General features: G+C 42.5%; 59 protein-coding genes, 2 other RNA genes and 1 pseudogene (2 of these 62 running past the window's edge). 49 read left to right on the top strand and 13 right to left on the bottom strand.

The features are described 5' to 3' along the window. The 7 genes from rraA to priA form a co-directional block, all read right to left on the bottom strand. Positions 1–119, bottom strand: partial view of a ribonuclease E activity regulator RraA gene (rraA, locus tag ACN0T8_RS09550; RefSeq protein ID WP_417880387.1) — the start only. It extends 412 nt beyond the left edge of the window; only the first 119 of its 531 coding nucleotides appear in the window; the start codon lies at positions 117–119; its stop codon lies off the left edge, out of view. A gap of 140 nt (positions 120–259) precedes the next feature. Next, a complete protein-coding gene (locus ACN0T8_RS09545; RefSeq protein WP_417880386.1) occupies positions 260–1168 on the bottom strand; it encodes a 1,4-dihydroxy-2-naphthoate polyprenyltransferase in 909 nt (302 codons plus the stop codon). Positions 1169–1269: 101 nt separating this feature from the next. After that, complete coding sequence (hslU, locus tag ACN0T8_RS09540; protein WP_417880385.1) at positions 1270–2607, bottom strand: HslU--HslV peptidase ATPase subunit; 1338 nt, start codon at positions 2605–2607, stop codon at positions 1270–1272. 104 nt (positions 2608–2711) lie between these two features. Next, entirely contained in the window at positions 2712–3230 is a 519-nt protein-coding gene (gene hslV / locus ACN0T8_RS09535) for an ATP-dependent protease subunit HslV (RefSeq protein ID WP_417880384.1), read from the bottom strand. Positions 3231–3872: 642 nt separating this feature from the next. Beyond that, on the bottom strand, positions 3873–4451 hold the full coding sequence (locus ACN0T8_RS09530) for an SPOR domain-containing protein (protein ID WP_417880383.1): 579 nt from the start codon (positions 4449–4451) through the stop codon (positions 3873–3875). A 151-nt stretch (positions 4452–4602) separates the two neighbouring features. Next, positions 4603–5607: a DNA-binding transcriptional regulator CytR gene (gene cytR / locus ACN0T8_RS09525; RefSeq protein ID WP_417880382.1), complete on the bottom strand. Its 1005-nt coding sequence runs from the start codon at positions 5605–5607 to the stop codon at positions 4603–4605. Positions 5608–5882: 275 nt separating this feature from the next. Next, positions 5883–8084, bottom strand: a complete 2202-nt coding sequence (priA, locus tag ACN0T8_RS09520; protein ID WP_417880381.1) for a primosomal protein N' — start codon at positions 8082–8084, stop codon at positions 5883–5885. Positions 8085–8358: 274 nt separating this feature from the next. Between priA and rpmE the strand changes: the two genes are divergently transcribed. Both rpmE and ACN0T8_RS09510 read left to right on the top strand, forming a co-directional pair. After that, on the top strand, positions 8359–8577 hold the full coding sequence (gene rpmE, locus ACN0T8_RS09515) for a 50S ribosomal protein L31 (RefSeq protein ID WP_237294440.1): 219 nt from the start codon (positions 8359–8361) through the stop codon (positions 8575–8577). Between the two features lie 178 nt (positions 8578–8755). After that, positions 8756–10012, top strand: a complete 1257-nt coding sequence (locus ACN0T8_RS09510; RefSeq protein WP_417880380.1) for a malic enzyme-like NAD(P)-binding protein — start codon at positions 8756–8758, stop codon at positions 10010–10012. A gap of 128 nt (positions 10013–10140) precedes the next feature. Here the strand turns inward: ACN0T8_RS09510 and metJ are convergent, their stop codons facing one another. Then, positions 10141–10458: a met regulon transcriptional regulator MetJ gene (gene metJ / locus ACN0T8_RS09505; protein ID WP_089139961.1), complete on the bottom strand. Its 318-nt coding sequence runs from the start codon at positions 10456–10458 to the stop codon at positions 10141–10143. A gap of 337 nt (positions 10459–10795) precedes the next feature. On the opposite strand from metJ, the gene ACN0T8_RS09500 reads away from it, so the two are divergent. The 3 genes from ACN0T8_RS09500 (at position 10796) to metF (ending at position 15594) form a co-directional block, all read left to right on the top strand. Further along, positions 10796–11962, top strand: a complete 1167-nt coding sequence (locus ACN0T8_RS09500) for an O-succinylhomoserine (thiol)-lyase (protein ID WP_417880379.1) — start codon at positions 10796–10798, stop codon at positions 11960–11962. After that, entirely contained in the window at positions 11963–14374 is a 2412-nt protein-coding gene (locus ACN0T8_RS09495) for a bifunctional aspartate kinase/homoserine dehydrogenase II (protein WP_417880378.1), read from the top strand. It begins immediately after the preceding gene. A 332-nt stretch (positions 14375–14706) separates the two neighbouring features. After that, positions 14707–15594 carry a methylenetetrahydrofolate reductase gene (metF, locus tag ACN0T8_RS09490; RefSeq protein WP_237294445.1) on the top strand — a complete coding sequence of 296 codons (888 nt, stop codon included), beginning with the start codon at positions 14707–14709 and terminating at the stop codon, positions 15592–15594. Between the two features lie 65 nt (positions 15595–15659). On the opposite strand, the gene ACN0T8_RS09485 is transcribed toward metF, so the two are convergent. From ACN0T8_RS09485 to argE, 3 genes are all read right to left on the bottom strand, one after another. Continuing rightward, positions 15660–16241 (bottom strand): PadR family transcriptional regulator, encoded by a 582-nt coding sequence (locus ACN0T8_RS09485; protein ID WP_417880376.1) that lies wholly within the window; start codon positions 16239–16241, stop codon positions 15660–15662. A 174-nt stretch (positions 16242–16415) separates the two neighbouring features. Next, on the bottom strand, positions 16416–19046 hold the full coding sequence (gene ppc, locus ACN0T8_RS09480) for a phosphoenolpyruvate carboxylase (protein WP_417880375.1): 2631 nt from the start codon (positions 19044–19046) through the stop codon (positions 16416–16418). A 507-nt stretch (positions 19047–19553) separates the two neighbouring features. After that, positions 19554–20708 carry an acetylornithine deacetylase gene (argE, locus tag ACN0T8_RS09475; RefSeq protein ID WP_417880374.1) on the bottom strand — a complete coding sequence of 385 codons (1155 nt, stop codon included), beginning with the start codon at positions 20706–20708 and terminating at the stop codon, positions 19554–19556. A 290-nt stretch (positions 20709–20998) separates the two neighbouring features. Here argE and argC point away from each other — a divergent pair, with 290 nt between their 5' ends. The 6 genes from argC (at position 20999) to oxyR (ending at position 27840) form a co-directional block, all read left to right on the top strand. Then, entirely contained in the window at positions 20999–22003 is a 1005-nt protein-coding gene (gene argC / locus ACN0T8_RS09470) for an N-acetyl-gamma-glutamyl-phosphate reductase (RefSeq protein WP_417880373.1), read from the top strand. Positions 22004–22008: 5 nt separating this feature from the next. After that, the gene (gene argB / locus ACN0T8_RS09465) at positions 22009–22791 is read left to right on the top strand and encodes an acetylglutamate kinase (RefSeq protein WP_417880372.1); all 783 of its coding nucleotides are present in this window, start codon (positions 22009–22011) and stop codon (positions 22789–22791) included. Positions 22792–22878: 87 nt separating this feature from the next. Next, complete coding sequence (locus tag ACN0T8_RS09460) at positions 22879–24111, top strand: argininosuccinate synthase (protein ID WP_417880371.1); 1233 nt, start codon at positions 22879–22881, stop codon at positions 24109–24111. A 186-nt stretch (positions 24112–24297) separates the two neighbouring features. Then, on the top strand, positions 24298–26172 hold the full coding sequence (argH, locus tag ACN0T8_RS09455; protein ID WP_417880369.1) for an argininosuccinate lyase: 1875 nt from the start codon (positions 24298–24300) through the stop codon (positions 26170–26172). A 212-nt stretch (positions 26173–26384) separates the two neighbouring features. After that, positions 26385–26534, top strand: coding sequence for a hypothetical protein (locus ACN0T8_RS09450; protein WP_417880368.1), 150 nt, complete (start codon positions 26385–26387; stop codon positions 26532–26534). Positions 26535–26952: 418 nt separating this feature from the next. Further along, the gene (oxyR, locus tag ACN0T8_RS09445; RefSeq protein ID WP_417880367.1) at positions 26953–27840 is read left to right on the top strand and encodes a DNA-binding transcriptional regulator OxyR; all 888 of its coding nucleotides are present in this window, start codon (positions 26953–26955) and stop codon (positions 27838–27840) included. Between the two features lie 182 nt (positions 27841–28022). Here the strand turns inward: oxyR and ACN0T8_RS09440 are convergent, their stop codons facing one another. Further along, complete coding sequence (locus tag ACN0T8_RS09440; RefSeq protein WP_417880366.1) at positions 28023–30590, bottom strand: penicillin-binding protein 1A; 2568 nt, start codon at positions 30588–30590, stop codon at positions 28023–28025. A 237-nt stretch (positions 30591–30827) separates the two neighbouring features. Here ACN0T8_RS09440 and pilM point away from each other — a divergent pair, with 237 nt between their 5' ends. From pilM to ACN0T8_RS09360, 16 genes and pseudogenes are all read left to right on the top strand, one after another. Then, positions 30828–31844, top strand: a complete 1017-nt coding sequence (gene pilM / locus ACN0T8_RS09435) for a type IV pilus assembly protein PilM (RefSeq protein WP_417880365.1) — start codon at positions 30828–30830, stop codon at positions 31842–31844. Then, positions 31834–32433: a PilN domain-containing protein gene (locus ACN0T8_RS09430; protein ID WP_417880364.1), complete on the top strand. Its 600-nt coding sequence runs from the start codon at positions 31834–31836 to the stop codon at positions 32431–32433. Before pilM ends, ACN0T8_RS09430 begins: the two co-directional genes overlap by 11 nt. Continuing rightward, complete coding sequence (locus tag ACN0T8_RS09425) at positions 32433–33017, top strand: type 4a pilus biogenesis protein PilO (protein WP_417880363.1); 585 nt, start codon at positions 32433–32435, stop codon at positions 33015–33017. Before ACN0T8_RS09430 ends, ACN0T8_RS09425 begins: the two co-directional genes overlap by 1 nt. Next, complete coding sequence (locus tag ACN0T8_RS09420; protein ID WP_417880362.1) at positions 33014–33523, top strand: pilus assembly protein PilP; 510 nt, start codon at positions 33014–33016, stop codon at positions 33521–33523. Before ACN0T8_RS09425 ends, ACN0T8_RS09420 begins: the two co-directional genes overlap by 4 nt. 85 nt (positions 33524–33608) lie before the next feature. After that, positions 33609–35363 (top strand): type IV pilus secretin PilQ, encoded by a 1755-nt coding sequence (locus ACN0T8_RS09415; RefSeq protein ID WP_417880445.1) that lies wholly within the window; start codon positions 33609–33611, stop codon positions 35361–35363. A 241-nt stretch (positions 35364–35604) separates the two neighbouring features. Next, positions 35605–36123 carry a shikimate kinase AroK gene (gene aroK, locus ACN0T8_RS09410; RefSeq protein WP_417880361.1) on the top strand — a complete coding sequence of 173 codons (519 nt, stop codon included), beginning with the start codon at positions 35605–35607 and terminating at the stop codon, positions 36121–36123. Positions 36124–36147: 24 nt separating this feature from the next. After that, a complete protein-coding gene (gene aroB / locus ACN0T8_RS09405; RefSeq protein WP_417880360.1) occupies positions 36148–37230 on the top strand; it encodes a 3-dehydroquinate synthase in 1083 nt (360 codons plus the stop codon). A 135-nt stretch (positions 37231–37365) separates the two neighbouring features. After that, on the top strand, positions 37366–38790 hold the full coding sequence (locus tag ACN0T8_RS09400) for an AAA family ATPase (RefSeq protein WP_417880359.1): 1425 nt from the start codon (positions 37366–37368) through the stop codon (positions 38788–38790). A gap of 96 nt (positions 38791–38886) precedes the next feature. Beyond that, a complete protein-coding gene (locus ACN0T8_RS09395; protein WP_417880358.1) occupies positions 38887–39708 on the top strand; it encodes a Dam family site-specific DNA-(adenine-N6)-methyltransferase in 822 nt (273 codons plus the stop codon). A 390-nt stretch (positions 39709–40098) separates the two neighbouring features. Beyond that, on the top strand, positions 40099–40770 hold the full coding sequence (rpe, locus tag ACN0T8_RS09390) for a ribulose-phosphate 3-epimerase (protein ID WP_417880357.1): 672 nt from the start codon (positions 40099–40101) through the stop codon (positions 40768–40770). Positions 40771–40869: 99 nt separating this feature from the next. After that, a complete protein-coding gene (locus tag ACN0T8_RS09385; RefSeq protein WP_417880444.1) occupies positions 40870–41550 on the top strand; it encodes a phosphoglycolate phosphatase in 681 nt (226 codons plus the stop codon). A gap of 169 nt (positions 41551–41719) precedes the next feature. Next, entirely contained in the window at positions 41720–42736 is a 1017-nt protein-coding gene (gene trpS / locus ACN0T8_RS09380) for a tryptophan--tRNA ligase (protein WP_417880356.1), read from the top strand. Between the two features lie 293 nt (positions 42737–43029). Next, positions 43030–43608: an aminodeoxychorismate/anthranilate synthase component II gene (locus tag ACN0T8_RS09375; protein WP_417880355.1), complete on the top strand. Its 579-nt coding sequence runs from the start codon at positions 43030–43032 to the stop codon at positions 43606–43608. A gap of 222 nt (positions 43609–43830) precedes the next feature. Next, on the top strand, positions 43831–45042 hold the full coding sequence (locus tag ACN0T8_RS09370; RefSeq protein ID WP_417880354.1) for an aspartate aminotransferase family protein: 1212 nt from the start codon (positions 43831–43833) through the stop codon (positions 45040–45042). Between the two features lie 125 nt (positions 45043–45167). After that, positions 45168–46196, top strand: a complete 1029-nt coding sequence (gene astA, locus ACN0T8_RS09365) for an arginine N-succinyltransferase (RefSeq protein WP_417880353.1) — start codon at positions 45168–45170, stop codon at positions 46194–46196. Between the two features lie 105 nt (positions 46197–46301). After that, positions 46302–46577 (top strand): annotated as a pseudogene (locus ACN0T8_RS09360) (2-oxoadipate dioxygenase/decarboxylase family protein); the annotation flags it as partial. Positions 46578–46833: 256 nt separating this feature from the next. Here the strand turns inward: ACN0T8_RS09360 and ACN0T8_RS09355 are convergent. Further along, positions 46834–47616 carry a LexA family transcriptional regulator gene (locus tag ACN0T8_RS09355; RefSeq protein WP_417880352.1) on the bottom strand — a complete coding sequence of 261 codons (783 nt, stop codon included), beginning with the start codon at positions 47614–47616 and terminating at the stop codon, positions 46834–46836. Positions 47617–47788: 172 nt separating this feature from the next. On the opposite strand from ACN0T8_RS09355, the gene ACN0T8_RS09350 reads away from it, so the two are divergent. From ACN0T8_RS09350 to ACN0T8_RS09245, 22 genes are all read left to right on the top strand, one after another. Then, positions 47789–48022: a helix-turn-helix domain-containing protein gene (locus ACN0T8_RS09350; RefSeq protein ID WP_417880351.1), complete on the top strand. Its 234-nt coding sequence runs from the start codon at positions 47789–47791 to the stop codon at positions 48020–48022. Next, positions 48022–50022 (top strand): transposase domain-containing protein, encoded by a 2001-nt coding sequence (locus tag ACN0T8_RS09345; RefSeq protein ID WP_417880350.1) that lies wholly within the window; start codon positions 48022–48024, stop codon positions 50020–50022. The genes ACN0T8_RS09350 and ACN0T8_RS09345 overlap by 1 nt, the downstream gene beginning before the upstream one ends. A gap of 46 nt (positions 50023–50068) precedes the next feature. Next, positions 50069–51013, top strand: coding sequence for an AAA family ATPase (locus ACN0T8_RS09340; RefSeq protein WP_417880443.1), 945 nt, complete (start codon positions 50069–50071; stop codon positions 51011–51013). Between the two features lie 10 nt (positions 51014–51023). Further along, on the top strand, positions 51024–51242 hold the full coding sequence (locus ACN0T8_RS09335; protein ID WP_417880349.1) for a hypothetical protein: 219 nt from the start codon (positions 51024–51026) through the stop codon (positions 51240–51242). 11 nt (positions 51243–51253) lie between these two features. Continuing rightward, entirely contained in the window at positions 51254–51448 is a 195-nt protein-coding gene (locus ACN0T8_RS09330; protein ID WP_417880348.1) for a hypothetical protein, read from the top strand. Positions 51449–51450: 2 nt separating this feature from the next. Next, positions 51451–51771, top strand: coding sequence for a hypothetical protein (locus ACN0T8_RS09325; RefSeq protein ID WP_417880347.1), 321 nt, complete (start codon positions 51451–51453; stop codon positions 51769–51771). An 11-nt stretch (positions 51772–51782) separates the two neighbouring features. Further along, complete coding sequence (locus ACN0T8_RS09320; RefSeq protein ID WP_417880346.1) at positions 51783–52406, top strand: DUF3164 family protein; 624 nt, start codon at positions 51783–51785, stop codon at positions 52404–52406. Positions 52407–52413: 7 nt separating this feature from the next. Beyond that, positions 52414–52632 carry a hypothetical protein gene (locus tag ACN0T8_RS09315; RefSeq protein ID WP_153448450.1) on the top strand — a complete coding sequence of 73 codons (219 nt, stop codon included), beginning with the start codon at positions 52414–52416 and terminating at the stop codon, positions 52630–52632. Continuing rightward, positions 52619–52789 carry a hypothetical protein gene (locus ACN0T8_RS09310; protein WP_178306495.1) on the top strand — a complete coding sequence of 57 codons (171 nt, stop codon included), beginning with the start codon at positions 52619–52621 and terminating at the stop codon, positions 52787–52789. Before ACN0T8_RS09315 ends, ACN0T8_RS09310 begins: the two co-directional genes overlap by 14 nt. Further along, entirely contained in the window at positions 52786–52941 is a 156-nt protein-coding gene (locus ACN0T8_RS09305) for a hypothetical protein (RefSeq protein ID WP_417880345.1), read from the top strand. Before ACN0T8_RS09310 ends, ACN0T8_RS09305 begins: the two co-directional genes overlap by 4 nt. After that, an RNA gene (locus tag ACN0T8_RS09300) (hammerhead ribozyme type II) lies at positions 52941–53018 on the top strand. Before ACN0T8_RS09305 ends, ACN0T8_RS09300 begins: the two co-directional genes overlap by 1 nt. Positions 53019–53031: 13 nt before the next feature. Next, positions 53032–53712 carry a DUF2786 domain-containing protein gene (locus tag ACN0T8_RS09295; protein ID WP_417880344.1) on the top strand — a complete coding sequence of 227 codons (681 nt, stop codon included), beginning with the start codon at positions 53032–53034 and terminating at the stop codon, positions 53710–53712. After that, positions 53709–54257 carry a hypothetical protein gene (locus tag ACN0T8_RS09290; protein WP_417880343.1) on the top strand — a complete coding sequence of 183 codons (549 nt, stop codon included), beginning with the start codon at positions 53709–53711 and terminating at the stop codon, positions 54255–54257. Before ACN0T8_RS09295 ends, ACN0T8_RS09290 begins: the two co-directional genes overlap by 4 nt. A 220-nt stretch (positions 54258–54477) precedes the next feature. Next, positions 54478–54550: hammerhead ribozyme type II (locus tag ACN0T8_RS09285), an RNA gene on the top strand. 9 nt (positions 54551–54559) lie between these two features. Then, a complete protein-coding gene (locus ACN0T8_RS09280; RefSeq protein WP_417880342.1) occupies positions 54560–55075 on the top strand; it encodes a gp16 family protein in 516 nt (171 codons plus the stop codon). 2 nt (positions 55076–55077) lie between these two features. Next, positions 55078–55368, top strand: coding sequence for a hypothetical protein (locus ACN0T8_RS09275; protein WP_417880341.1), 291 nt, complete (start codon positions 55078–55080; stop codon positions 55366–55368). Positions 55369–55520: 152 nt separating this feature from the next. Next, positions 55521–55913 (top strand): Mor transcription activator family protein, encoded by a 393-nt coding sequence (locus ACN0T8_RS09270; RefSeq protein ID WP_153448457.1) that lies wholly within the window; start codon positions 55521–55523, stop codon positions 55911–55913. A 10-nt stretch (positions 55914–55923) separates the two neighbouring features. Beyond that, a complete protein-coding gene (locus ACN0T8_RS09265) occupies positions 55924–56397 on the top strand; it encodes a hypothetical protein (RefSeq protein ID WP_417880340.1) in 474 nt (157 codons plus the stop codon). A gap of 80 nt (positions 56398–56477) precedes the next feature. Further along, positions 56478–57026 carry a glycoside hydrolase family 108 protein gene (locus tag ACN0T8_RS09260; protein WP_417880339.1) on the top strand — a complete coding sequence of 183 codons (549 nt, stop codon included), beginning with the start codon at positions 56478–56480 and terminating at the stop codon, positions 57024–57026. Then, a complete protein-coding gene (locus tag ACN0T8_RS09255; protein WP_417880338.1) occupies positions 57026–57385 on the top strand; it encodes a hypothetical protein in 360 nt (119 codons plus the stop codon). The genes ACN0T8_RS09260 and ACN0T8_RS09255 overlap by 1 nt, the downstream gene beginning before the upstream one ends. After that, on the top strand, positions 57372–57620 hold the full coding sequence (locus ACN0T8_RS09250; RefSeq protein ID WP_417880337.1) for a DUF2644 domain-containing protein: 249 nt from the start codon (positions 57372–57374) through the stop codon (positions 57618–57620). Before ACN0T8_RS09255 ends, ACN0T8_RS09250 begins: the two co-directional genes overlap by 14 nt. Beyond that, on the top strand, positions 57617–57671 hold the start of the coding sequence (locus ACN0T8_RS09245; protein ID WP_417880336.1) for a DUF2681 domain-containing protein. It continues 206 nt past the right edge of the window; only the first 55 of its 261 coding nucleotides appear in the window; it begins with the start codon at positions 57617–57619; its stop codon lies off the right edge, out of view. Before ACN0T8_RS09250 ends, ACN0T8_RS09245 begins: the two co-directional genes overlap by 4 nt.

The following is a 57671-nucleotide window of genomic DNA, read 5'->3' as shown; positions in this document are numbered from 1 at the left end:
TTCACTGTGGTCAATTGGCCTGCGAATGAGGTTAAGCCACCAAAATTACTGAACATAGGTTCAACAACATCAACTTGGTCTTGGTAAATGTCACACAGTGCAGAGGTATTATATTCCATAGTGGTTTCTCTTTGCTTGCGGAGGATGGTTAAGAGTTCATGATTAACGAGTATATAGGCTCATTATTGCTTTGCAATGACAAAGAACAATTTCCTGAAAAGACTTTGATTTTATCAGGATAATCGTATAAATGATGTCATCATTGTCCTACAACCATAACGATTGAAAATACGATATTGGTGATAAAAGCGCATTTCACCATATCCGGTAGCATAGGCACAAATTGCTTAGCTTGTTGGATATTCCAGATGGTTTTCCCATGTTTGACTATTAGCAATAGTGGTAACAGCATAAAAACATTGAGCCAGATCGGTTGAGTGTGCATGACGAGGTAAATCGCCATGGTTAGCCAACCGAAAGCTAATAAGCCTAGATGATAACACTTGGCTTTTTCAGTGCCGATACGAACCACTAGAGTGCGTTTGTTGCTTATCGTGTCATTTTCCACATCACGCATATTGTTGATATTCAATACGCCCATCGAAAACAAACCTGAGCCAATCGCAGGCAATAGCAAGGCAGGTTTAACCGTACCAGTATGCAAGAAGTAGGTACCTAAAATGGCTAATAAACCAAAGAAGATAAATACCGAAATATCACCAAGACCGATGTAGCCATAAGGCTTGCTGCCCATGGTGTAGGCGATGGAGCTAATAATCGACAGTAAGCCTAAAAAGATGAAAGCCATAATACTGGTTGGACTTTGTAGGGCATAAAACACCAAGGCCAAGCCGCTAACAATAATAAAAACAATATTAAGCGCGATGGCTTTTTTCATTCCTGCTTGGGTGATCATTCCTTGTTGCATACCGCGAATTGGACCAATACGGTTTTCATTATCAGTGCCTTGGGCGGTATCACCGTAGTCATTAGCAAGGTTAGATAAAATTTGCAGTAGGGTTGCCGTGAGTAATGCTAAAAGAGAAATCGCAAGAGAAAAATGGTGGTCAGCATAAGCAAGGCTACTTCCTGTTGCAATCGCAGCGATAGCAAGCAGTAAAGTTTTGGGTCTAGCGGCATCAAGCCAAATAGCAAAGGATGATTTCATAGTCTTTTACAGTTAAGGTGAGTGATAAGTATCAAGTGTTCGCTAAGAAATAACAAAAGCCCGCAATGGTGCGAGCTTTTGGGTATACTTTTAAGACTAGTTTACAGGATAAAGCGACTTAAATCTTCATCTGCAACAAATTCACCTAGGCGTTGCTTAACGTAATCACCATCAATCGAGATCTTTATGCCTGGATTGTCGGTAGCATCAAATGAAATATCATCCATTAAACGCTCCATCACTGTATGCAAACGACGGGCACCAATGTTTTCAGTCGTTTCGTTGACTTGCCATGCTGCTTCAGCAATTTGAGTAATGCCGTCTTCGGTAAATTCAATTTCAACATTTTCTGTTGCCATTAATGCGCAGTATTGCTCAGTTAATGATGCGTTCGGTTCGGTCAAAATACGTTTAAAGTCGTGGCTGCTTAGTGCTTCTAACTCAACGCGAATTGGTAGGCGACCTTGTAATTCAGGGATTAAATCTGAAGGGCGAGCCACTTGGAAAGCACCTGATGCTACAAACAAAATATGATCAGTACGAACCATACCGTGTTTAGTTGAAACCGTGCTGCCTTCGACTAATGGTAGTAGGTCACGCTGTACCCCTTCACGAGATACATCACCACCGCCACTTTGATCGGCGCGTTTACAAATCTTATCGATCTCATCAATGAATACGATACCGTTGTTTTCAACGTTGAAAATCGCTTGTTCTTTGAGATCTTCTTGATTGACGAGTTTAGCCGCTTCTTCTTCCGTTAATGCTTTGAAGGCATCTTTAATCTTCATTTTGCGGCTTTTCTTGGTATCGCCGGCAAGATTTTGAAACATGCCTTGAAGTTGATTGGTCATCTCTTCCATGCCAGGAGGCGCCATGATTTCTACACCCATTTGAGGTGCCGCCACATCCACATCAATTTCTTTATCGTCTAACTTGCCTTCACGGAGTTTTTTACGGAATACTTGTCGAGTATTAGAGGTGCTTTCTTGTGACTTCTCATCTTGTCCCCAACCTTCTCGAGGTGGTGGTAGTAAAGCATCAAGAATGCGTTCTTCCGCTTGTTCTTCAGCGCGGAATTGTACTTTTTCCATTTCACGTTGGTGAGTTAATTTGATCGATACATCCGTGAGATCGCGAATGATGGATTCTACTTCTTTACCGACATAGCCCACTTCGGTAAATTTGGTTGCTTCTACTTTAATGAATGGCGCATGAGCTAATTTTGCTAAGCGGCGAGCAATTTCTGTTTTACCGACACCGGTAGGGCCGATCATTAAAATGTTTTTTGGTGTCACTTCAGCGCGTAGGTTTTCATCCAGTTGCATACGACGCCAGCGGTTACGTAGTGCAATCGCTACCGCACGCTTCGCTTTATCTTGACCAATAATGTGTTGATTGAGTTCATGAACAATTTCACGAGGTGTCATCTCAGACATAACGTTATCCTTTTACCCTATAAATGAGCCATGAGTGTCAGTCATGGGTGGTAAATCTTTTATGGCCTTGAGCTCGAGCGCGAAATACAAAGGCCAGGTGAGATTTATAATTCTTCGATGGTGTGGTGATGGTTGGTAAACACACAAATATCGCCAGCAATGGTTAATGCTTTTTCAGCGATGTCACGTGCTTCAAGGTCGGTATTTTCAAGTAGAGCAGTTGCCGCTGCTTGAGCAAAATTACCGCCAGAACCAATCGCGATTAAATCATTTTCAGGCTGAACGACATCGCCATTACCAGTGATGATCAGAGATGCCGTTTCATCAGCAACCGCCAATAATGCTTCTAGCTTACGTAGCGCACGATCACTACGCCAATCTTTAGCAAGCTCTACTGCCGCTTTGGTTAGGTGACCTTGGTGCATTTCTAGCTTACGTTCAAAACGTTCAAAAAGCGTGAATGCGTCAGCGGTACCGCCAGCAAATCCTGCTAACACTTTATTATTGTATAAACGGCGAACTTTTTTAGCGTTGCCTTTCATGACAGTGTTGCCTAATGAAACTTGGCCATCACCAGCGATGACGACTTTATTGTTGCGGCGTACAGATACAATAGTAGTCACGAGAAACCTCTTAGTTATTCTGCGGATTTATACCCAAGTAACTTCAAGATGCGAGTTTCAGCAAGAATAAAACAAGCTTTAGGCAAAACAAATTGAATATGATCATAGTTGACCCTATCTCTATTCAATTTAACGCAGCATAAAGCTTGTTTTAACTTGCCCTTCGGGAGCTTCATCCAAACCTTTATACCGCGTCAGATTGGTTTGAAAGGTACTTACATTCCTTCGCCAATCTTCCTTGCCTAAAGATTTGGATGATAGCTCTGAATTCTGCATCTTGAAGTCACTTGGGTATAACAGATATGAGGTTAGGACAAAAAGAATTCAAGAGAAAGGGGAATAAAATGTCGAGGAGAGGGGGCTAGAAAAATTGTCATCTCGGAAACGAGGGACGAGTTATCCGGGATCTATCTATAGCGCGCTTTAAGTCGATCCCTGATGTCGCCTTGCGGCTCCTCAGGGATGACGGTTTATATAAAATCTAGATTGATGTTGCTGGTTATTTCTTTTGTCGAGATACGAGCAGCGTAGCGATCGACCTACGAGACTCGATTTTGCTTTTTCTAGCAACTAGGAACTCAAAACTAGGGACTGTCTTTCCAAGAAACGATAAGCGAAGCGCCCGAGTGACGAGATACGTTTTTACTGCAACGTATCCTTCATGATAATACAAGGCTCAATTTTAGCGCGTTGCAGTACGTGCTGCTCTTTTACTGCATCACGTTTAAAGGTATATGGGCCAAGAATAATGCGGTACCAACTACTGCCTTTTAGTTTTACTACTTTACTGCTTAAACCTTGGAACGCGATATTGGCTTTGCGTTGCTCAGCCTGAGATGACGTTTTGTAAGCACCACATTGCATGATGTATGGAATCTTAGGTACTTCCACTTCCTTAGCTTGAACTTCAATTTCACGCTTAGGTAATGTTTCCATGTATTCCCATTTTTCTTGTGGTGGCGGTGGGAGCACTTCGGTATTTTTCGGCTTGGACGAAACATTGACAGGTACGTTATTGGTTGCCGGAGCGGCTGGCTCTGGATCATTGCTCAGTATTGATAATAAATAGATTAATCCAGTGAGCAAAAGCACGGCAATAATCGCAGCTTTCCACGGAATAGCACGAGGTGCCGGCTTCTTTTTTTGAGTCGATCTTCTTTGGTTTCTATTGTTTTTCTTACTTGGGGTTGGATTCTTTCTTACGTAATCTCGGTTAGCCACGGTATTTTCAATAACTCAATAGAATAAAAAAGGAGCTATATGTTAATGCAGTTTTTTAACCAATACTATTGCTAATAATAGAAAGGGAATAACAAGTCTCTATTTTATTGCACTAGAAACATGTTAGTCCCTTTTAAAGTGTAAATTTTGATTAATTTCTCGGTGGTGCGGCACTATTTCGGATGACAAGGTTAGCTTCAAGTAATCTCGATCCTGCACGAACTTCTCTGCCTTTTAATATCTCTAACAACATTAACATCGATTGTTTGCCGATCTCATAACGAGGTTGAGCAATAGTGGTGAGCGGCGGATCGCAGTATTGAGAGAATTGGATATCGTCAAAGCCAACAATCGAAAGGTCTTGTGGTACTCGGAAACCTTGTTTTTTCGCTTGTTGAATAGCGCCGATAGCCATGCTGTCATTGTGACAAAAAATTGCAGTCGGTGGCTCAGGTAAAGAAAGTAATTTATTGGCTGCAATGACACCTGATTCTAACGTAAAGTCGCCATTAACTTGGTAGTTAGGGTTCATCTCGATTCCAGCACGACGTAAAGCCTGTTGAAAACCTTGATGGCGGAATTGACAAAGTGAAGCTTCATCAGGGCCAGACATTTCAGCGATTTTTTTATGACCCATTTGGGTTAGATAATTCACTACATCGAACGCGGCCGTTAAGTTGTCGATATGTACGGTTGGTAATTCTAATTCTGGGGCATATTCGCAAGCCATCACTAAAGGAGGGAGATTTTTTTGCTCAGGTTTACTGACATCAAAAGGAACATCCGTGCCGAGCAATAACATGCCATCTGCTTGCTTGGTGAATACTAGATTTACAAAACTGCTTTCACGTTTGAGTTGCTGGCCACTGTCACCGAGTAGGACTAAGTAATTATGCTCTGCTGCGGTATCTTCTATGCCACGAATGATTTCAGTGAAGTAGGGATCACAAATATCCGGCACAATTACAATAATGGTTTTAGATTCATTACGTCGTAGGTTTCGTGCTAAAGAATTTGGCGAATAACCTGATTCTAATACCGCATCTTCGACACGCTTTCGTGTTGCATTGGAGACTTTCTCAGGGTTCATTAGCGCACGGGAGACCGTTGCTGTTGATACTCCGGCTAGTTGGGCAACCTCCTTCATTGTCGCCATAAGTTTTCCTCTCTTTCACTTTTTATACCCAAATGGGTAAGCCAAAAACGCTTATATCAAAAATAATGAGCATATAAGCAAAATGTGAGGAATTATCCTAATTAGGGTTTATTCCTCAACAATAACGACTTCTTAATGTTATTTATACCCAAGTTACTGGATATGAATATTTTATGTTCTAAATTAGTTGGTTAATAGATCGTGTATGAAAAATCTTACATTATGTTGGTGATATGCATCACAGAGAATGGTTTTACTTTTCTGTGTTTGCACGCTTAACTTAAATCTTGTGGCTCAATATCCATATTCCAGCGCACTTTTTTGGCGAGTGGCAATAATTGGATCGCAGGTTTAGATGAACCAATAAGACGTTGCATCTGACTGCGAGTCGTCACCTGTAGCATCAGTTGCCAGCGATACTTACCAGCACGTTTGGCGAGTGGGGCAGGCATTGGGCCTAGTACCATACATTGTTCATCATAAAGCGGGTTGGCTTCAATAGTATGGCGCACTTGACGTAAAAAGGCTTCAACATCATCGTTGTTGTTGCTTTCTGCGCGAAATAGAGTCAAAAAACTATAAGGTGGCAGTTGCGCCATTTTGCGTTCTTCCAGCGCAGTTTGAGCAAAGTGTTGGTAGTCTTTATGTAGCAGTGATTGTAATAAAGCGTGTTCAGGGTGGTGAGTTTGCAATAAGACTTCACCGGGTTTACTGGCACGACCTGAGCGTCCTGCAACTTGAATAAATAACTGAGCAAGGCGCTCTGATGCTCGGAAATCACTACTATAAAGCGAACCATCGACATCCAACAACCCTACTAGGGTCACATCGGGGAAATGATGACCTTTAGCTAGCATTTGCGTGCCAATGAGGATTTGATATTCCCCCTTACGAATGGATTCTAATGCATGTTCTAGACTACCTTTACGGCGAGTACTATCACGGTCAATTCGGATGGTTTTAAATTCAGGGAACAATAATTCCAATTGCTTTTCGAGTTGCTCAGTCCCTACGCCAACCGAAACCAGTTGAGTGGAGCCACAACCTTGGCATTGATGAATCACTGGGCGTTGTGATCCACAATGATGACAGCGAATTTCTTGGCTACCTTGATGGAAGGTATAGTAAGCATCGCAACGTTTACATTCGGCTAGCCAACCACATTCATGGCACATTAATGCTGGGGAAAAACCGCGGCGGTTTAAAAACAACATCACCTGATTGCCAGCATTAAGATGGCGTCGCATTTGAGCGATTAATGGTGCCGATAGGCCGCCTTCTAAATACAAACCTTTAATATCTAACACATGATGTTTGGCTGGTTGTGCATTACCGGCGCGCTTGCTTAACGACAAGTAATGATATTTACCCGTTTTGGCATTATGTAAGGTTTCTAATGCTGGTGTGGCTGAGCCGAGCACGACTGGGAAGTTTTCTTTGTGGCCTCGCATGACTGCTACATCACGAGCGTGGTAGCGTAGGGTATCTTGTTGCTTATAAGAGGCATCATGCTCTTCATCGACAATAATAATCCCTAGATTGGCAAATGGGGTAAATAATGCCGAGCGTGTGCCGATAATAATGCCCGCTTGTTTGTCGCGCGCTGAAAGCCATGCATTTAAGCGTTCAGTATCATTTAAGCCCGAGTGCATCACTTCAACCGGCACATTAAAGCGGCGTTTGAAACGGTTAATGGTTTGTGGCGTTAAGCCTATCTCCGGCACTAACACTAAAGCTTGTTTTCCTTGTTCAAGCACAGGTTTGATAATGCTTAAATAGACTTCGGTTTTGCCTGAGCCGGTTACCCCATCAATCAAAAAACAGCCAAATCCCGGATGATTATTAATACTGGCAACCGCAATGGCTTGTTCTTCATTTAAGTGCGGTTTGTGTTGCTCGTTTTCTAATTGTGTCGGCCATTTTGGTTGAGCAGGCTGAGTATGTTTTGCTTCAATCCAGCCTTTATCTTGCAGCGTTTTTAGCGTGGTGCTGCTAATCTCCTCATCGATCATTGCTTGATGGGGCAGTGGCCCGTGATCTAGCAGGCGCACGACTTTGGCTTGTAGGTGTGCGCGACCAAACCCAGTGGCTAATTGGTTTTTGCCTGCTTCGGTAATATGCCACTCTTTGAGGCTAGTAAAATCCGCTGGCTTACCTTTTTTAAGTAATGACGGCAAAGCCATCGCTAGGGTGTCGCCAAGTGGATATTGATAAAACTGACTACACCAATGCAGTAATTGATAGAGTGATTTCGGCCAGACAGGTTTGGCATCTAGGCAAGCTTTAATCGGTTTTAATTGCTCAACCGGAAAATCAGAATGATCAACAATCCCCACTACAATACCAATTAAGGTTTGGCGGCCGAAAGGCACAGAAACGCGGCCACCAATCACGGGAAATAAATAATTAGGAATAAGGTAGTCAAAGCACTTATCTAAAGGAACAGGTAGGGCAACTTGAGCAATATTTGGCTGCATAAGTAAGAAAATTGTCCTTGAGACAGTAGGGGGAAGACAAACGAAAGACTATGATAAAACAGTCGTTATCGATATAAAACTGAAATATTGTAGAAAAAGGGAGCAAATGTGTTGATCGATGGGGCTGGATTCACTATTATACTGCGCCTCTAACGATGTATATTTTTACATCATTTTTTAGTAACAACGTATGGTGTCTGACTGCTTCGATACTCGCAAGAGAAATTTGAAGTAAGAATCGGATAGCGATACGGACCAATAAAAGGTTTGTCCTATGAAAACTGGTATCCACCCAGAATACAAAGCTGTAAACGCAACTTGTTCTTGCGGTAACTCTTTTGAGTTCAACTCTACGCTAGCAAAAGAATCTATCCACCTAGACGTATGTGACAAATGTCACCCGTTCTACACTGGTAAGCAACGTATCGTTGATACAGGTGGCCGTGTTGATCGCTTCAACAAGCGTTTTGGTGCACTTAGCAGCAAAAAATAATCTGCCACTAAACTATTTTAGTGAAAGACAGAATTTTAAAGGGATGCTTCGGCGTCCCTTTTTTGTTACCTGAAAAACGTTATTACTTTAAATTAACGATATTGACTACCAAGTTAACTTTTGATCCTTTAAAATTACCTTCCCCCCTACTAAATCTAATAATTAGGAAACATTCGCTATGTCTGATGATCAGCAACAAAATGATTTTCGTCAAAAAGCACTGGATTACCACGCTAAACCTACCGCTGGTAAAATTGCTATTGCTTTAACTAAACCTGCCGATACGGCGGAAGATCTAGCTTTGGCTTATAGCCCTGGTGTTGCTGAACCGGTACGTGAAATCGCCTTAAATCCTGATAATGCTTATAAATATACTGCCAAAGGTAATACGGTTGCGGTTATTTCAAATGGTACGGCTATTCTAGGTTTAGGTAATTTAGGCCCATTGGCATCAAAACCTGTGATGGAAGGTAAAGCGCTTTTATTTAAGCGTTTTGCTGACTTAGACTCGATTGATATTCAAGTGAAACACCGCACTATCGATGAGTTTGTCGATACCGTTGCAAACATCGCGGATACTTTTGGTGGCATTAACTTAGAGGATATTAAAGCCCCAGACTGTTTTGAGATTGAGCGTCAGTTAATTGAGCGCTGTGATGTGCCGGTTTTCCACGATGACCAACACGGTACAGCCATTGTTACGGCTGCTGGTATGCTGAATGCCATTGAGCTACAAGGAAAAAAATTATCTGAGTGTAAAATTGTTTGTTTAGGCGCAGGGGCAGCAGCGGTTGCCTGTATGGAACTATTGATCAAATGTGGCGCATTACGTGAAAAAATCTACATGCTAGATCGTAAAGGCGTGATTCATACTCGTCGTGATGATTTGAATGAATATAAGCAATTGTTTGCCAACAATACAGACATGCGTACTTTGGAAGATGTGATTGCAGGGGCGGATTTATTCTTAGGCGTTTCTGGTCCAAACCTTCTACCACCTGAAGCTCTAGCATTAATGGCTGATAAACCTGTGGTATTTGCTTGCTCAAACCCAGATCCAGAAATCAAACCTGAACTGGCAGAAAAAGTGCGTAATGATTTAATTATGGGTACTGGTCGTAGTGACTATCCGAATCAAGTAAACAACGTTATTTGTTTCCCATTCATTTTCCGCGGTGCATTAGATGTGCGTGCTAGTGAAATTAATACCGAAATGAAATTAGCAGCAGTGGAAGCGATTCGTCAATTAGCAAAACAAGAAGTGCCAGCAGAAGTCCTGAAAGCTGCTGGTGTTGATTCACTATCATTTGGCCCAGACTACATCATTCCAAAACCAATGGACCCGCGTTTGCTTTCTAAAGTTGCGGGTGCAGTCGCTCGCGCAGCAGTGGAGTCGGGCGTTGCTCGTATTGAGTTGCCAGAGCAGTATAAGTAAAAAGATAAACTCGAATGCTAGGGCGCTTCGCTTCTCGTAGCTCGAATACAACAAAGCCCGCTCAAATCATTTGAGCGGGCTTTGTTTTTCTTTTTCGATAAACGAGTTACGACAATCCGAGTAACGTATTAATCATCAAACGCTTCGAATTCAATGCCCATTTCGGTCATTAAACGTTTTACTTCTGTTGGGATGTCATCTGGGCGATCTTTACGTAAATCTTCATCAGTTGGTAAAGGTTGCCCTGTATAAGCATGCAAGAATGCCTCACACAATAGTTCACTGTTGGTCGCATGGCGCAAGTTGTTGACTTGGCGGCGAGTGCGTTCATCGGTTAATACTTTAAGAACTTTTAATGGGATAGAAACCGTGATCTTTTTAACTTGTTCGCTTTTCTTTCCATGCTCTGCATATGGGCTAATGTACTCACCGTTCCAATCTGCCATCACGCACCTTCGTTGTTTAATATCTGTAATTTTAGTGGCTAAGTGCTAATTTTAGGAGCATTTACCGCCGAAAGTAAAGACATTTAGATGGCTAGAGGTCTTGACGTCCTAATTGCCTAGGGATAAAGTACTAGTATACCTAAGTGACTTGGGTATATATCTTATTTTTAGCCATGCCATTGTAGGTGGATTTTTATACTTGGGTATATGATCCTTATTACTTCAAAGCAGTACATAGTTTTAATTTTTTAATTGCGTTTGTGCAAATAGCGCTTTGGAAAGATTTTAGTATAGTGGTTTATATTGATTGCGATTGCAAAAGGAAAGGAATACGCCAATGAGTTCAAGAAAGCCAGCAACTGTCGCCGTTCGTACCGGTATTGAATCGGATAGCCAATATCATGCGGTGGTTCCACCGATTTATCTATCGACCAACTATGGCTTTCCAGCTTTTGGTGAAGTGCCTAAGTATGACTACACTCGCTCTGGTAACCCTAACCGTGGTTTGCTTGAACAAACATTATCTGAACTTGAAGAAGGTGCTGGTGCAGTCATCACTAACTGTGGTACGTCTGCACTAAATTTATGGGTTTCAGCCTTTATTGGCCCTGATGATCTGATTATTGCACCACATGACTGCTACGGCGGCACCTACCGCTTATTTAATACTCGAGCACAAAAAGGCGATTTTAAAGTTCAGTTTGTTGACCAATCAAATCAGACAGAATTTGATGCCGCTATCGAGAAAAAGCCAAAACTCATTTTATTAGAAACACCATCAAACCCATTAGTGCGTGTGGTCGATATTGCTAAAGCCTGTGCAAAAGCTAAGCAAGTAGGTGCGTTAGTGGCGGTTGATAACACCTTTCTGACACCGGTATATCAAAAACCATTAACCTTGGGCGCAGATTTTGTTATTCACTCTACGACGAAGTACATCAATGGACATTCTGATGTCATTGGTGGCGTGATTATTTCGAAAGCCCCTGAGCATGTAGAAACGCTTTCATGGTGGGGTAACTGCATTGGTGCAACTGGCACACCGTTTGATAGTTACATGACATTACGCGGCTTAAGAACATTGGCAGCACGTATGCGAGTACATGAAGAAAGCGCGCAAGACTTATTGGCGTACTTACAAGAACAGCCATTAGTTGGCACTATTTATCATCCGAGCCTACCAGAGCATCCGGGGCATGATATTGCCAAAGCACAACAGAGTGGTTTTGGCTCTATGCTGAGTTTTGAAATCAATGGCAGCATGGAACAATTAAAGACCTTTGTCGGTCAATTAGAGCTATTCTCTCTGGCGGAATCGTTAGGCGGAGTAGAGAGCTTGATGTGTCACCCATCATCGATGACTCATCGAGCGATGTCAGATGAAGCACAAGCAGAAGCGGGGATCTCACCGTTGTTGTTGCGTGTTTCTGTTGGATTAGAAGATAGTCAGGATTTAATCGCTGATTTAGAGCAAGCTTTTAAAAAAGCACAAGAGGTAGCGTAAATGACATCTGCTCGTCAGTTACACAAATTTGGTGGTAGTAGTCTGGCCAACCCAGAGTGCTACAAACGAGTCGCCAACATCTTACAAGAATATTCATCTCCAGCCGATTTAGTTGTGGTGTCGGCTGCTGGGAGTACTACCAATCGATTAATTGAGTGGATTACTGCGTTAGAAAAAGATGGTCGAATCGCCCATGAAGTGCTACAGGAATTACGTCAATTTCAACTCGGTTTAATCGAAGAATTATTACCAGAAGAAAAAGCAAAACCGCTACTTGACTTAGTTAATCAAGAGTTTATGACGTTGGGTGAGATTAATGGCCCAGTGACGGAAGTGATGCGAGCTAGCATTCTAGGCCATGGTGAAGTCTGGTCATCTCGCTTATTAGCCGCGTTGTTGTCTTATCTTGATATGGAAGCGGTGCAGCTTGATTCGCGTGATTTTTTACGAGCTGAACGTGGCGCACAACCCGAAGTGGATCGTGGCCGCTCGTTACCTCTCCTAAAAGAAAAATTAGCTCAACACGGAAAATTACGTGTAGTGATCACAGGTTTCATGGCGCGTAATGATGCAGGTGAAACCGTACTGCTTGGCCGTAATGGTTCCGACTACTCTGCTACCGTGATTGGCGCATTAGCTGAAGCATCTCGAGTCACCATTTGGAGTGATGTGGCGGGTGTATATAGCGCCGATCCTCGTAAGGTCACGGATGCTTGTTTGCTACCTTTACTGCGTTTAGATGAAGCCAGCGAGTTAGCCCGTTTAGCCGCGCCAGTATTACACAGTCGTACCTTGCAGCCAGTTGCTCAAAGCGCCATGGATTTAAGCCTACGTTGCAGCTACCAGCCAGAATCAGGTTCTACCCGTATTGAGCGAGTATTGGCATCAGGTCGTGGGGCGAAAATCATTACTTCGCTTGATGAAGTGCTACTGATTCAAATTCACTTTGGTGCAGGACATGACTTTACTCGTTTAGAATCAGACTTAATACGTTCGTTAACACGATCACAATTGCAGCCATTAGCGATGCAATCTCAACCGGATCAAGGCTTAGTGTCTTTAGCGTATACTGCTGAAATTGCTGCTGGTGCGATGACGTATTTGCAAGACACCGCAATCGGTGCAGAAATTAAATTGCTCGAAGGTTATTCGATGGTCGCAGCCGTTGGCGCTGGGGTAACGATCAACCCAAATCATTGTTATGGTTTTTACCAACAACTAAAAAATGCGCCAGTAGAATTTATTTCAGAAGCCGATTCTGGTTTAAGCCTAGTAGCTATTTTACGTAAAACCAATGTTGCTGAATTGGTCGTTGCGGTTCACTCTCAACTATTCCAAGCACAGAAACGAGTTGCAATTGCTTTATGTGGTAAAGGTAATATTGGCTCAAGTTGGTTGGAATTATTTGCTGAGCAAAAAGCCGATCTCGAAAAGCGTCGCGGCATGAGTTTTGATTTAGTTGCGGTAGTTGATAGTCAAACCTATTGGCTCGATTTAAATGGTATCGACCCTGCTCAAGCATTAACTCGCTTTGAGGATGAGTCGGTGGCTAATGACGGTCAAGCTTGGTTACATACTTTAGCGCATCAAACCGATTACCACGAAGTTGTAGTGATGGATGTGACTGCTAGTGCTGAACTAGCAAGTCAATACGAAGCCATTGCCGAACATGGTATGCATCTGATTTGTGCTAATAAAGTCGCTGGTTCGGCTTCAACGCAAGACTACCAGCGTGTAGTTAATGCCTTTGATAAAACTGGTCGCCATTGGTTGTATAACGCGACGGTAGGTGCAGGGTTGCCAGTTAACTATGCAATTCGAGATTTACGTAATAGTGGTGATCAAATTACCGCGGTATCGGGCATCTTCTCAGGTACTTTATCTTGGTTATTCCAACAGTTTGATGGTTCAGTACCTTTCACTGATTTAGTTGATTTAGCGTGGCAACAAGGCTTAACAGAACCCGATCCTCGTTCAGACCTCGATGGGTCGGATGTGATGCGTAAGCTAGTGATAGTGGCGCGTGAATCAGGGGTAGAGATTGAACCTGAAAGTGTAAAAGTAGAATCACTGGTTCCTGATGAGTTAAAAGATCTTTCAACTGATGACTTTTTCGATAAAGGGGAAGTGTTGAATGAGCTGTTATCAGAGCGTTTAGCAAAAGCTCAGAAGCAAGGTAAAGTGTTGCGTTATATTGCTCGCTTATCTCGAGAGGGTAAAGCAACGGTTGGCGTCGAAGCATTATCTCCCGATCATGCGTTAGCCAATTTATTACCTTGCGATAACGTTTTTGCGATTGAGAGTAAGTGGTACAAAGATAACCCGCTAGTGATTAAAGGTCCTGGTGCTGGAAGAGAAGTGACCGCAGGTGCATTGCAATCGGATCTCAATCGTTTATCTAATTTGATTTAGTTAATTGTGATTATGTGAACTTTGCTTTATGACACAGTCACCCACTTCTTGAAGTTATTTAAGTATATCACTATTAAATCAATAATTTATTAATGCTACTTCAGTGATGAGGTGGCATTTTTTATATTTGAGAGTTATTCAGTCTTATCATGAATAAAATTCATGATAAGAGGATTGACTTTAGATCCTATTCACTTCATTCTGTAGACATATAGACGTCTAAATGACTTCAAAGATTGTTGGGATTGGTATTCAGTGCGATAGAGATAAGGATGCTTTTCAGATTCGTACTTTTTAGGTGAGTTAAGTGGGTTGTCCACAGGGAGTAAAACATGAGTTATTCACACGCAGGCCATATTGATGCGCTAAACCATAATATTGCTGATTTAGAAGGCAAGATTAATGTTTCTTTTGAATTTTTCCCACCAAGCAGTGAGAAAATGGAAGAAACGCTGTGGAATTCAATTCACCGCTTAAAAACCCTACAACCTAAATTTGTCTCAGTGACTTACGGGGCAAATTCTGGTGAGCGCGACCGTACTCACTCGATCATTAAAGAAATTAAAGACCAAACAGGTTTGATTGCCGCGCCGCATTTAACTTGTATTGATGCTTCTCGTGATGAGCTGAAAGAGATAGCGCAAGATTACTGGAATAACGGTATTCGCGATATTGTTGCTCTGCGTGGCGACTTACCGCCAAATGGTGGTAAACCTGATATGTACGCGTCTGATTTAGTGGAATTACTGAAAGGCGTGGCCGATTTTGATATTTCAGTGGCGGCTTACCCAGAAATTCACCCAGAAGCGAAAAATGCTCAAGCGGATTTAATCAACTTAAAACGTAAAGTTGATGCTGGGGCAAACCGAGCGATCACTCAGTTTTTCTTTGATGTAGAAAGCTACCTACGTTTTCGTGACCGTTGCGTAACGGCAGGCATTGATGTGGAAATTATTCCAGGCATTCTGCCGGTTTCGAATTACAAGCAAGCGAAGCGTTTTGCGGATATGACCAATGTGCGTATTCCAAGCTGGATGGCGAAGCAATATGAAGGGTTAGATGATGATCCTGTGACTCGACAAATGGTTGGTGCCAGTCAGGCGATTGATATGGTAAGAACGCTGAGCCGTGAAGGAGTGAAAGATTTCCACTTCTATACCCTAAACCGTTCTGAAATGACCTATGCACTTTGCCACACACTCGGTGTACGTCCGCGCTAATTGCCCAGATCTGCTTTACTGCATAGAAGCTATTTAAGATAGAAACGACAAAGGCTTGCTGTCATTCAGTGAGCCTTTTTGCTATCTGCTGGTTCGATAGCATTAGAAGCCGGAAAGGTCTCGAGCTGCTGCTTTACTTCGTTTGCCCATTCAATCCAAGTTTGCCGCTCTAAAATATTACGCCTTAAAATTAAGTGTTCCAACTTGGCATGCGGCTCAAGAGATTTAGGGTTGTGGTAGAACTGGTTTTCGAGTTGCTGATAATGCTGCAACAAGCTTTGTGCTTCAGGGAGTAATACGTCTAATTGTTGTATAAAACGGTCTATTGATTCAACACTGCAAGCCATTAATTTAGCTGAGAATTCATCACGAGTAGCAGTATACGGGGTAGGTTGATTAAACCAAGCGGTTAATTTTGACCGCCCTAATGGCAAGATGGTATAGATTTTCTTATCAGGCTTGCCGGCTTGAGGGTGAAGTTCTGATGTTACCCATTCTAGCTGAGTCATTTTGGCTAGTTCACGATACACTTGCTGGTGGCTAGCTTTCCAAAAGTGTCCAACGTTATGAGAAAACGCTTTGCTGATGTCGTAACCGGTCGCCGGCTCTCGACTTAAGATAGTTAAAATAACGTAGGGCAGTGACATGTCAGCTTCTAAGTTTACTAAGTAGGTAACCAAGATAGCGTAATTTTATTCATTTATGTACTGGTGAAAAAATTAATCTTCTGTAAGCCAGTTCAAAACAAAAAAGAAGCTGCACTTAACAAAGTAAGTACAGCTTCTTATATTTAAATCATATTCGGTAACTAATTAAGCGTATTAACCTGTGTTACGCATACCTGCTGCGATACCAGCAATCGTCAACATTAACGCTTCTTCAAGTTCTGAAGATGGGTTTTCAGTTTTACGAGTACGGTATAACAACTCGGCTTGTAGCATGTTCAATGGCTCAATGTAGATGTTACGTAGACGGATTGACTCTAAGCCCCAAGGGTCGCTTTGCATCAAGTTCTCGTTATTTTCAACGTTTAGAACTGTCACAATATCTTTTTGCAACTGTTCACGCAAACGCTCACCAAGAGGCCATAGAGACTCATCGGTTAGGCGATGATCGTAGTAACGTGAAATATCAATATTACACTTCGAGTACACCATTTCTAGCATACCAAGTCGTGTTGAGAAGAATGGCCATTCACGACACATGTCTTCAAGCATTGGTTGGTGGCCTTGCTCAATCGCATGTTGAATCGCTTCACCAGCACCTAGCCATGCTGGTAATACTAAGCGGTTTTGGCTCCATGAGAAAATCCATGGAATAGCACGTAAGCTTTCAACACCGCCATGTGGGTTACGTTTAGATGGACGTGAACCTAAAGGCAATTTACCTAGCTCTAGTTCAGGTGTTGCGGCACGGAAATAAGGAACAAAATCTGGTTCGCCACGAACGACTGAGCGATAAGCTTCACAAGACACATTAGAAAGCGTATGCATCATTTCACGCCATTCTGGTTTTGGTTCTGGTGGCGGTAATAGATTGGCTTCTAGGATTGCGCTCGCGTAAAGGCTGAAGCTATTTACCGCAACATCAGGCAAACCTAGTTTAAAGCGGATCATCTCACCTTGTTCGGTTACGCGTAAGCCACCTTTTAAGCTTCGAGGGGGTTGGGAAAGGAGTGCGGCATGCGCTGGTGCACCACCACGACCTACCGTACCGCCACGGCCGTGGAATAGTGTTAAGTCGATGCCTTCTGCATCTGAAACTTTAACCAGTTTATCCATCGCATCGTACTGTGCCCAACCTGCTGCCATTACACCGGCATCTTTGGCTGAGTCAGAGTAACCAATCATCACCATTTGGTGGTTGTTGATAAAGTTACGGTACCAGTCTAGTGAGAACAATTGCTTCATTACCGTTTCAGAATTGTTCAAGTCATCTAAGGTTTCGAATAATGGACAAACATCCATGCGGAATTTACAGCCCGCTTCTTGCAAGATGAGGTGTACCGCAAGTACGTCTGAAGCAGTACGTGCCATGGAAATAACATAAGCGCCAAATGCTTCACGAGGGTGCTCTGCCATGACACGGCAAGTATCGAGCACTTCTTGTACTTCAGGTGACGGTTCCCAATTACGCGGCAATAGTGGGCGTTTTGAGCTAAGTTCTTTAATTAAAAACTGAACTTTTTCATCTTCGTTCCATTGGTCGTATTCACCAATTTCTAGGAAGCGGGTCATTTCAGTGATCACATCTGAGTGACGAGTACTTTCTTGACGAATATCTAAACGGACTAGGTGAATACCAAATGCTTTCACACGACGTAAAGAATCGAGTAGTGAGCCTTCTGCTATGATGCTCATGCCACATTCGTATAGAGACTGGTAACACGCGAGTAGTGGGTCCCAAAGTTGCTCAACACGTTCTAGAATTGGCAGGTTAGGGACTTCAGTACCATTGATGCGTGCATCTAGTACGGTGCAAGTATTATTTAATAGAGTACGTAAGCGTTTCAGAATGGCACGGTATGGTTCATGCTCTTCGCCAGATAATTCACGCACCGTATCATTACAAGCTGTCATTGACAGCTCGGTAATCAACTCTTGAATATCGGTTAGATATAAATCAGCTGCTTTCCAGCGAGACAATAGCAATACTTCAGCGGTAATTGGGTGAGTAACATTTGGGTTACCATCACGATCCCCGCCCATCCAAGATGAAAAATGTACAGGTCTAGCATCAATAGGAAGTGATTCTCCGGTGAAGTTCTTCACCCGGTCATTGAATTCACGTAAGAACTCAGGTACAGCTTGCCATAATGAGTTTTCAACAACGGCAAAGCCCCATTTGGCTTCATCGAGAGGTGTTGGACGTTGTTGACGAATAACATCAGAATGCCAAGATTGCGCAATCAAACCTTCTAAGCGACGCTCGGCTTTCAGACGTTCACGAGTAGAAAGATCACCATGTTCTAATTGCGATAAGCACTTATTAATTTTGACCAATTTATTGATCATTGTGCGACGAGCAATTTCTGTCGGGTGGGCGGTTAGCACCAATTCGATATTCAGTTCTTTGATTGCTTGCGCGGCGTCTTTTTTGCTGATGTCATTAGACGCTAACTTACTAAATAAAGTGTTGATTGCATCAGGTTCACATACTTGTTCTTCACAGTGTCGAGAAATAGTATGAAATTGCTCTGCAATATTAGTTAAGTTAAGAAATTGGCTGAAAGCATGTGCAACAGGTGTGAGCTGTTCGTTAGGTAGGTTTTTTATTTCTTCGATTAAGCTTTCGCGGTCTTCCTGACTACCAGCACGTGCTGATTTGGAAAGCTTACGAATGGTTTCAACTTTATCAAGAATGGCATCACCATGAGCTTCTTGAATGGTTGCGCCGAGTAAGTCTCCGAGCATGCGAACATTGCCCGTTAAAGCGGCATATTTTTCATTCATCGTCGTTTCACCTTGTAATTTAATTACATCCATTTAATTTTTTATATTCATCACAATATGAGCTTGTCGTCTAAGTTTGTATAGGAAAAACTTGGTAACAAAGCATGAAGTTGTTGTTAGTCTTTGTTATAGAAACAAAATTCACCATACTGTTAGTGAGGTTTTCAACAAACTATGGAGATTAGTGGCTCGTTGCGATTAGTATAATCACTACAATCTATCGAAAATATTTGCACTGAGTCAAATATTTGCCGCCTTCATGAAACAATAATACAAATATCATTGGCCTAAATCAGTTATCAATGAATGGGTAAAGCTGTTTTAGTTGCAGTGTGAAGCCTTTGTTACTTATACCATATTCGATTGTTTCGGCCGCATCCTAATGATTTGAATGCGGCATGATTCATTATTTCAACTTGTCAGATTGTATCCAATTTACTCTAGGTGCTTTTTTCTTTTCCCAAAGTAATTGCTTATGCAAAACATCTGTTTATTTAAAACACTTCTCTATTTAAAACAATAATGACGTATCGACTTAGATAAAATATTGATTGTAGGATCGATAAACTCAAAGGCTAAAAATTCATCCGGTTGGTGGGCTTGGTCAATTGACCCCGGCCCCATAACCAATGTTGGGCAAACTTCTTGTAAGAAAGGTGCTTCAGTACAGTAGTTAACCGTTTCTGATGGAATTTGAGCCAACGCTTCCATCGTTTTGATGAAAGGGTGATCATGTTGGCATTCATAGCCTGCAATGGGCTCGTGTAGCGGTTTTATCTCAATACGTTCTGGCCATTTGGCTTGTACTTCTTTAAGCGCCGCTTGCAACATGTTATTTAAGCCGTCTAAGCTGATCCCCGGTAGTGGGCGAACATCATAATGTAATTCACAACAACCACAAATTCGGTTTGCACTGTCGCCACCATGTATATGGCCGAGGTTTAACGTTGGAGTTGGAATTTCAAAGCCTGGGTGATGATATTCTTGAATTAGCTGGTTACGTAGCTGCATTAATGCGAACAGTACCTCATGCATAATTTCAATCGCATTCACGCCGAGTGCCGGGTTGGATGAGTGACCAGAGTGTCCGGTAACTCGAATTGCATTGGCGACATGGCCTTTATGTGCACGAATAGGCTTGAGACTTGTTGGCTCACCAATGATGCAATAGTCCGGCTTATACGGCGCGTCGCCATTTAAGCATGATTCTGTAAAGTGGCGGGCCCCCAGCATGCTCGTTTCTTCATCGCAGGTTGCCAGAATATAAAGGGGTTTTGTTTGGTTTGACCAATCGATTTTTTTGACCGCCTCAATAATAAAGGCGAAAAAACCTTTCATGTCCGCAGTGCCTAATCCGTAGAATCGATTGTTATGTTCGGTTAAGACGTGTGGGTCAAAGTTCCAACGACCTTCATCAAAAGGCACGGTATCAGAGTGACCAGACAGCAATAGCCCACCTTCACCTTGGCCTTTTTTAGCGATCATGTTGTGTTTGCCCGGCGCAACTTCAATTACCTCAACAGCAAAGTCGAGATCTTTTAACCATTGCGCGAGCTTGGCGATCACTTCGGAATTCCCTTCATCCCAAGTAGGGTCGGTAGCACTAATTGAAGAGGTCGAGATCAATCCGCGATAAACATCTAAAAATTGAGGTGTGCCCATAAAAACTCCATTTCGTGTGATGGCTTTGCCTGTATGCTAATGATAAAAGCCATTGTGGTTGATAACCGGGCTATTGACAAGAAGCTTATAAAACGATAAAACACATATTAAATCATTATTTGTGAATAAAAAATCAAATAATAAGGTTTTTTTAGAGTGGATAGTCATATTTTTACGCTTGGTAAAGATTTATTTTCAGCATGAAATAGTTCAGTGACTTAACGAATTCTACTTAAACAAATATAAATATCGCGCAAAGCAAGCAACACAAAACAAACGGATAGGTGAGTATGCTAAAAACAGTCATTATTGGAGCAAGTGGTTACACTGGTGCAGAGTTGGCCTTGATGGTCGACAAGCACCCTGAACTGACTTTATCTGGTTTATATGTATCAGAAAATAGTGTCGATGCTGGCAAACCTATTTCTCAATTACATGGAAAATTACATGGGCAGGTTGATCTTGCTGTGCAACCGCTAACCTCACCTCAAGAAGTCGCGCAACAGTGTGATGTGGTCTTTCTTGCCACCGCTCACGAAGTTAGCCACGATCTCGCGCCGACTTTTCTTGCTAATGATTGTGTTGTTTTCGATTTATCCGGTGCTTACCGAGTTAAAGCGGAGGGTTTCTATCCTCAATATTATGGCTTTGAGCATACAGAATCTCAGTGGTTAGATCAGGCGGCTTACGGCTTAGTAGAATGGAATGCATCTCAAGTTGAACAAGCACAATTAATCGCTGTTCCTGGTTGCTATCCAACTGCATCTCAACTGGCGATGAAACCACTTATCGAATCACAACTTCTCGATTTAAACCAATGGCCAGTAATCAATGCTACGAGTGGCGTGACAGGAGCAGGTCGAAAAGCTTCAATGACCAACAGTTTTTGTGAAGTGAGCTTGCAACCTTATGGGGTATTCACACATCGTCACCAACCTGAAATTGCCTCGCATTTAGGTTGTGATGTTATCTTTACCCCGCATCTTGGCAACTTTAAGCGAGGTATTTTAGCTACTATTACTATGAAGTTAGCCTCTGATGATGTGACTGACGAGCAAATTGAACAAGCCTTTAATGGCGCTTATCAAGGTAAGCCTGCGGTTCGTTTACTTTCTGATATACCTCGTTTGCAAAATGTCGAAAACACGCCGTTTTGCGATATTGGATGGAAGCGTCAAGGTCAGCATCTTATTGTGGTTTCTGCGATTGATAACCTATTGAAAGGCGCATCAAGCCAAGCGATGCAATGTTTGAATATTCGTTTCGGCTTCCCTGAAATGACGGCTTTAGTGTAAGGATAATGACCATGGCTCCTTTAGTGATCAAATTAGGTGGTGCAGTATTATCCGATTTGGATACTTTGGCTAAATTATTTGGTGCAATTCAGCAATATCAAAAAGATGTACAACGTCAAATCGTCATCGTACATGGTGGTGGCTATTTGGTGGATGAGTTGATGGCAAAACTGCAATTTGAAACGGTGAAAAAAGGTGGCTTACGCGTCACGCCTTTTGACCAAATTGATTATATCGCAGGGGCGCTAGCGGGAACGGCGAATAAACTATTGCAAGGGCAAGCGATGAAGCTTGGTTTGAAATCCGTTGGCCTGAGTCTTGCGGATGGTGGCTTATGTCAAGTAACTCAGTTATCCGATGAACTCGGGGCGGTCGGTGAAGCGTCCGCTGGTGATGGCACAGTGTTGAAATCAATATTAGCAACCAATGTGTTACCTATTATCAGCTCAATTGGCATTACGGCTGAAGGACAGTTGATGAATGTCAATGCTGATCAGGCTGCAGTTGCGGTTGCTACTTCACTTGGCGCCGAGTTAGCACTACTTTCCGATGTTGCAGGCGTACTCGATGCGGATAAGCAACTTATTTCACAATTAGACCAATCACAAGTTGATCAACTGATTGAGCAACAAGTGATCACTGATGGCATGATAGTAAAAGTACAAGCGGCTTTAGAAGCGGCCAATCAACTTGGTCGAGCGATTGAAGTGGCCGGTTGGAAAAAGCCTGAAAAGTTAACTCAACTTTTTGCTGGTCAAAGTATAGGAACACGTTTCTTGCCTCAATGAGGGGGGAGAAGTAACAATAAATTATCCACGGAATTCACCCAAACATGATTCCAAGGAAGGCTATAAAATAAATTTTGGAGAAGTAATATGGCTAAATTAAGCGTCGATAAAGCAAGTATTAACAAAGTAGTTGTCGCATATTCGGGTGGATTAGATACTTCAGTGATCATTCCATGGTTAAAAGAAAATTACGATTGTGAAGTTGTTGCCTTTGTGGCCGATGTCGGTCAAGGTGATGAAGAATTAGTGGGTATTGAAGAAAAAGCCATCGCATCAGGGGCATCTGAATGTTATATCGCAGACCTTAAAGAAGAGATGGTTGCCGATTACATCTACCCAACGCTAAAAACCGGTGCTTACTATGAAGGTAAATACTTACTCGGTACTTCAATGGCGCGTCCAATCATTGCGAAAGCGCAAGTAGAAGTGGCACGTAAAGTTGGCGCAGATGCGCTATGTCACGGTTGTACTGGTAAAGGTAATGACCAGGTTCGTTTTGAAGGTGCGTTTGCGGCTCTTGCTCCTGACCTACATGTGATTGCGCCTTGGCGTGAGTGGGATCTCGTCAGCCGTGAAGAATGTTTAGACTATCTCGCTGAACGTAATATTCCTTGTACTGCTTCTCTAACTAAGATCTACTCACGTGATGCCAACGCATGGCACATCTCAACTGAAGGTGGCGTGTTAGAAGATACTTGGAATGCACCAAATGATGATTGCTGGGCATGGACAGTGGATCCTGAACAAGCACCAGACCAAGCTGAATACGTAACGCTAAAAGTTGAAAAAGGCGCAGTCGTTGAAGTCGACGGCCAAGCTCTGTCTCCTTATCAAGCTTTGGTTGCGCTAAATGAAAAAGGCGTGAAGCACGGCGTTGGTCGTATTGATATCGTTGAGAACCGTTTAGTAGGCATGAAGTCTCGTGGTTGTTATGAAACACCAGGAGGTACTATTATGATGGAAGCGCTTCGTGCCGTTGAGCAACTAGTACTTGATAAAGCGTCTTTTGAATTTCGTGAAGAGCTTGCAGTAAAAGCGTCACACCTTGTGTACGATGGTCGTTGGTTTACTCCGTTGTGTAAATCATTATTGGCTGCAACTGAAGAGTTAGCGCAAGATGTTAATGGTGAAGTCGTGATCAAGCTTTATAAAGGCCAAGCAACGGTGACTCAGAAGCGTTCTGATAACAGCTTATATTCAGAAGAATTTGCTACCTTTGGTGATGATGAGGTTTACGACCAAAGTCACGCTGGTGGATTCATTCGTTTATACTCTTTATCAAGCCGCATTCGTGCGCTGAATGAAGCGAAGAAGAAATAAATACGAATATCGTAACTCGAATGCTCGTGACTCGGAAAAGAAACGCCTAGTGACGAGCATTTAGAGATTAAGAGTAAAATTAAATATAATAATAAATCATGGATAATCGAGAAGCGAAGCGCTCTAGTAACGAGTAACCTAGTGTTCGAAAATCGATAAATACAATGGATTAGCAGGAGATTCACAATGGCATTATGGGGCGGAAGATTTACCCAAGCAGCAGACACTCGGTTTAAGCAGTTCAATGATTCATTGCGCTTTGACTACCGATTGGCTGAGCAAGACATTGTGGGGTCGATTGCTTGGTCTAAATCTTTGTTATCGGTTGGTGTATTAACTGAGCAAGAACAGCAGAAACTAGAACTGGCTTTGAATGAGCTCAAACTTGCGGTAATGGAAGATCCTGAGCAGATTTTAAAGTCTGATGCCGAAGATATTCATAGCTGGGTAGAAACGCAACTGATCAGCCGTGTCGGTGATTTAGGTAAAAAGCTTCATACTGGCCGTTCGCGTAACGACCAAGTGGCCACCGATTTAAAACTGTGGTGTCGCCAGCAAGGTCATCAACTATTAATGGCGCTCGACCGCCTGCAATCACAAATGGTCTCGGTGGCTCGTGAACATCAAGCCACGGTACTTCCTGGTTATACGCACTTGCAACGCGCTCAACCTGTGACTTTTGCGCACTGGTGTTTGGCTTATGTCGAAATGTTTGAGCGTGATTATTCTCGTTTAGATGATGCGATTAAACGTCTTGATACTTGTCCACTAGGTTCTGGTGCTTTAGCGGGTACGGCTTATCCTATGGATCGTGAGCAATTGGCTCATAATTTAGGTTTCCAACGTGCCACGCGTAATAGTTTGGATTCGGTATCTGACCGTGATCATGTAATGGAGTTGATGTCGATTGCTTCAATTTCCATGCTACATCTTTCGCGTCTTGCAGAAGATATGATTTTCTATAACTCAGGTGAATCTGGTTTTATTGAGTTGGCTGATACAGTGACTTCTGGTTCATCCTTAATGCCGCAAAAGAAAAACCCCGATGCACTTGAGTTGATTCGTGGTAAAACCGGTCGTGTCTATGGTTCTCTTGCGGCGATGATGATGACAGTCAAAGCATTGCCATTGGCGTATAACAAAGACATGCAAGAAGACAAGGAAGGGCTGTTTGATGCGCTCGATACTTGGAACGATTGTATGGAAATGGCCGCGTTATGTTTTGACGGTATTAAAGTGAATGGTGAGCGTACGCTAGAAGCTGCCAAACAAGGTTATGCGAACTCAACCGAGCTAGCTGACTATTTAGTTGCAAAAGGCATTCCATTCCGTGAAGCACACCATATTGTCGGCGTGGCGGTAGTCAGTGCGATTGAACAATCTTGTGCACTCGAAGAGTTATCACTCGAGCAACTTAAAGCCTTCTCACCTGTGATTGAATCGGATGTGTATGACATTCTCACCATTGAATCTTGTCTAGAAAAACGTTCAGCATTAGGCGGCGTATCACCGAAACAAGTGAATTATGCCGTGACTCAAGCGCAGAAACGTTTGGATGAACGTGATAACTCAGGTGTGATGGTTCGCGCTGCACGTTTAACCGATATCGATGCGCTTGAAGGTATGGTGGCGTATTGGGCTGGCTTAGGTGAGAACTTACCACGTAGCCGTAATGAATTGATTCGTGATATTGGTTCGTTTGCAGTTTCTGAGCATCATGGAGAAGTCACCGGTTGTGCTTCATTGTATGTCTACGATTCTGGTCTAGCGGAAATTCGTTCATTAGGTATTGAAGCAGGCTGGCAAGGACAAGGCCAAGGTGCGGCGATTATCAAACACTTGGTGGATAAGGCACGTCAAATGGCGATCAAAAAGGTATTCGTGTTAACTCGCGTACCTGAGTTCTTTATGAAGCAAGATTTCATTCCAACTTCAAAAACATTGTTACCAGAAAAAGTATTAAAAGACTGTGACCAATGTCCTCGTCAACATGCTTGTGATGAAGTGGCACTAGAGATTAATTTGAATGAACAAGTGATCATGAAGGTAAATGTTGCTTAGAAATAAACAATAAACGGTAATTTTAATACATTTTTTTGCGTGTTTTTAATACATAAATTTATGAGGATTATGTGAAAAACAACGAACTCCTGTATGGTCTTTGACGTATAATCGACCCCAAGCTAGTTTAGTGGCTTGGGGTTAATTTATACCTTATGTAAACACTTTTTGAGTGCTTCTGGTGGCGTGACATTAATTAACACTTTGCAGCAGTGCAGTCTCAGTTATTAGAGCACTTTGTATTATTGGATATTCAACAAGAGTTAAAAGCAGGCCAATTGAACCAACACTGCTTAGCGAGTGAAGGACAAGTAGAGTTACCTGGTGTTGTTTGGCGTTTGTATTGTAGTTTGCTGCAATGACAACACGTGAATGTGAAAGGAAAAAGTTTGGAACTTAAGTCCCCATCGTGAGTCTTAATAAATACCACTGCTTTTTCTTAATTTGAATCCTGTGATTAAAATTTAAGATGGCCCCGTATTCAAATTTGAAGTACGGGGTTTTTTGTTTTTATTCATTTATATTTTTACCAATCAGCGTTTTTCGACCAGTCTTGTTTGAGATCGTCATTTGAAAAATAGCAAGCGGCATACCATCCATCTTGGATTCTAGAGATTTGTTTGATTAAATTTTTCATTACTTACCTTGAAAAAAAGAGGCCAAAGGGGCAGCCTCAAAGCAGTGAAGTATGTTTGTTAGGATTATTATTATGAAAAATCTTTGATAGCCCCAATCGTTTGGTGCTATTGTTTTGATAGTTTTTTACTATGGAGTTGTTGTGTGAATATCCGAGATTTTGAATATTTAGTTGCATTAGCGGAACATAAACATTTTCGTAAAGCGGCGGAAGCGTGCTTTGTTAGTCAGCCGACACTAAGTGGTCAAATTAGAAAAATGGAAGATGAGCTAGGAACTTCATTACTTGAGCGTAGTAGCCGTCGAGTCCTATTTACTGATTCCGGTTTGGTATTGGTCTCTCAAGCAAAGCGCGTATTGGCAGAAGTGAAAACTTTTACTGATATGGCCAGTTTACAAGGTAAAGAAATGAGTGGGCCGTTACATATTGGTTTTATTCCAACAATTGGGCCTTATTTATTGCCACTGATTATTCAACCGTTAAAAAAGGCTTTTCCCGATCTCGAGTTATTTTTGCATGAAGCACAAACCAATCAATTAGTGAGACAGCTAGAAGAAGGGCGTTTAGATTGTATCGTGCTTGCCTCTGTGGCGGAGACTCAGCCTTTTATTGAGCTAGATATATATGATGAGCCGCTAATGATGGCTGTACCTGAAGCGCACCCATGGGCTGAAAAAACAGAGTTAGAAATGGAGCAACTAAAAGGCCATACAGTGCTCTCTCTTGGCGATGGTCATTGCTTGCGCGATCAAGCTTTAGGCTTTTGTTTTGCTGCTGGCGCTAATGATGATGATCGTTTTAAAGCGACCAGTTTAGAAACCTTGCGAAACATGGTAGCAGCGGGTGGTGGTGTGACTTTATTACCACAATTGTCTGTTCCTAAAGAAAAGATTAAAGATGGCGTGTGTTATTTAAAAGCGATCAACCCTACGCCTAGTCGTAAAGTTGTGCTGGCTTATCGACCGGGTTCACCATTAAGAAAACGTTTTGAGCAGCTTGCTGACTTTATCTCGCAGACTGTGAATCTTTAAACGGTATAAAATAAATATGAATAAAAAGAGGCCATCGATATTCGATGGCCTCTTTGCTATTTAGAGTTTTTGCTATTTATATCCATCAGACTTGACGCTGCAGCTTTGTTGATCGAGTGCATTCACTTGTCGCCTCACTGCAATTTCAATTACTTCGGGTATAGGATCGTTTACACCAAGAATTAGAATAAGCTATCGCCATCTTCATCTTCAGAATAGAGATCGGTACCTTGATCTTCCACTATAGATTCGGTTGGTTGAGTACCCGTTTTAAAGTATTCCCACATTGAAGAACTATCATTTTTGTCGGTGAGTAGACCACTATCACGGTCAATACGCACACGAATGATTCCTGGTGGTAATTGTTTTTCTTGTGCAGGTACATCTTTCAGGGCAATTTTCATAAACTCAATCCAAGCTGGTTGAGCTGTTGTTGCACCTGATTCACCACCGTTATATTGCTCTTTGCGATCGAAGTTTGCGTTAGCGGAGGTATAACCAAGTGGACGGTTAGCACCATCAAAACCTACCCAAGTACTGGCAACAATGCCTGGAGCATAGCCGTTATACCAAGTATCGACAGAGTCGTTGGTCGTACCAGTTTTACCACCGATATCGCGGCGTTTTAATACTTGTCCACGCCAACCTGTACCGTTCCAGCCAGTACCGTTACTCCAAACACCACCACCCCAAATGTTGCTGTACATCATTTCACGTACTAGGAATGCGGTTTGTGGTGAGATGACTTTTTCAGCGTATTTAGGTGGTTCTTCAGTACCTTGATCATCGATGACAATAGGTTCATGCGAACAGTTTTTTTCGCATACTTTAGTTGGATTTGAACGGAAAATTAAATCACCGTATGGGCTATTAACGTGATCAATATAGTAAGGTTCTACGTAGTAGCCACCATTGGCAAATACTGCAATACCTTGTGCCATTTTGATTGGCGTTAAGCTACCCGCACCCAGTGCGATAGTTTCTGAATGCGGAAGTTTGTCCGGATCGAAACCAAAACGAGGTAGGTAGTCTAGTACATTATCTAGGCCAACACGGCGTAGTGTACGTACAGCCATTACGTTTTTCGATTGTGCTAAACCGCGGCGTAACATAGTTGGACCTAAATACACTGGTGGTGAATTTTTAGGTCGCCATGCCGTACCTTGGCCTTTATCCCATTGGTTAACCGGAGCGTCGTTAATTAAGGTGGCTAAGGTTAAGCCTTTATCTATTGCTGATGAGTAGATGAAAGGTTTAATACTTGAACCCACTTGACGCTCCGCCATAGTGGCACGGTCAAATTTACTGTGCACAAAGTTAAAACCACCAACCAGTGATAGAACTGCGCCATCTTCAGGGTTTAATGCGACAAATGCAGTATTTACAATTGGCACTTGGCTTAACTGCCAGGTTGAGTTAGCAATTGGGTCAACGGTTCCTTCTTTGGAATTTACTTGTTTATCTAAAACATTTTCCGTTTCTTCTTCCGCTGGCTTATCTTCTAAAATACCCATTGGACGAACCCAGATTTGCTGACCAATTTCTAATATGTCAGCCGTTTTAGTTGGCGCTGGACCTTGACGTCTATCATTATAGTATTTACGTGCCCATTTCAAACCATCCCATTCAATGGTTTGTTCACCACGGTTTTTGATGTATACGGTAGCAGAGCGTTGAGAAATACCCGTTACTAGAGCAGGGTGGATCAAACCAAACGTCGGCTTGCCCTTTAGGTACTTATCCATTTGCTTTTGAGTGAAGGCGGCCTCTTGTGGTTTCCAAGCCACGGCCTCGGCACCACGGTAGCCATGACGTTCATCATAGTTAAGTAAGTTACCAATCGCGGCTTGGTTAGCGGCTTCTTGCAAGTTAGATTTCACTGTAGTGTAAATCTTCATACCTGAGCTATAGGCTTCTTCACCGTAATGTTTTACAGCCCAACCACGTGCTAATTCAGCAACATAAGGGGCATTCACTTCAATATGAGCACCATGATATTTACCATCAATCGGTTCTGCGTCAGCAGCATCAAACTCTTCTTGAGTAATATATTTCTCTTCAAGCATGCGTAGTAACACCACATGACGACGAGTTTTAGCGCGATCAATGGAATAAATAGGGTTCATGGTTGAAGGTGCTTTTGGTAGGCCAGCAATAATTGCCATTTCACCAAGAGTGAGATCTTTAGGTTCTTTTCCAAAATAGGTCAAAGAGGCAGCACCTACACCATAAGAGCGATATCCCAAATAAATCTTGTTGAGGTACAACTCTAAGATTTCTTGTTTATTCAGAACTTGCTCAATATGGATCGCGATAAAAATTTCTTTGATTTTACGCATGATCTTTTTGTCATTCGACAAGAAAAAGTTACGCGCAAGCTGTTGAGTGATCGTACTCGCACCTTGTTTTGCTGAGCCTGAAATTGCCACTACGACAGCAGCACGCATAATACCAATCGGGTCAATGCCATAGTGTTGGTAATAGCGGCTATCTTCCGTTGCGATGAAGGCTTCTTGCATTTGCAGAGGAATATCGTCGAGCTTAAGAGGGATGCGTCGTTTTTCACCAAACTGAGCAATTAGTTTTCCATCTTGGCTATAGACTTGCATTGGAGTTTGCAGTTGTACGTTCTTCAAAGTTGCAACGTCTGGGAGCTGAGGTTTTAGGTAGTAATAGAACCCAAAAATTGTGGTCACTCCAAGAATCATGCAAACAAATGAAAAAATGAGCAATGGCTTTATGAACTTCACCGGATATTCCCTGATTGAGTAAGGATGTGTCGATATAAACACCTGTACAGTAGGTGCATATATTAGCATATCGCTAAAAAAATGCGTTCTTAACTTTTTATTTCAATAAGGGATTTCACTTCAAAAAGTGATCTGAATGTTAGTGAAACAACTTATCGGTTTACTAGATAGTTAAGCGTACTTATTAATCATCCAACCTTTGTTGAGGAACTATTCCTCTAGCTGGAGCTTAGCAATATGGGTAAATCTTTCGTCACGGGCATCGATATTGGTCACCATAGTATTAAAGCTGTGGTTATGAAACCCGCTGGAGAACTGTTTGAACTGGTGAGTTACAAAGAAGTGCCAGCAACGGAGGCCATTTTTTCAGATAACCATACCTTTGATCATCAAGAGATTGTCAAAAAATTAAAAGAGTTAAAAAAACAACTGCCAATGATGGCCAGAAATGTTGTGTTATCCGTGCCAGACAATGCAGTAATCAGTAAAGTTCTGCATATTGATAGTGAATTAGAAGAACGAGAAAAAGAATTTGCTATCTACCAAGTATTTGGCCAGCAATCGCCTTTTCCGGTAGAAGATTTAAGCTTGGATTATGTCAAAGTGGAATCGGATACTTTAAAGCGAGCACCGACTTCGACCTATCAAGTTTATGCTACTCGCAAAGAAGTGATAGAAAGTCGTATGGATGCGATAAAAAAATCCGGCTTTAAGCCAATGGTAATGGATATCCAAGCCCATGGTCTACTTCGAGTATGGCAATTAGCAACTCAGGTTGACCCGACAAAGCAAAGTTGGTTGTTAGTTGATATTGGCCATAGCCAAACTTCACTCTGTATTGCGCCGAATAATCGTCCGGCTTATTACAAAGATATTCCTTTTGGTACGCAAAACATCAAGCCTTCTCCGGCATTAAACCTCGATAATGATTCACCAAGCGTTGAGCTGAATCAGCAAGATAAATTTATTGACGAGTTAGCGGAGCGTTTAACTCGCCAGCTTAGTATGTACGGCTCGGTTAATCAGCAACAAAAAATTGAAGGGATTTGGCTCACTGGTGGCGGTGCGACCTTAGCGGCGATTGATGAGTATTTATCAGACAAACTCGACCTTGCTGTTGAAGTACTCGATCCATTAAAGCTGCTGCAAGGCAAAGTGAAAAATAATATTCAATCAGAAGCATGCACGTTTAGCGTGGCGGCTGGATTAGCCATTCGCGGTATTCAATGGCAAGGAGGAAAGCATGTTGCATGATATTAACCTGCTGCCATGGCGTGAAGAAAAGCGTCAGCAATATAAGCAACGTTTCTATGGAATGGTGGTTTTAGGGATCTTGGCCGCATTGATGTTGCAATGGTTTGCCAGCTTATATATCGATCATTTAAAAGATCAGCAAAAGAGTCGTAATCAACAACTACAAGCTTATATCAATAAACTTGATAAAGAGTTGGTGAATCTAAAAGAAATTGAAGCCAAACATAAATCGATATTAACGCGTTTAAGGTTGGTTGAGTCGCTACAAAATGAGCGTAATAAAACTACGGATTTTATGAATCTTATGCCCGAGTTAGTTCCAGAAGGCGTCTATGTCGACAAAATTAAAATGAGTGGCAGAGAAGTGGAAATGGCTGGGGTGAGTGATAGTACTGCTCGTTTAGCAACCATGTTAGATAATTTCGAAAACTCCACTTGGCTAGTTGATGTGGAAATGCATTCTATTATTTCTGGCAGGGTATTGTTTGGTAAGAAGTTTCAAAGTTTTAAGTTGTCATTTCGCTTTGAAGATGAGCAACCGGAACAATCGAATAATGGACAGACTATTGCTAAACAAGGAGGTCAGTAATGGTCGATTTTCGAGAACTTGATTTTGAAGACATGCCGGAATGGCCATTAATTCCTCAGTTATTGGCGATTGGTGTATTGGTGATTGTATTGCAAGTTGTTGGAGCTTGGTTTTATCTATCACCACAGCAAGATGAGCTTGAACAGATTCGACAACAAGAAGTTACGCTAAAAAGCTCAATTCGAATTAAAGCGGCTAAAGTGGCAGCACTACCGCAACTACAGGCACAACTCGATGAATTGAATACTCGCTATCAATATTTATTAAAACAGTTACCTGTTCAAAAAGAGTTGGCGAGTATGCTGTCTTCTGTAAACGATATTGGTATTAAGAATGATTTGAGCTTTACCCGCGTTGATTGGGGGGAAAAGCAAGTACAAGAGTTTCTATATCGTTTACCACTCAACATTGAGCTTACCGGTGCTTATGACGATATTGGAGAGTTCTCGGAAGCGATTGCCAAATTGCCACGTATTATCAGCTTACACAACGTGGAGTGGCAACGAGTGAGTCAAGAAAGTAGCACGTTGCACTTCCGTGTTCGTGCTTATACCTACCAGTTTAAGCCAGAGGATAATCAATGATGAAACCAAGTTTTATGATGCTCTCTGCATTGGTATTGGTTGGTTGTCAGCAATCAAATGATTCGATTCCTAACTTTATTTCTCAAGTGGAAAATCAATCACGTAAAGAAATTGCTCAACTGGAACCAGAAAAAAGCTTTAAAGCAACGCAATATAGCGGCATGAGTTTACGATCACCATTTAGTTTACCTGCTATTGCGGTGGCGAATCAGCCTCAGACGAAACAAGATTGCTGGCAACCGGGGTTACGCAGTAAAACGGGCCAACTTGAACAGTATCCTCTAGAGCAACTACATCTCAGAGGAGTGATGGGAAGCAAAGGGGATATTTCTGGCTTAGTACAAACGCCGAAAGGTACTTTAGTAAAGGTTCAACCTGGAGAGTATATTGGGTTGAATAACGGCAAAGTGGCGCAAGTGACCCCGAAATTTATTTTAATCAAAGAGACACTCCCAGATGGATTGGGGTGTTGGCAGCAGCGAAACGTTAAGTTAGCGCTGAAGTAATCATAACGACATGAAGATAATAATTGAGTATTAAATTATGCATAAAGGATTAACGCTGACAGCTTGGACTCGCCAATTCATTTTGATGTCGACCATTGCTTGTACACTTCTTTCTGGACTAACCGCCGTTGCTGCGACAACCTCTTCCAAGACTTCTAGCTCGGCGACACAATTAGAGCAAGAGTTGAGTAATAAATTTGTTGGCCTCGATTTTCGGTTAAATAAAGAGAAAGAAGGGGTGATTGTTGTCAAATTAGGCTCTTCCGCCTCAGCGGTAGATATTAAGAAAAACCCTCAAGGGTTAACGATTGATTTAATACATACTCAAGTCAGTGATGACGATTTGTATGTGATCGATGTGAAAGATTTCTCTACCGCAGTCAAAACGGTTGAGGTATTTCGAGAGAAAGTCAACACTCGTCTACAAGCGTTAATTTCTGGTGATTTTACCTATGATTATCGTTTGAAAGGTAAGAATTTAGAAATTACCGTGACAGAAGTAAAGACCAAACCTAAGTCGGTAGTAGCCAAACAAAAAACCGTCTTAGATAAAGAAAACAAAGTCATTTCGATTAACTTTCAAGACATTCCCGTGCGGAACGTATTACAGCTAATCGCTGATTATAATAGCTTTAACCTCGTGGTATCAGATTCAGTGACTGGCAACTTAACGCTTCGTCTAGATGGTGTACCTTGGCAGCAAGTGCTGGATATCATTCTACAAGTGAAAGGGTTAGATAAAAGGGTAGAAGGTAATGTTGTTTTAGTGGCTCCAAAGGCCGAATTGGATGCACAGCAACAACAACGTTTAGAGCAGGCCCGTATGGAAGAAGAACTTGGGGATTTAAGTTCTGAGTTGATTCAAGTTAATTTTGCTAAAGCCTCTGATATCGCTGAGTTAATTGGTGGTGAAGGTGAGCTTAGCATGTTATCGAGCCGAGGTAATATCACGGTCGATGAGCGAACAAACTCATTACTAATCCGCGATCTGCCAAATAATATCGACATCATTAAAGGTATTGTTGAATCATTAGATATTCCTGTTAAGCAAGTGCAAATTGAAGCGCGCATCGTGACGGTTAATGAAGGTAATATGCAAGATCTAGGGGTTCGTTGGGGGGTTGCGGAAACCAATGGCTCTTTTTCAACCGGTGGTTCGATAGAAAGTAATGTTGGTCAAGCTGGCATTGCTAATGGCGAGGATGGAATTGATTTTACTGGTAATGGTGATAGCACTGTTGGTATTGAAGATTTCCTTAATGTTAACTTAGCCGCGACGAGTTCTAATGCTTCGAGCATTGCTTTTCAGGTGGCAAAGTTAGGCTCTGATACTTTGTTGGATTTAGAGTTATCGGCACTACAAGCGGAATCAAAAGCAGAAATCATTTCGAGCCCTCGTTTGATTACTACCAATAAACAACCCGCTTATATTGAGCAAGGTACCGAAATTCCTTATTTAGAGGCGGCATCAAGTGGCGCGACTTCAGTTAGCTTTAAAAAAGCGGTATTAAGCTTAAAAGTCACACCGCAAATTACACCGGATAATCGCTTAGTACTTGACTTAAGCGTGACTCAGGATAGACCTGGGTCGGTGGTGAAAACTGGTGAGGGTGAAGCGGTGGCAATTGATACCCAGCGTATCGGTACTCAAGTATTAGTTGATAATGGTGAGACGGTCGTGCTTGGCGGTATTTACCAACATTCAGTACAAACCAGCGTCGATAAAGTGCCACTATTAGGAGATATCCCATACTTAGGAGCACTATTCCGCCGTAGTTATGAGAATTATGGCAAAAGTGAGTTATTGATTTTCGTGACACCAAAAGTAGTCTTACAGTAGTGAGGTCGGTGCTTTGCAAGCGATCTGGTTCAATAAAGAATCAAGATAAATGCATTGTAAGCAAAATTAAAGTTGCATTAGTGGCACCATACTTAGATAATTTCGGGTCTGATCACGAATTATCTGTGAGGAATTAGGTGCCACAATGATATCTAATGAGGCTTTTGCACGCATAAAGCAAACTTCATAATAGAATATCGGATGGCAATTTCATTAAATTAACGTTGAATTACTGCTAAACATGGCCGAAAAACGCAATATTTTTCTTGTTGGCCCAATGGGTGCCGGCAAAAGTACAATTGGTAGACATCTAGCTCAACAGCTGCATATGGAGTTCTTAGATTCTGATACGGTTATTGAACAAAGAACTGGTGCAGATATCAGTTGGGTATTTGATGTTGAAGGTGAAGAAGGTTTCCGCGTTCGCGAAGAAACTGTCATCGATGACTTAACTCAAGAGCAAGGTATCGTACTGGCAACAGGCGGTGGCTCAATTAAGAGCAAAGATAATCGTAATTACTTATCTGCACGAGGTATTGTGGTTTATCTTGAAACGACAATTGAAAAGCAACTTGCTCGTACTAATCGCGATAAAAAACGTCCTTTATTACAAACAGGTGAGCCGCGTGAAGTATTAGAAGCTCTAGCGGCTGAACGCAATCCTCTGTATGAAGAAATCGCCGATTATACTGTACGCACTGATGATCAAAGCGCTAAAGTAGTGGCTAATCTTATTGTAAAAATGCTAGAAGAAAACTAGCCGATAGCTTAGGAGACCCAAACCATGGAACGGATTAATGTGGATCTTGCTGAGCGAAGCTATCCTATCTCTATTGGCGCTGGATTATTAACCAATCCAGCGCTTTTCTCACATTTAAAAGCCAAACAAAAAGTGGTCGTGGTCAGTAATGACACGGTTGCGCCGATGTATGCTGATCGTTTAATTCAAACCTTGACGACTCTGCAATGCCAAGTTGATTTACTCGCTCTGCCGGATGGCGAACAATATAAATCGTTGGAAACCTTCAATACCATTATGAGTTTTCTGCTTGAAGGTAATTACAGTCGTGATGTTGTATTAGTGGCGCTTGGTGGTGGTGTGATTGGTGATTTAGTTGGCTTTGCTGCTGCTTGTTATCAGCGTGGTGTTGACTTTATCCAAGTTCCAACCACCTTGTTGTCACAGGTTGACTCATCAGTTGGTGGAAAAACGGCAGTTAATCATCCACTCGGTAAGAATATGATTGGGGCTTTTTATCAGCCTAAATCAGTGATTATTGATACCGATTGTTTAGATACTCTACCTGAACGAGAATTTGCTGCTGGAATGGCCGAGGTCATTAAATACGGCATTATTATTGATAGTGACTTCTTCACGTGGCTTGAACAGAATATGGAGAAGTTAGTCGCGTTGGATAATCAAGCTTTGTGCTATGCGATTGCTCGTTGTTGCCAAATTAAAGCTGATGTGGTCGCGGCTGATGAAAAAGAATCTGGTGTTCGTGCTTTGCTTAACCTTGGTCATACTTATGGCCACGCGATTGAAGCTGAAATGGGCTATGGCAACTGGCTGCACGGTGAAGCAGTTGCTGCAGGCACCATGATGGCAGCTCACACTGCTTTGCTTCGAGGGTTAATAACTTTAGAGCAAGTTGAACGAATTCAACGTATTTTGGTCAAAGCTAAACTTCCTATACACACACCAGAGACTATGACTTATGAGCATTTTATTAAACATATGATGCGAGATAAGAAGGTTTTATCTGGTCAACTACGCTTAATTTTACCGACTGGAATAGGATCATCGGAAGTGTTAGGAAATACCGATGAAGTAATAATTAGACAGGCGATTGAAGCTTGCCGTTAAAATGAAAGAAAAGTCTTAAACCACGCCAGTAAGATTTTTCATAAACACTTCTTTTATGTGTTTTTTTGACATTTTTCATTTGATAGCGTGCTATTTATAGAATATTCCTATTTTGACGTATTTAAGAGGCTAGTAATGAGCATGACTCATGATGATGCACATATGGTGCAATTAGAATCGCAAACGGACATTCTTGATGGTTTGCAAATGTTTACTCGCCTGGATTCTAACGTAATCTGCGTTGAAGGAGAGGAAGGTTCTGGTAAATCGTGGCTTGCACAACGCTTCCTTAATACTGATAAAAAAATTCAGACGTTATCTTTTCTAATTTGTTCACCGACTCAAACAGCGGAACAGCAACGTAGCGTATTACTCGGCCAGTTGTTGTCAGATAGTTTTTGCACTGGCGAAGAAACGTTACTTGAGAGCTTATCAATATTTCGTAAAGACCAAGATTGCAAGGCGACAATTATCGTTGATGACGCAAACTGGTTAACGGTACACTTACTTGATGAACTGGCTCAGTTGGTACTGGCTGCACAACAAAATCCTTTATGGCAAATCAGTGTTATCTTGTTTGCAAAACCTAACGAGATTGATGAGTCATCATTAACTACCTATCCAAAACCAGAATTTAAGCGTATAGCGATCTCTCCGTTAACGGATAACGAAGCGACGAATTTTATCGATCAACTTGTCATCCCTGCCGCCCACATTGACTCTGATAAGAAAAAACAAGCGATTCATCGTGCTGCTCAATCTGTCATTAATTACCCTGCTAACTTATTAGCATTATCTGAATCGCATAAAAAGCCAGTGGTATGCTGGGTTAAGCGTTCGTTGATTATCTTAATTATTATTCTATTGGCATTAGGTGGTTGGTCTTGGTGGACCAGTTATCAGGCTCGAGTTCAAGATCAGCAAACGGAAACGGATGTTATTGAACAAAATGAAGCCAAGCAAGACTCGGCAGATACACTTCCAAATCCAGTTAGTTCAGTAACTGATATTACATCAGGCGCGCAAGCTGAACAATTTCAAGAAGGCGACACTCTACCACTGGCAGTGACGGATAAAACGTTAACTGTAGGTGATGAGTCTGATTCTGAGCAAAAACGTGTGGTGGTTCCTTCAAAGGTTGTTGATGCATTGTTGGATGGTGATTCACCGAAAGATGCTAAAGTGTCTAATGACGAAGTGACATCCGCTCAAGCTTCATCGGTTCAAAATTCGGTGAGTTCATTGAAAGATGATCAGCTTACGTTAGCCGATGATGCATTATTAGCATTACCTGCTGAACGTTATACATTGCAATTATTGGCCGTAACCAATCAAGAAGAAGCAGTTAACTTTATTAAGATGTATGACTTGAATGGTCAAGTTCGAGTTTACCGTACGCTACGTAATCAGCAATCTTGGTATATCGTGACTTACCAAGACTTTGCTAGTATTAAAGAAACCCGAGATGCGGCTCAAGAACTATCATTAGCGCTACAAAAAGAACAGCCGTGGCCTAAATCGATAGCGCAAGTTCATCAAGAAATTGAACGAGTGAAATAGCGCAGACCCTAGCGCGGAAATATGTTACATTCCCCAGCCCATCAATAATTTTGATGGATTGGTGAAAACACTTGTGGTCGATGAGTAGTAAAATAAATGAAGAAGCAACGAGCTTTCCTCAAATGGGCAGGCGGTAAATACGGTTTAGTTGAAGACATTCAGCATCACCTACCAGAAGGTAGAAAGCTAGTTGAGCCTTTCGTCGGAGCGGGGTCGGTATTTTTGAATACCGATTATGACCACTACCTATTGGCTGATATCAATCCAGACTTAATTAATCTGTATAACTTATTAAAACAACAACCTGACTTGTTTATTCAAGAGGCACAGCGTTTTTTCACACCTGAATATAACCGCAAAGAAGTCTATCTAGGCGTACGCGCTGACTTTAACCAAAGCCAAGATACCTTATTCCGCTCTCTTGCTTTCTTATATATGAATCGATTCGGTTTTAATGGTTTATGCCGTTATAACAAAAAAGGTGGCTTTAATGTGCCTTTTGGTTCTTATAAAAAACCTTACTTCCCAGAAAATGAAATGTTGAACTTTGCTGAAAAAGCTAAGAAAGCGACGTTTGTTTGTGAAGGCTACCCACAGACGTTTGCTCGAGCGCGCAAAGGTTGTGTCGTATATTGTGACCCTCCTTATGCCCCATTAGCCCAAGCGAGTAACTTTACTTCTTACGCGGGCAATGGTTTTTCATTAGATGATCAAGCAGAATTGGCCAGTATTGCAGAACATACTGCAGTGCATCGTGATATCCCCGTACTTATTTCTAATCATGATACTGCATTGACTCGCCGTCTATATAAAGGTGCACAGTTGAATGTAGTAAAAGTAAAGCGCACCATCAGCCGCAATGGTGCAGGCAGGAACAAGGTTGATGAGTTGTTGGCGTTGTTTGAAGCGAAGGGGTAGTTTCGGTACTCGGATTCTCGGTCGTTTCACTTCTCGTTGCTCGAAATTTGTTGTGAGTGACGTGTAGCGTGTAACGAGGAAAAGCGTGGTAAACTGCTGTTAACTCGCGACACAGAGAGAAACATTCACGCCTCTCGCTACAGCCTTTTCGTTTCTTTTTTCTCTTACTGCTCTTTCTCTCAACTCGAAGTACAGTGTTCACATATCTCGTCACTTCTTTCTGTGTCTTTGCCTAAGTTACGAGCAGCGAAGCGCCCGAGCCACGAAACTCGCTCAATAATACCGTGACCATCAACTCGTAAACTACCTCTCACCTTGTATATAAACGTTTGCTTGGGTAAACTTGCGCCAATTTTATCCCATAGATTTAGGCCATACTCGGAGTTAGCCATGAAAGATTTTTTGATAGCACCATCCATCCTCTCTGCTGATTTTGCTCGTTTAGGCGAAGATGTCGAAAGAGTATTAGCCGCGGGTGCTGATGTTGTTCACTTTGATGTGATGGATAATCACTATGTGCCTAATCTGACTTTTGGCGCCCCAATCTGTAAAGCGCTACGTGATTACGGGATTACTGCACCGATTGATGTTCACTTAATGGTGAAACCCGTTGATAGCATCGTGCCTGAATTTGCTAAAGCGGGTGCATCGATGATCACTTTCCACATTGAAGCCTCTGAGCACGTTGACCGTACTTTGCAATTAATCAAAGAACATGGTTGTCAGGCAGGGGTAGTGTTTAACCCAGCGACGCCGCTTCATCACTTAGATTATATCATGGATAAAGTTGATATGATTTTGTTGATGTCAGTGAATCCAGGTTTTGGCGGTCAATCTTTCATTCCGTCTACTTTAGATAAACTACGTGAAGTGCGTAAGCGTATCGAGGCAAGTGGTCGTAATATCCGTCTTGAAATTGATGGTGGTGTGAAGGTGGATAATATCCGTGAAATCGCTGAAGCGGGTGCAGATATGTTCGTAGCAGGCTCGGCAATTTTCAATCAACCAGACTACAAACAAGTGATTGACCAAATGCGCGAAGAACTTGCGAAAGCAAAGTAACTTTGTAACTAGTGGTCGATATCAAAAGAAGCTTGAGATACACTCAAGCTTCTTTTTTGTTTTAATAGAAGTGTGTTGTAAATGGAAGCTGTGAAAACCTTGCAAGATATTCAATTAATCGCATTTGATTTAGATGGGACGTTACTTGATAGCGTACCTGATCTGGCGGTTGCTGCCGATAAAGCCGTACAAAGCTTAGGTTTTCCATCGGTAACCGAAGAACAAGTTCGAGATTGGGTCGGTAATGGCGCTGACATACTGATTGGTCGTGCGCTAAGTCAAAATATTAAGGTTGATCCATCATTAGATGCGGATTTGCTGAAACAAGCGCGTGTGCGTTTTGATGAGTATTATCACCAAGGCGGCCACCAACTCAGTCATTTATATTCTAATGTAACATCGACATTGAAGGCCTTGCATCAAGGTGGCTATAAAATGGCGATTGTCACTAATAAGCCTTCCGCTTTTGTGCCAGATATTTTGCAGCAGCATGGCATTGCCGATCTGTTTGTCGATGTGATTGGTGGCGATGACTTCCCTAATAAAAAGCCTGATCCAATGGCGCTCAATTGGTTGCTCGATAAGCATCAAGTAAGTGCACAACAAATGTTGATGGTCGGTGATTCTAAAAATGATGTATTAGCTGCAAAAAATGCCGGTTGTCATAGTTTTGCTCTGACTTATGGTTACAACCACGGTGAGCCCATTTCTGACTCATCACCAGACTACGTTGCAGATAACATTGCTGAGATGTTAGATGTACTGAGTGTTTCTCAATAATTGAGATTATTCGAAATAAAACGCTAGTCAAACCGAGCTAGATCAGTAAACTGAAATGCCTGTTTATCTTTCATTTAATTTGAATGAAAGATAAACAGGCATTATTTTTAATTTCAGCCCAGTATTCGATGATGAGTATAAATAGGGGCGACAGTAAGGGAAAAGTAACATGAGCAAACCCATAGTATTAAGTGGTGTTCAACCATCTGGTGAACTGAGTATTGGTAACTACTTGGGTGCTCTACGTCAATGGCAACAAATGCAAGATGATTATGATTGCCAGTATTGCGTTGTTGACCTTCATGCAGTTACGGTTCGTCAAGATCCTAAAGCTCTGTATGAAGCGACATTAGATGCATTAGCAGTTTGTCTTGCGGTTGGTGTTGATCCTAAGAAGAGCACGTTATTCGTTCAGTCACATGTACCGGAACATGCTCAACTAGGTTGGCTTCTTAACTGTTATACCCAAATGGGCGAATTGAATCGTATGACTCAGTTCAAGGATAAATCACAGCGTTACGCCAATGATGTCAACGCTGGGCTTTTTGCTTACCCTGTATTAATGGCAGCGGATATTTTGCTGTACGGTGCTCACCAAGTACCGGTCGGTAACGATCAGAAGCAGCATTTAGAGTTAGCCCGTGATATTGCGACTCGCTTTAATAATGTGTATAGCCCTGAAAATCCAATTTTCCAAATTCCAGAGCCATACATTCCACAAGTGAACGCTCGTGTAATGAGCTTGCAAGATGCGACTAAGAAAATGTCTAAATCGGATGATAATCGTAAAAACGTTATTACCATTTTAGAAGATCCAAAGTCGATTTTGAAAAAGATCAATAAAGCGCAAACCGATGCTGAAACGCCACCACGCATTGCACATGATGTGGAAAATAAAGCAGGCATTTCAAACTTGATGGGGCTGTATTCGGCAGCAACGGGTAAAACTTATCAAGAAATTGAAGCGCAATATGCGGGGGTTGAAATGTACGGTCCATTTAAGAAAGATGTGGGTGAAGCGATCGTTGCGATGCTTGAGCCGATTCAATCTGAATACAAGCGCATTCGTGAAGACCGCACTTATATGGATCAAGTGATGAAAATTGGTGCTGAAAAAGCCTCAACAAAAGCTGCAGTGACGTTAGCGAAAGCTTACCAAGCAGTAGGGTTTGTGCCTCGAGGCTAAATTCTATTTGGATATACCAATAAAACCGCTGAAGTTGATATTTTCAGCGGTTTTTTGTTTTTATGACTTTGGATACTATTCCCTACGTATTATTAATATATGTGTCACTAACTATTGGGTTATAGATAAAAATTATGTGGAGTTAAACACGTGTTTGAAGAAAAGTGATGGTGTTTTTATGAACGAAATCATCTTGTAGTAGGGAAAATGATTAACTTTTTAGTGTGAGAAGCTTGCCTTTATTTGTCGCTATTGCAGAATAGCCACTTCTAATTTAGTATTAAGAACTCAAGATGCTGCTGATTATTGATAATTACGATTCCTTTACCTACAACCTCTATCAATACTTTTGTGAGTTAGGGGCCAAGGTACAAGTAATACGTAACGACGAAATTGATATCGCCGGTATTGAAGCCCTTAATCCTAGCCACTTAGTGATCTCTCCGGGACCATGTACCCCCAATGAAGCGGGTATCTCGCTAGAAGCCATTCAACATTTTGCAGGTAAGTTGCCAATATTAGGCGTTTGCCTAGGCCATCAAGCGATCGCACAGGCGTTTGGTGGAAAGGTGGTAAGAGCAAGACAAGTCATGCATGGCAAAACCTCTCTCATTGTTCATACTGGACAAAGTGTGTTTCGTGATTTACCCAATCCTTTAACGGTAACTCGTTATCATTCTTTAGTGGTTGAAACGGCCAGCTTGCCTAAGTGTTTTGAATTGACCGCATGGACCACATTGGCCAATGGCGAGCTCAATGAAATCATGGGTTACCAGCATAAAAGCTTGCCGATAGAGGCGGTGCAGTTTCACCCTGAGTCGATCAAGACCGAAGGCGGTCATCAAATTTTGGCTAATTTCCTTCAGCGATAAATCCTGCCTAAAAGTTACAAAAACGTTAATTGTTCCACAACCTTGCGATTTAGATTTTATCCTATTCTAGAATTCCACTATCCTCTAAAGTATATACCTGATCAGTTGTTCAGGAATGTTCTTATTTGAATAAATATTTATAATAATTAAATAAAAAGTCATTGATGCGTTTCATCTACTTAGCTAGATTAATAGTAGGTGAATAAACGAAGAGGATTAGGGATGTCAGTCGATACGCAAGTGCAAAGAAGTTGGTTTGAAGATGTAATGGTACCTTGTTACAACCCGATGGAAATGATTCCAGTACGTGGGCAAGGTTCTGTGGTTTGGGATCAACAAGGAAAAGAATACATCGATTTCGCAGGTGGTATTGCGGTGAGTTGCCTTGGTCATTGCCATCCGGTGATGGTTGAAGCATTAACGGAACAAGCCAATAAAATTTGGCATTTGAGTAATGTCATGACCAATGAACCGGCATTACGTTTAGCTAAGAAACTGACGGAAATTAGTTTTGCTGAAAAAGTGTTTTTTGCCAACTCTGGCGCAGAAGCCAATGAAGCCGCATTAAAACTGGCTCGTCGTTGGGCAAAAGAAACTCATGGTGAAGAAAAAAGTGAAATCATCGCCTTTACTCAAGGCTTCCATGGTCGTACCTTCTTCACGGTAACCGTTGGTGGTCAGCCTGCCTATTCCGATGGCTTTGGTCCTAAACCGGGCGGGATTACTCATATTCCTTATAACGATCTTGAAGCATTAAAAGCGCACTTATCTGATAAAACCTGTGCCGTGATGATGGAGCCTTTACAAGGTGAGGGTGGGGTGGTTTCTCCGGATCCTGAGTTTGTACAATCAGTAAGAGATCTTTGCGATCAACACCATGCGTTATTGATCTTTGATGAAGTGCAAACGGGGAATGGTAGAACTGGTCACTTCTATGCTTATCAAGAACTTGGCGTGACGCCAGATATTCTATCCACCGCAAAATCGCTTGGCGGTGGTTTCCCTATTGGCGCAATGCTTACGACGACTGAATTAGCCCAACATATGAAAGCGGGTGTACATGGTTCAACTTATGGTGGTAACCCATTAGCGTGTGCGGTTGCTGAAGCGGTAGTGAATCATATTAGTCAACCATCAGTGCTACAAGGTGTTGCTGAGCGCGAGCAATGGTTAAAACAAGGTCTATCGGCATTAAACGATAAGTACGGTTTATTTGTAGATATTCGTGGTAAAGGTTTACTGATCGGTGCCGAACTTAATGATGAGTGGAAAGGCCGATCACGCGATATTTTAGTGGCGGCAGGGCAGCATGGCTTATTGCTGTTAGTCGCTGGTGCTAATGTGGTGCGCTTTACGCCATCTTTAGTGATAACTCAAAAAGAAATTGAACAAGGTTTGGAGAAACTTGATCAAGCGATAGCCTCACTAGTTTAATCGTTTTTCGACTATTTAACTTTTACCATTTATATACTAGGGCAGCTCAGGTTGCCCTATGACTCTTATATTCAGATGACTTGATAATCTAAAAGAGTTGTTCTGAATTCAAAGAAGGAGGCAATATGATCATCGTTCGACCGATTCAATTGTCTGATTATGATGTTCTATATCGCTGCGCCGAAGAGTCTGGCCATGGTTTTACTTCACTACCGCTTAACCAAGAAATTTTGACTCGCCGTATCGAAAACTCACAGAAAAGCTTTGTGAAACCCTCACAAGACGGTCAATTTACTCGCCAAGATGAAAGTTATCTTATGGTGGCGGTTGATACTGAAAGCAACGAAATTATTGGTACCACCGGTATTGAAGCATCGATTGGCTGGGATGTACCTGCCTACAGTTATCACATCAGTAAAGTCGTCCACAGTTCAAATCGGCTGAAAGTGCGCAATGAAGTACAGGTACTGACTTTAGGTAATAACTATACCGGCAGCAGCGAGTTGTGTACTTTATTTTTACGCCCAGAATACCGTCAAGGTCTCAATGGCCGATTATTATCTAAGTGCCGTTTTCTTATGTTGGCACAGTTCCCCGAACGCTTTTCTGACACTATTATTGCTGAAATGCGTGGTGTGAGTGATGAGCAAGGTAATTCTCCTTTTTGGCAATGGCTCAAACAGCATTTCTTTTCGATTGATTTCACGCTTGCCGATTACTTAACTGGCATTGGTAGTAAGGGCTTTATTGCTGATTTAATGCCTAAGCTGCCGATTTATGTCAACTTACTCAGTCCTGAAGCGCAAGCGGTGATAGGTAAGGTTCACCAACAAACAGCTCCTGCATTAAAGTTACTGGAACGCGAAGGATTTTCTTGCCGCGGCTATGTCGATATTTTTGATGCAGGGCCTACGATTGAATGCGACCGTGAGCGTATTCATTCGGTACAACAATCGTTTCTTACCAAAGTGGAAGTGCGTGCTCACTCTTCTTCTCAGCAGTACCTTATTGCTAATACGAAACTGCAAGATTTTAGAGCAACTTTAGCAAAAGCCGCTTATGATTCTGAACGCAATGCGATTTATCTTGCACCAGAGATCGCAGAACTATTATTAGTGAAAACCGGTGATAGTTTAAGAGTATTAGCTCAATAAAAACGCTGGGTTTGGTGAGTTTTTTGAAAGCTATTAATACGTTAAATAATAGATGATAGAACTTGAACTATAGTTAATTGAATTATGTTTATTGGAGAGGAAGCCATGGTAACGGTCGAGCAATTATTTGAGCAACTTTGGCAGGATTATGCCAAACGCTTATGTCCTTCGGCATCAAAAGTTCAAATGCTATTGAGCCAAAAAAGCGATGAATTAATCAATGACCATATTGCACTGCGAACTTTTTCAGGCAGTAAACTAGGGTTACCCCAACTGGCCAAGCACTTTGTACAACTTGGCTATCAACCTGCCGGAGAGTACCACTTCGAAAAGAAAAAGTTGTACGCTCAGCATTATCAACATCCAGATCCTTTGTATCCTTGTATGAAGACTATTTAAATGAACAATATAAGGAATAGATGGGAATTGGTCGGAATAAATGGGATGGATTTGGTTTGAAGCTAGGAAAAACAAAGGGTTTGAGGCGATTTGCTTCAAACCCTTTTTTGTATTTTAGGTGTTGATGGTGGAAATTTCAAAATGAACAATTTTTTTAAATCTTGAAAGATAGCCCTAGTAAAGTGAACAATTGAAGAAAGGCTTTATTTTGTTTTTAAAGTGCCTTTAAATTTTTAAATCAGTTGCCCAGGTCTTTAGCGATGTGAACCACTTGGCCTATCACTTGGAACTGGTGCTGCTCTTCTTTTTTGATGTCCATCATGCTGTAAGCTTTGTTGTCGCTAATTAAGCGCCACGTGCCAATCATGCTTTGGTAACGCTTCACAAACAGCTCCTCACCGTTTCTAAAAACATATATGTGCCCATCTTGTGGAACAGTACGGCCTAAATGCACAACAAGCGTATCGTTGTTGTTGATCGTTGGTTCCATGCTGTCGCCTTTGGCCCATACAATCGCTAAATCCTTTTCGCTAAAGCCTCGCCACTTCAACCATTTTCGCCTAAACGCTAGGTGTCTGCATGGTTCTTCTTCACCGCCTAAAGGGTTTGTACCGTGTCCGGCTGAGACTTGAATTCTATAGCCAGGAATAAGAACAAACTCATTATAAAATTCGAGCATTTCATTAGAGGTAGCATAGCTTTCTGCTACATCACTGATTCCGAATATAGGTTTCATGGGCTCGTCTATTGCTAGCATTTCGCCTCTGCCTGTCGCTAACCACTCTAGGTTAACACCCTCTCTGCACGCAATTTGGTGCGCTATATTTAGATTTGGAATGGATCCATTTTTGACATAAGCATTTACGGTAGATGCTCCAATCCCCCAATCCTCAGCTACTTGCCTCGCACTTCTGCCTTTCATCAAAAGCAAAATTCTTTCTGATAACGATCCATTTCCTTTGTTTTCAATCGGATCGTTAGAAGAATTTGAGTCTTTTTCGACCATATTCTTTAAACCCATTGTCGTATCTAGCCTGAGCCACATTTAGCTCAAAAGAAACGTAATTTAGAAAAAGATCTAAATTTAGCTGTTGACAAGAACTATATTTAGATCAAGAATTGATTTCACGAACTAAGTTTAGTTACTTAGTGCATGTAGTAATAAAGAGATACTAGCAGATTGGGGGCTAAGAATGGAAACAAAAACCGATATGCCACGAGCATTGATTGTTGCTCACTTAAAAATGAAAGGCTGGAGTGTTGCCAAATTATCTATGCACCACGGGTATCACAGAGGAACATTAAACAATGCTTTATGTGCTCCTTGGCCGAAGGGTGAACGTCTAATTGCAGATGCACTAAATATGGCACCAGAAGATATTTGGCCGAGCCGTTACCCTGACGTTGAGACGAAAGGAGTAGCTTAATGTACTTCACAGCCAAAGAGATAGCAGGCGTGACGGGCATGCCAAAGCTAGAGCGAAATTGTTTAGCCAAACTAAATAACCTATTTAGTCAGCGAGATCTAAATCCTGAATTCAAACGCAAGCGCCAAGGCACTAAAGCGTTCGAATACCACATCTCTATTTTACCGCTTGCCACACAAGCTGCGCTTTACAAGCGTGAAGGCAAAATCAAAGTGGGTGATCAGGTTTTCGATTTACCAAAACCCAAAACCACTTCTTACTGTCGCGAAGCATTATGGGCGCGTTGGAACAAAGCTGGCACACGTGCGCAAGAAAAAGCGCAAGGTGTACTAAAAGCCGTGCAGACCGTTAGCGAACTTGTGCGCTCTGGCATTGGCAAAATGGCCGCTTATGAAACCGTTTCAAATGAATTCGGGATCAGCAAAATGAGCCTACGCCGCGCCTGTTCCAAAGTGAAAGATTTTGCACCGGAAGACTGGGCACCTGCATTGCTTGATCGCAATAAAGAAGTCGCGTCTGAAATTAAATCGAAACACTTTGCCTACATCACACCTGCTGCGTGGGATTTCTTCAAGGCTGATTATTTACGTCTTGAGCAACCAACGATGGCCGCTTGTTACGAGCGCTTGATCGAAGCTGCCCCACAACACGGTTGGAAAGTGCCTAGCCTAAAAAGCCTAGACCGCCGTATTCGCCATGAAGTACCACATCAACAACGAGTGATGCTACGCAAAGGTGAGCACGCATTAATGAGCTTATTCCCAAGCCAAGAACGCAGTGTTGACGGCTTGCATGCCCTTGAATGGATTAATGGCGATGGCTACCAGCACAACGTGTTCGTGAGATGGTTCAACGGTGAAATTCTTCGTCCTAAAACATGGTTTTGGCAAGACATCTACTCGCGCAAAATTGTGGGTTGGCGTTGTGACATCAGCGAAAACACCGACAGCATTCGCTTATCACTTATGGATGTGTGCGAGCGCTACGGCGTACCAAAAGAAATCACCATAGATAACACCCGCGCAGCGGCAAACAAATGGATGACGGGCGGCGTTCCTAACCGTTACCGCTTCAAAGTCAAAGAAGATGACCCACTTGGCATCATCCCGATGCTTGGTATGAAGCTGCATTGGTCAAGCGTGATCTTGGGTAAAGGTCACGGTCAGGCAAAACCTATCGAACGTGCGTTTGGTGTCGGTGGCCTAGATGAAATGATCGACAAACACCCACTGTGTGCAGGTGCCTACACAGGCCCTAACCCGATGGCAAAGCCAGACAACTACGCAAGCAAAGCGATTGATGCTGAAGAGTTCCTAAAAGCGCTCGCGGCTGGTGTTGAGATGTACAACAACAAGCAAAACCGTCGCACTGAAATTTGCCAAGGCATGATGAGCTTTAACGATGCGTTTAATGCCAGCTATGCAGAAGCACCGATTCGTAAAGCGACTCAAGAGCAGCTGCAATTGATGATGCTACAAGCGGAAGCCATCACGGTGAACAAACAACACGCCACCATCACGCTTGATGCAGGCGGCAGCTTGAAAGGCCGTAAGAATCGTTACCACCATGAAGCCCTGTTTGATTACGTTGGGCAAAAACTGGTGGCACGTTTTGACCCACTCAAACTGCATGACAGCGTAGAAGTTTACACCCTACAAGGCGTGCGAATTTGTACAGCGGAATGCTTAGAGAAAGTCGGCTTCGGCGACACTCAAGCCGCTCGCGAACACAAGCGCAAACGCACTCAATTTACCAAAGCCAACAAGATTGCAGCACAAGCGCAAACCGATATGGATGCGCTGGAAGTGGCCGCCATGATGAAGCCGCTTGAAGAAGAGTTCATCCCAGAAACCAAAGTGGTTGAGCCATTCCGCCCTGTGTCCATTGGCAACACCGCTGCACAAGTCCATGTGGATGAAGATCTGGATGAAGACTACGAAGCCAATTATGCGCAAAACCTTTCGTATCTTGTGGAACAGAAGAACAAAAACCGCCTTTAAATCAGCTTTAAACCGCCAATAAACGGAGCAATTTATGACTAAACAAATGGAAAACGTGATCACTTTAGGTCAACCGAAAGCCACCGAAACCGATGTGCTTATGCGAGTTCGCGCTCTAGTGGAATCGAGAAGCGTGATTTCATCTCAAATTGCAAAAGAGATCAGCGTGTCGCCAGCCACGCTAAGCCAAATCATCAACAACAAATACCAAGCCGACCCTAGCAAGATTGTTGAGAAGCTTGAGAAATGGTTGCGCCTACGTGATTCACGTAAAACCACCCCAAGCCAAAACCCCGGCTTTGTGATGACAACCACAGCACAGCAAATCACTAACGATTTGACCTATGCCCAAGTGACCGAATCGATTGTCGTGATCTATGGCGCGTCCGGTGTCGGCAAATCAGAAACCCTACGCCATTACCAAAAGCAAAACAACAACGTGTGGATGATGACTGCTTCGCCAAGCCGTTCAAGCCTGACCGAATGCTTATATGAAATTGCGATGGAGCTAGGCATGGATCAAGCGCCACGTCGTAAAGGCCCATTAGCGCGAGTGATTCGCCAGCGCCTAAAAGGTACAGAGGGTTTGATCATCATTGATGAAGCCGACCACCTCGATTACCCAACCCTAGAAGAGCTGCGCATTCTGCAAGAAGAAACAGGCGTTGGCATGGTGCTAGTGGGTAACAACAAAGTGTACACCCAGCTTACGGGTGGCCGACGCAATGAAGACTTCGCTCGTTTGTTCTCACGCATTGCCAAGAAACGCGGCATCCACAAGACCAAACAAGCCGACGTTCGCGCCATTGCCCACGCGTGGAATGTTCTTGGCGAAACCGAAAACAGCCTGATGTTCCAAATCAGCGAACGCCCAGGTGGTTTACGTCTATTAAGCAAAACCCTAAAGCTTGCGGCCATGTATGCCAAAGGCGGACAGATTACTGAGAAAGGCTTACGCACTGCGTTTGCAGAATTAGAAACCAATGAGTGAGGGAAAGACCATGACGACTAAACAAATTCAAATCGAGTTACCTGTAGAGCTAACTGAAAATGCTACGGAAGAGCAAATGAACATAGTAGCTGCAACGTTAGGTGCTTATATCAAATCAGCCAACGGTTTACTTGATGAGAAGCAGTTACAAGAAAGTTTGTTGCTGCTGTCAGGTTGCGCTCAAGCAATTGCTGAGGGCTTTGCGCAGGCTTTCGAGCGTAAACATTAAGGGGATTTGAAATGACTTTTAAAGCAATTTTGAAATGTGATGCTGATGGTTGTTGTAACGAATTTGAATTGGATTGTGCTCATCCAGCAGACGCAGAAATTCGATATGACGAAATCAATGATGATACCAATTGGCTCGTCGATTTTGAAACCGATGAACACTATTGCCCCAATTGTGCCCCTAAAGCAATGAAAGAAAGGATGTAGCTATGATGCACTTTAACGAAAAACGCCGCGCGGTTCGCAATGCCATTGAACGCTTAGAACGTGAAGGCGCTGCGATTATTGGTTGCAACATCAAACTAGGCATTCCAACCATCACGATTGAAATGCCGCCAGTGTCGCTGATGACCAAGTCACACACTGTCACAGAGCGCAAAGCTGGTGCTCGCGTGACTAGCCATGTTGCCAAGCTTAGCGGTTGCTTAGTTCGCTGGTACGACAGCGAACTACCAGAAGCCTTTTTTATCACTCAACACCTAAACCCATACGCGCCAGAGCTGATCGCTTCATGGCCTACCAACTTATAAGAGAAATGATCATGACTACCCAAAACCCAAACCAAGCGCCTGAAGGCTACCGCTTTAACGCACAAAGCCACCTAGTACCTGAGAGCCAAATCAAAGCGATTGATCTCATTCGTGATGATGTGGTGATGACCATAGTGCAAGAAGCTCGCATCCAGCAGCAACGCCTTGCCACTTTTAAAGCAGGAGCCATGAACAAGGTTGCCGACTTTGTAGACCTATCCGCTGAAGAGTATGGCGTGAACTACGGCGGCACTAAAGGCAACGTCACACTGGTTTCATTTGATGGCCGCTACAAATTGCAACGCGCTATGGGTGAGCACCGCATTTTTGATGAACGTATTCAAGCCGCCAAAACCAAAATTGACGCCTGCATTCAACGTTGGTCGGAAGGCTCAAGCGACCAAATTAAAGCGCTTGTGGATCATGCTTTCCGTGTGAATAAACAAGGCCACATTGATGTAAACCAGGTGCTGAGTTTGCGCCAATTAGATATTGATGATGCGGAATGGTTAGACGCCATGGAAGCGATTGCCGATTCAATTCAAATCACTGGCACCAGTTCTTATTTGCGCTTGTACGAGCGTCAAGAGAACGGCGCTTATACACAAATCCCACTCGACATTTCAAAACTGTGAGGTCGTTATGGCTCAGTCAAACCAACTACTTGATTGCCCGATGCGCCGTGAGTTCTTGCTAAAGAAAATGCAAGAACGCACACCAGACGAGTTAATTGAGCAAATTCAACAGGCGGCCAAAGGCGACCCGCGCAAGGAGTTCAACAAAGGCGTTGCCGCTACCTGCCAATGGTTACTTGGTCTTGGTGATAAACCCTTTGGAGGAAATGACGATGCCACGCAGTAATGAGCTTATTCCTTGCATCATGCTGCACAACCGCATGAGTAAAGAACAAGCCGAAGCGTGGGCAGACAAACATTGTGGGGATTGGCGCAATACCCCACTACCCAAAGCGAAGCGGATCAAGTCAATCGCTTCAAATGAAAAGGAATGGGAAGAATGAATCACCCTTACACCAGTATTCACAGCAAACGAGCCATTGAAAACCAATTAGAACTTGCGGAGGAAAAGCACCACAACGATGAATACATGCAAGGCGTGGTGGATGCTCTGATGTGGATTCTAGGGCAAACCCCACCGCCAGCCGAAGACTAAAACGAAACAGATAACCGAGCCGTTAGCGGTTATCTGTCTATCTAGCGTCGTGGCTAGGTACTGATGAGTAGCGAAATTAAAGGTGCAATTATGGATAACAAGATTTTAGAAAAGATAAAAAAGCTGCTTAGGCTTTCTCAGTCAAGCAATCCAAATGAAGCGGCTCTAGCTTTATCGAGAGCGCAAAAGTTAATGAAAGAGCATGGTATTGAAAGCAATGCACCTGAACTAGCTGGTGTAAATGACTTCACTATCAATGCTAAATCAAAAGCCCAAAAACCATCTAAGTATTTTGGTGTGTTAGCTCATTCAATAGCAAAAGCATTTGGGTGCGAGTTTTATTTCCAGCCAACGTTCACAAATATGCAGATCGTATTTATCGGCCACGAAGAAAGGCCAGAGATTGCCAGTTATGTCTTTACAGTTTTAGAGCGTCAGCTCAACAAAGCAAGAATGGAATTCTTAAAAACCTTGAGTTCAAGAATGAAAAAGATAAACAAAACAAATCGTGCCGATCAGTTTTGTGAAGGTTGGTGTATGGGGGTTTATCAAAAAATTGAAGCCTTCGCTCTAAGTGAAAAAGAGAGTGAAGAAATTGCCAACTTCAAAAATAAAACGTTGGATCTTTCTTCATGCCAACCAAGAGAAGCAAAAGGTAATGGCATGTCTGCAAACAAATCAAGAATGCAAGGCTACCTAGCGGCTAAAGACGTGACATTAAACCAAGGTGTTGCTGGTACTGAATCCTTGAAAATTGGAGCAGCCCAATGAAACTCACCCGTTGCCCAGTGTGCCACAGCAACATTCACTTGGATGCGTTAATCCAAGACCAAGCAGGTCGTGACTTGCTTGGTGATGTGGCGGCACTGCCTGATTTTATTGCCCGTCCATTGCTTAATTACATTGGCTTGTTTCGTCCGCTCAAATCGGATTTATCCAATGGTCGCGCGCTGCGCCTCATGCGTGAAGTGACCGACGAATACAAAGCGGATCATCTATTGGCCTCGGCACTGATTGAAACGGTCAACAAGCTGCGTGAAAAGCGCATTCAGTTTCAAGACGTGAAGCCGCTCGCCAACCACAACTATTTAAAGCAGGTTTACAAAAGCCTAGCGGTAAAAAATAACGTGGCAATGCCTACAGAAAACCACACCCACCAAGGCAAAGCGGAAGCGGTACAAACCACCAAGCCTGATGATAGCCAGTGGTACATCGAGCAAGCTACTCGCATGGTGAAGATGGGCATCGACCCACTCGGTGAGAAAAGCACGATTGCGAATAAGTTGAAAGAAATGAACTGGAGACCTGAAATATGAAATTTTCAATAAGTGATCTAAGCAAAACCCATCCTGTTGTTCTTGCTGCAAAGCTTATGCATGACTTGCACTCAAAGGCAGATGGTATGTACGAGCCATGCCGAGAAGTGCTAGGAAAATTCCCAGAGTTAACACCTGAGCAGGTTATGTGCCTATGGATAGGGATAAATATGTCTGAGTGCGATCTTGAAACTTACAACAGTATTGAACTATTGAAATAAAGCGAAACAAGCAAGGCGTATGTCTTGCTTGTCTGTCTAGCGTGGTGGCTAGGTACTGATGAGCAGCCCAAGGAGATTGATATGTCAGCAATGCTAAAAATGGTGCAGATTGGTAAGCGCCAGTTGAACCTAGATGATGACGTTTACCGTAACATGTTAGAGCAAATCACAGGCCAGCGAAGCTGCAAAGGCTTGAGTGACGCTAAGTTAAAACAAGTGATCGATTGGATGAAAACCAAAGGCTTCAAAGTGAAGCGCAAACCACGCGCCAGAGCGGAAGAAGTCACGGTTATTCGAGCTATTTGGATCACCATGCACCAACAAGGTTTTGTGCGTAACCCCAAAGACTTGGCAATAGATGCTTACTGCAAGCGCATGACCCAACAGATTAACGGCAAAGGCGTAGAACGCGCGAACTGGATGAATCAAGAACAAGCCGCTTATGTGTTGGAAGCGTTAAAAAAATGGCATTACCGACTAATGGAAGATATGATTTTATCAAAAGGTGGCCGCATTCCATCCAATGATTCATGTACTGGGCCAGCCAGTTACTCAAAACTCGCAGCCTATTATTTAACTTTTAACAAGGAAATATAAAGATGGAATTTATTGTTCTAATTTTTGCAATTTTAATTGCTCTATTTTTGTTTAGATTGCTTGGCTTTTTAGCACCATTCGTATTCATTGCTTTGGGTGTTGGGGTATTAATCAATCGTGGATGGAATATTTATGCCATTGGCGGCATGGCTGTAGGTCTATTAGCTATAGGGATTTATGGATATTACCTTTACCAGAAAAAAACACAGCAGCAACAGACCTTAACTGATGAAGAATTGCAGGAGTATGCTAGGAAGGAAACTGAAAGGTTAAATAAAATATGGAAGCAATAAATTAGCCCAAACATCAAAAAGCACCTTGTAACCCCAAGGTGCTTTTTTTATGTCTAAATTTCCCATTCTGGAACATCTATACGATATCGGTTGACGTGTTTTTAATCACCGCTAACAATTCCCATATTAAGTGGGAATAAGCGAGATTAATAATGACAGAGCAAAACCTTGATATGTTGGGCTTTGATGACGTGTCGATTGAAGCGATTAAAGATTTAGACACCGAAGATTGCCGATGGCCGGAAGCCATGCGCCAAATGTACGATATTTTAAAGCATGAGCTTATCGAGGCTGGCGTGAGTGAAGAGTTAGCCATTCGTCAGTTAAGCAGTATTTGCAAAGCCTTTGGTGGCATGCAGTTCTACTTGCCACGCGGTAACCAATTGGCAAACGAGATTAAACACTTGCACATTTGGAACGAGTTTACAGGCAACAATGTCACTGAATTATCTCGTAAATATGATGTGAGTATGCAACACATTTACCGAGTTATTGCTAAGATGCGTAACCGCGAAGTGAAAAAACGACAACATGATTTGTTTTAAGGGATTGAGAATGAAAAAGTTATTATTTTTATTGTTATGTTTGGTACCAGCGTTGTCTGTAGCGAGTGGTGATGTGGCTGCATCGATTGATGAGATCAAAGTGAAACTTGAGAACTCTACGGTAAAACCAGTCGATTGGTACACCAAAGGTGATACAGAATTTGCAGAGACAAATAATCGTTACATTATGTCTAAAATTGCAATCAACAAAAATAAGGCAATAGCAAACGTAAAAGTCGCTAGAAATGATTTTCTTTGGAATGGTGTTGCTATCTGTAGAACTCTAACTGACATTATTCCTCATGAACCCTCTGAGTTAAGTTGGGATGAAACAAAATGGAGCGAAGATGATAAATTAATCAGCTCTGTTGTAGCTGAAAACTTAGAATGGGGAAAAGCAAAAACATTCACCCTGAATGATTGGAAAGTAGACTTCACTCAGCAATCAGAGCTTGAAGTAGATTGCGTAATTAAAAAGCTCTAAACAACAACCAACGTTAATCCGCTTACCCCCTTAATAAAAAGCACAATCGAGTAAACAACTTACTCGTCGGTGCTTTTTTTATGTCTCAAGATTTTCCATTTAACACTCGTGATTACTCGCTCTCATTCTGCCATGCGTTAATGTTCGTGTTAGAAAAAGAAGGTGGACTAACGGCTGATGGCGGCTATGTTGATGACCCGAACGACAACGGCGGCGAGACTAAATTCGGCATTAGTCAGCGTGCCTTTCCTCACCTTACGATCAGTGACCTTACCATTGATGATGCGGCCAATCTTTATTACCAGCATTACTACCTTGAAGCTCAGTGTGAAAATTTACCAGTTCCGGTTGCGTTAGCCGTCTTCGATGCTGCTGTGCAACATGGCGTTCGTGCTGCGATTAAGATGTTGCAAGAAGTGGTTGGTGTGGTGGCCGATGGCATTTATGGCCCTAAAACCCATGAAGCAGTTTACGCCAAAGACGATGAATACTTACTTGCCGCTTACCACCTGCGTCGCTCTCGCTTTTATGCTCGCATTGTTAAGAAGAACCCAAGCCAAAGCCGTTTTATTGAGGGCTGGCATAACCGCCTAAGTGATTGCTTAGAAGCTGCTTGGGAGTTGGCGTAATGTCTTTTTACAAACTCAACCCCGATCTTAAAAATGCCCGAGCGTTCGAGCGGTTTAAAGCTGGCCGTAAAGCACGTTTTAAATGCGAGTTAAACGACCTTCAAAACGGGATTGAACCGCGTTTACACAAAGCACCTTTGTACAGCCATAACTCAACTTGGCAATCACAATTTCGCCGTGGTTTTGAAAGCGTCACCGATAATGACTTAGCCCAGTTTCGTTATCGCTATGCACAAAAACACCAACCTAAAGCCATTAAACCAAGCGTCAATATAGGCACTGTGTCATCTACTTCGCATCCACATATTGAGCGGGTATTAAAACAACATTCAACAAGGAACGCTCATGCCAACACTTAAACCCAGCGCGTTAAAAGAGCTGTTTACCAATGAAGACAACCGAACAAGTACCACTGGCACCTTGCATGTGTTGGGGTTCTTCGTTTTGTCTGCTGTGTTGCTGTATTCGGTGTATTTAGACCGCAGCTACGTGCCGGAACTGTTCACCACCTTAGCCATTTTTAGTGGTGGCGCAGTCGTGACCAAGGGCGCTGTCTCTGCTTACAAATCCAAAGTGACCAAGGTGGGTTCATGAGTTTTTCAATCATGACGTATTTGATTGCGGGTGCTGCCGCTGCCTTTGTTT

Origin of the sequence: Vibrio sp. (assembly GCF_048266485.1) — a bacterium.
In the GTDB taxonomy this organism is placed as follows: Bacteria; Pseudomonadota; Gammaproteobacteria; order Enterobacterales; family Vibrionaceae; genus Vibrio.
This window is presented reverse-complemented; position numbering and strand designations above follow the sequence as displayed.

What these genes read in the sequence shown, in the direction of transcription:
- ACN0T8_RS09430 (WP_417880364.1), top strand. Translation starts at nt 31,834, where the DNA reads ATGTTGCATGATATTAACCTGCTGCCATGGCGTGAAGAAAAGCGTCAG.
- ACN0T8_RS09270 (WP_153448457.1), top strand. Translation starts at nt 55,521, where the DNA reads ATGACAGAGCAAAACCTTGATATGTTGGGCTTTGATGACGTGTCGATT.
- ACN0T8_RS09275 (WP_417880341.1), top strand. Translation starts at nt 55,078, where the DNA reads ATGGAATTTATTGTTCTAATTTTTGCAATTTTAATTGCTCTATTTTTG.
- metF (WP_237294445.1), top strand. Translation starts at nt 14,707, where the DNA reads ATGAGTTATTCACACGCAGGCCATATTGATGCGCTAAACCATAATATT.
- ACN0T8_RS09320 (WP_417880346.1), top strand. Translation starts at nt 51,783, where the DNA reads ATGACTACCCAAAACCCAAACCAAGCGCCTGAAGGCTACCGCTTTAAC.
- ACN0T8_RS09500 (WP_417880379.1), top strand. Translation starts at nt 10,796, where the DNA reads ATGAGTTCAAGAAAGCCAGCAACTGTCGCCGTTCGTACCGGTATTGAA.
- priA (WP_417880381.1), bottom strand. Translation starts at nt 8,084, where the DNA reads ATGCAGCCAAATATTGCTCAAGTTGCCCTACCTGTTCCTTTAGATAAG.
- trpS (WP_417880356.1), top strand. Translation starts at nt 41,720, where the DNA reads ATGAGCAAACCCATAGTATTAAGTGGTGTTCAACCATCTGGTGAACTG.
- ACN0T8_RS09255 (WP_417880338.1), top strand. Translation starts at nt 57,026, where the DNA reads ATGTCTTTTTACAAACTCAACCCCGATCTTAAAAATGCCCGAGCGTTC.
- cytR (WP_417880382.1), bottom strand. Translation starts at nt 5,607, where the DNA reads ATGGCGACAATGAAGGAGGTTGCCCAACTAGCCGGAGTATCAACAGCA.
- ACN0T8_RS09415 (WP_417880445.1), top strand. Translation starts at nt 33,609, where the DNA reads ATGTCGACCATTGCTTGTACACTTCTTTCTGGACTAACCGCCGTTGCT.
- ACN0T8_RS09310 (WP_178306495.1), top strand. Translation starts at nt 52,619, where the DNA reads ATGCCACGCAGTAATGAGCTTATTCCTTGCATCATGCTGCACAACCGC.
- ACN0T8_RS09485 (WP_417880376.1), bottom strand. Translation starts at nt 16,241, where the DNA reads ATGTCACTGCCCTACGTTATTTTAACTATCTTAAGTCGAGAGCCGGCG.
- ACN0T8_RS09545 (WP_417880386.1), bottom strand. Translation starts at nt 1,168, where the DNA reads ATGAAATCATCCTTTGCTATTTGGCTTGATGCCGCTAGACCCAAAACT.
- ACN0T8_RS09260 (WP_417880339.1), top strand. Translation starts at nt 56,478, where the DNA reads ATGTCTCAAGATTTTCCATTTAACACTCGTGATTACTCGCTCTCATTC.
- astA (WP_417880353.1), top strand. Translation starts at nt 45,168, where the DNA reads ATGATCATCGTTCGACCGATTCAATTGTCTGATTATGATGTTCTATAT.
- ppc (WP_417880375.1), bottom strand. Translation starts at nt 19,046, where the DNA reads ATGAATGAAAAATATGCCGCTTTAACGGGCAATGTTCGCATGCTCGGA.
- ACN0T8_RS09460 (WP_417880371.1), top strand. Translation starts at nt 22,879, where the DNA reads ATGGCTAAATTAAGCGTCGATAAAGCAAGTATTAACAAAGTAGTTGTC.
- ACN0T8_RS09495 (WP_417880378.1), top strand. Translation starts at nt 11,963, where the DNA reads ATGACATCTGCTCGTCAGTTACACAAATTTGGTGGTAGTAGTCTGGCC.
- ACN0T8_RS09250 (WP_417880337.1), top strand. Translation starts at nt 57,372, where the DNA reads ATGCCAACACTTAAACCCAGCGCGTTAAAAGAGCTGTTTACCAATGAA.
- argE (WP_417880374.1), bottom strand. Translation starts at nt 20,708, where the DNA reads ATGGGCACACCTCAATTTTTAGATGTTTATCGCGGATTGATCTCGACC.
- aroK (WP_417880361.1), top strand. Translation starts at nt 35,605, where the DNA reads ATGGCCGAAAAACGCAATATTTTTCTTGTTGGCCCAATGGGTGCCGGC.
- pilM (WP_417880365.1), top strand. Translation starts at nt 30,828, where the DNA reads ATGGGTAAATCTTTCGTCACGGGCATCGATATTGGTCACCATAGTATT.
- rpmE (WP_237294440.1), top strand. Translation starts at nt 8,359, where the DNA reads ATGAAAACTGGTATCCACCCAGAATACAAAGCTGTAAACGCAACTTGT.
- ACN0T8_RS09355 (WP_417880352.1), bottom strand. Translation starts at nt 47,616, where the DNA reads ATGGGTTTAAAGAATATGGTCGAAAAAGACTCAAATTCTTCTAACGAT.
- ACN0T8_RS09335 (WP_417880349.1), top strand. Translation starts at nt 51,024, where the DNA reads ATGACGACTAAACAAATTCAAATCGAGTTACCTGTAGAGCTAACTGAA.
- ACN0T8_RS09425 (WP_417880363.1), top strand. Translation starts at nt 32,433, where the DNA reads ATGGTCGATTTTCGAGAACTTGATTTTGAAGACATGCCGGAATGGCCA.
- ACN0T8_RS09340 (WP_417880443.1), top strand. Translation starts at nt 50,069, where the DNA reads ATGGAAAACGTGATCACTTTAGGTCAACCGAAAGCCACCGAAACCGAT.
- ACN0T8_RS09375 (WP_417880355.1), top strand. Translation starts at nt 43,030, where the DNA reads ATGCTGCTGATTATTGATAATTACGATTCCTTTACCTACAACCTCTAT.
- ACN0T8_RS09305 (WP_417880345.1), top strand. Translation starts at nt 52,786, where the DNA reads ATGAATCACCCTTACACCAGTATTCACAGCAAACGAGCCATTGAAAAC.
- ACN0T8_RS09265 (WP_417880340.1), top strand. Translation starts at nt 55,924, where the DNA reads ATGAAAAAGTTATTATTTTTATTGTTATGTTTGGTACCAGCGTTGTCT.
- metJ (WP_089139961.1), bottom strand. Translation starts at nt 10,458, where the DNA reads ATGGCAGATTGGAACGGTGAGTACATTAGCCCATATGCAGAGCATGGA.
- ACN0T8_RS09350 (WP_417880351.1), top strand. Translation starts at nt 47,789, where the DNA reads ATGGAAACAAAAACCGATATGCCACGAGCATTGATTGTTGCTCACTTA.
- rpe (WP_417880357.1), top strand. Translation starts at nt 40,099, where the DNA reads ATGAAAGATTTTTTGATAGCACCATCCATCCTCTCTGCTGATTTTGCT.
- ACN0T8_RS09280 (WP_417880342.1), top strand. Translation starts at nt 54,560, where the DNA reads ATGTCAGCAATGCTAAAAATGGTGCAGATTGGTAAGCGCCAGTTGAAC.
- ACN0T8_RS09370 (WP_417880354.1), top strand. Translation starts at nt 43,831, where the DNA reads ATGTCAGTCGATACGCAAGTGCAAAGAAGTTGGTTTGAAGATGTAATG.
- ACN0T8_RS09315 (WP_153448450.1), top strand. Translation starts at nt 52,414, where the DNA reads ATGGCTCAGTCAAACCAACTACTTGATTGCCCGATGCGCCGTGAGTTC.
- aroB (WP_417880360.1), top strand. Translation starts at nt 36,148, where the DNA reads ATGGAACGGATTAATGTGGATCTTGCTGAGCGAAGCTATCCTATCTCT.
- ACN0T8_RS09290 (WP_417880343.1), top strand. Translation starts at nt 53,709, where the DNA reads ATGAAACTCACCCGTTGCCCAGTGTGCCACAGCAACATTCACTTGGAT.
- ACN0T8_RS09295 (WP_417880344.1), top strand. Translation starts at nt 53,032, where the DNA reads ATGGATAACAAGATTTTAGAAAAGATAAAAAAGCTGCTTAGGCTTTCT.
- ACN0T8_RS09420 (WP_417880362.1), top strand. Translation starts at nt 33,014, where the DNA reads ATGATGAAACCAAGTTTTATGATGCTCTCTGCATTGGTATTGGTTGGT.
- ACN0T8_RS09345 (WP_417880350.1), top strand. Translation starts at nt 48,022, where the DNA reads ATGTACTTCACAGCCAAAGAGATAGCAGGCGTGACGGGCATGCCAAAG.
- ACN0T8_RS09330 (WP_417880348.1), top strand. Translation starts at nt 51,254, where the DNA reads ATGACTTTTAAAGCAATTTTGAAATGTGATGCTGATGGTTGTTGTAAC.
- argC (WP_417880373.1), top strand. Translation starts at nt 20,999, where the DNA reads ATGCTAAAAACAGTCATTATTGGAGCAAGTGGTTACACTGGTGCAGAG.
- ACN0T8_RS09400 (WP_417880359.1), top strand. Translation starts at nt 37,366, where the DNA reads ATGAGCATGACTCATGATGATGCACATATGGTGCAATTAGAATCGCAA.
- argB (WP_417880372.1), top strand. Translation starts at nt 22,009, where the DNA reads ATGACCATGGCTCCTTTAGTGATCAAATTAGGTGGTGCAGTATTATCC.
- ACN0T8_RS09510 (WP_417880380.1), top strand. Translation starts at nt 8,756, where the DNA reads ATGTCTGATGATCAGCAACAAAATGATTTTCGTCAAAAAGCACTGGAT.
- ACN0T8_RS09395 (WP_417880358.1), top strand. Translation starts at nt 38,887, where the DNA reads ATGAAGAAGCAACGAGCTTTCCTCAAATGGGCAGGCGGTAAATACGGT.
- ACN0T8_RS09325 (WP_417880347.1), top strand. Translation starts at nt 51,451, where the DNA reads ATGATGCACTTTAACGAAAAACGCCGCGCGGTTCGCAATGCCATTGAA.
- argH (WP_417880369.1), top strand. Translation starts at nt 24,298, where the DNA reads ATGGCATTATGGGGCGGAAGATTTACCCAAGCAGCAGACACTCGGTTT.
- hslU (WP_417880385.1), bottom strand. Translation starts at nt 2,607, where the DNA reads ATGTCTGAGATGACACCTCGTGAAATTGTTCATGAACTCAATCAACAC.